Source organism: Paenibacillus sp. G34, from assembly GCF_056856875.1.
Genome location: NZ_CM166469.1, coordinates 2,710,556 through 2,768,226, shown reverse-complemented (window position 1 = coordinate 2,768,226; position 57,671 = coordinate 2,710,556). Strand labels below are relative to the sequence as shown.

The 57,671-nt window shown below is 45.6% G+C and carries 50 protein-coding genes (1 of these 50 cut by a window edge); 6 read left to right on the top strand and 44 right to left on the bottom strand.

Annotated elements, in window-relative coordinates; all coding sequences use genetic code 11:
• The first annotated feature begins 237 nt into the window (after positions 1-237).
• Both AC1VYS_RS12785 and AC1VYS_RS12780 read left to right on the top strand, forming a co-directional pair.
• Entirely contained in the window at positions 238-993 is a 756-nt protein-coding gene (locus AC1VYS_RS12785) for a hypothetical protein (RefSeq protein WP_482914551.1), read from the top strand.
• Between the two features lie 122 nt (positions 994-1,115).
• Entirely contained in the window at positions 1,116-1,328 is a 213-nt protein-coding gene (locus AC1VYS_RS12780; RefSeq protein WP_434751474.1) for a cation:proton antiporter regulatory subunit, read from the top strand.
• A 174-nt stretch (positions 1,329-1,502) separates the two neighbouring features.
• Here AC1VYS_RS12780 and AC1VYS_RS12775 read toward each other — a convergent pair whose 3' ends face one another.
• Positions 1,503-4,250, bottom strand: coding sequence for a PAS domain-containing hybrid sensor histidine kinase/response regulator (locus AC1VYS_RS12775; protein ID WP_482914550.1), 2,748 nt, complete (start codon positions 4,248-4,250; stop codon positions 1,503-1,505).
• 269 nt (positions 4,251-4,519) lie between these two features.
• Between AC1VYS_RS12775 and AC1VYS_RS12770 the strand changes: the two genes are divergently transcribed.
• A complete protein-coding gene (locus AC1VYS_RS12770; RefSeq protein ID WP_482914549.1) occupies positions 4,520-5,344 on the top strand; it encodes a protein-glutamine gamma-glutamyltransferase in 825 nt (274 codons plus the stop codon).
• A gap of 208 nt (positions 5,345-5,552) precedes the next feature.
• Here AC1VYS_RS12770 and infC read toward each other — a convergent pair whose 3' ends face one another.
• The 17 genes from infC to AC1VYS_RS12685 all read right to left on the bottom strand — a co-directional run bounded on the left by infC (position 5,553) and on the right by AC1VYS_RS12685 (position 24,304).
• Positions 5,553-6,044: a translation initiation factor IF-3 gene (gene infC, locus AC1VYS_RS12765; RefSeq protein WP_482914982.1), complete on the bottom strand. Its 492-nt coding sequence runs from the start codon at positions 6,042-6,044 to the stop codon at positions 5,553-5,555.
• A gap of 119 nt (positions 6,045-6,163) precedes the next feature.
• Complete coding sequence (locus AC1VYS_RS12760) at positions 6,164-7,096, bottom strand: manganese-dependent inorganic pyrophosphatase (protein WP_482914548.1); 933 nt, start codon at positions 7,094-7,096, stop codon at positions 6,164-6,166.
• Between the two features lie 202 nt (positions 7,097-7,298).
• Entirely contained in the window at positions 7,299-7,622 is a 324-nt protein-coding gene (locus AC1VYS_RS12755) for a (2Fe-2S) ferredoxin domain-containing protein (protein ID WP_482914547.1), read from the bottom strand.
• A 119-nt stretch (positions 7,623-7,741) separates the two neighbouring features.
• Positions 7,742-8,602 carry a metallophosphoesterase family protein gene (locus tag AC1VYS_RS12750; RefSeq protein ID WP_482914546.1) on the bottom strand — a complete coding sequence of 287 codons (861 nt, stop codon included), beginning with the start codon at positions 8,600-8,602 and terminating at the stop codon, positions 7,742-7,744.
• A gap of 33 nt (positions 8,603-8,635) precedes the next feature.
• Positions 8,636-9,643 (bottom strand): LLM class flavin-dependent oxidoreductase, encoded by a 1,008-nt coding sequence (locus AC1VYS_RS12745; protein ID WP_482914545.1) that lies wholly within the window; start codon positions 9,641-9,643, stop codon positions 8,636-8,638.
• Between the two features lie 298 nt (positions 9,644-9,941).
• Positions 9,942-11,885 carry an LTA synthase family protein gene (locus AC1VYS_RS12740; RefSeq protein ID WP_482914544.1) on the bottom strand — a complete coding sequence of 648 codons (1,944 nt, stop codon included), beginning with the start codon at positions 11,883-11,885 and terminating at the stop codon, positions 9,942-9,944.
• 368 nt (positions 11,886-12,253) lie between these two features.
• Positions 12,254-14,386: a putative PEP-binding protein gene (locus tag AC1VYS_RS12735; protein ID WP_482914543.1), complete on the bottom strand. Its 2,133-nt coding sequence runs from the start codon at positions 14,384-14,386 to the stop codon at positions 12,254-12,256.
• A gap of 216 nt (positions 14,387-14,602) precedes the next feature.
• Positions 14,603-16,249: a helix-turn-helix domain-containing protein gene (locus AC1VYS_RS12730; RefSeq protein ID WP_482934522.1), complete on the bottom strand. Its 1,647-nt coding sequence runs from the start codon at positions 16,247-16,249 to the stop codon at positions 14,603-14,605.
• A 131-nt stretch (positions 16,250-16,380) separates the two neighbouring features.
• Positions 16,381-17,370, bottom strand: a complete 990-nt coding sequence (locus AC1VYS_RS12725) for an ABC transporter substrate-binding protein (protein ID WP_482914541.1) — start codon at positions 17,368-17,370, stop codon at positions 16,381-16,383.
• A gap of 252 nt (positions 17,371-17,622) precedes the next feature.
• Positions 17,623-17,982, bottom strand: a complete 360-nt coding sequence (locus tag AC1VYS_RS12720; RefSeq protein WP_482914540.1) for a hypothetical protein — start codon at positions 17,980-17,982, stop codon at positions 17,623-17,625.
• Positions 17,979-18,668 carry a 3'-5' exonuclease gene (locus AC1VYS_RS12715; protein WP_482914539.1) on the bottom strand — a complete coding sequence of 230 codons (690 nt, stop codon included), beginning with the start codon at positions 18,666-18,668 and terminating at the stop codon, positions 17,979-17,981. The genes AC1VYS_RS12720 and AC1VYS_RS12715 overlap by 4 nt, the downstream gene beginning before the upstream one ends.
• Before the next feature lie 5 nt (positions 18,669-18,673).
• On the bottom strand, positions 18,674-19,228 hold the full coding sequence (locus AC1VYS_RS12710) for a histidine phosphatase family protein (RefSeq protein ID WP_482914538.1): 555 nt from the start codon (positions 19,226-19,228) through the stop codon (positions 18,674-18,676).
• Between the two features lie 20 nt (positions 19,229-19,248).
• Positions 19,249-21,399: a class I SAM-dependent methyltransferase gene (locus tag AC1VYS_RS12705; protein ID WP_482914537.1), complete on the bottom strand. Its 2,151-nt coding sequence runs from the start codon at positions 21,397-21,399 to the stop codon at positions 19,249-19,251.
• A 21-nt stretch (positions 21,400-21,420) separates the two neighbouring features.
• The gene (locus AC1VYS_RS12700; protein WP_482914536.1) at positions 21,421-22,254 is read right to left on the bottom strand and encodes a phosphotransferase family protein; all 834 of its coding nucleotides are present in this window, start codon (positions 22,252-22,254) and stop codon (positions 21,421-21,423) included.
• A gap of 56 nt (positions 22,255-22,310) precedes the next feature.
• Complete coding sequence (locus tag AC1VYS_RS12695; protein ID WP_482914535.1) at positions 22,311-22,901, bottom strand: GNAT family N-acetyltransferase; 591 nt, start codon at positions 22,899-22,901, stop codon at positions 22,311-22,313.
• 5 nt (positions 22,902-22,906) lie between these two features.
• On the bottom strand, positions 22,907-23,353 hold the full coding sequence (locus AC1VYS_RS12690; RefSeq protein WP_482914981.1) for a RidA family protein: 447 nt from the start codon (positions 23,351-23,353) through the stop codon (positions 22,907-22,909).
• 69 nt (positions 23,354-23,422) lie between these two features.
• Positions 23,423-24,304, bottom strand: a complete 882-nt coding sequence (locus AC1VYS_RS12685) for a helix-turn-helix domain-containing protein (RefSeq protein ID WP_482914534.1) — start codon at positions 24,302-24,304, stop codon at positions 23,423-23,425.
• A gap of 125 nt (positions 24,305-24,429) precedes the next feature.
• Between AC1VYS_RS12685 and AC1VYS_RS12680 the strand changes: the two genes are divergently transcribed.
• Entirely contained in the window at positions 24,430-25,719 is a 1,290-nt protein-coding gene (locus AC1VYS_RS12680; RefSeq protein ID WP_482914533.1) for a Gfo/Idh/MocA family oxidoreductase, read from the top strand.
• A gap of 239 nt (positions 25,720-25,958) precedes the next feature.
• Positions 25,959-26,384, top strand: a complete 426-nt coding sequence (locus AC1VYS_RS12675; protein WP_482914532.1) for a hypothetical protein — start codon at positions 25,959-25,961, stop codon at positions 26,382-26,384.
• Between the two features lie 156 nt (positions 26,385-26,540).
• Here the strand turns inward: AC1VYS_RS12675 and AC1VYS_RS12670 are convergent, their stop codons facing one another.
• The 12 genes from AC1VYS_RS12670 to AC1VYS_RS12615 all read right to left on the bottom strand — a co-directional run bounded on the left by AC1VYS_RS12670 (position 26,541) and on the right by AC1VYS_RS12615 (position 41,799).
• Positions 26,541-29,714, bottom strand: a complete 3,174-nt coding sequence (locus AC1VYS_RS12670) for a bifunctional cytochrome P450/NADPH--P450 reductase (protein ID WP_482914531.1) — start codon at positions 29,712-29,714, stop codon at positions 26,541-26,543.
• A gap of 367 nt (positions 29,715-30,081) precedes the next feature.
• Positions 30,082-30,807, bottom strand: coding sequence for a LutC/YkgG family protein (locus AC1VYS_RS12665; RefSeq protein ID WP_482914530.1), 726 nt, complete (start codon positions 30,805-30,807; stop codon positions 30,082-30,084).
• Complete coding sequence (locus tag AC1VYS_RS12660; RefSeq protein WP_482914529.1) at positions 30,797-32,314, bottom strand: LutB/LldF family L-lactate oxidation iron-sulfur protein; 1,518 nt, start codon at positions 32,312-32,314, stop codon at positions 30,797-30,799. Before AC1VYS_RS12660 ends, AC1VYS_RS12665 begins: the two co-directional genes overlap by 11 nt.
• Entirely contained in the window at positions 32,311-33,039 is a 729-nt protein-coding gene (locus AC1VYS_RS12655; RefSeq protein WP_482914980.1) for a (Fe-S)-binding protein, read from the bottom strand. The genes AC1VYS_RS12660 and AC1VYS_RS12655 overlap by 4 nt, the downstream gene beginning before the upstream one ends.
• A gap of 50 nt (positions 33,040-33,089) precedes the next feature.
• Positions 33,090-33,851: a DeoR/GlpR family DNA-binding transcription regulator gene (locus AC1VYS_RS12650; protein ID WP_482914528.1), complete on the bottom strand. Its 762-nt coding sequence runs from the start codon at positions 33,849-33,851 to the stop codon at positions 33,090-33,092.
• Positions 33,852-33,853: 2 nt separating this feature from the next.
• On the bottom strand, positions 33,854-35,353 hold the full coding sequence (locus AC1VYS_RS12645) for a rhamnulokinase (RefSeq protein WP_482914979.1): 1,500 nt from the start codon (positions 35,351-35,353) through the stop codon (positions 33,854-33,856).
• 306 nt (positions 35,354-35,659) lie between these two features.
• The gene (locus AC1VYS_RS12640; protein WP_482934521.1) at positions 35,660-36,220 is read right to left on the bottom strand and encodes a DUF2500 domain-containing protein; all 561 of its coding nucleotides are present in this window, start codon (positions 36,218-36,220) and stop codon (positions 35,660-35,662) included.
• A gap of 75 nt (positions 36,221-36,295) precedes the next feature.
• A complete protein-coding gene (pepF, locus tag AC1VYS_RS12635) occupies positions 36,296-38,098 on the bottom strand; it encodes an oligoendopeptidase F (RefSeq protein ID WP_482914526.1) in 1,803 nt (600 codons plus the stop codon).
• 181 nt (positions 38,099-38,279) lie between these two features.
• Positions 38,280-38,639, bottom strand: coding sequence for a winged helix-turn-helix transcriptional regulator (locus AC1VYS_RS12630; protein ID WP_441923879.1), 360 nt, complete (start codon positions 38,637-38,639; stop codon positions 38,280-38,282).
• Positions 38,640-38,860: 221 nt separating this feature from the next.
• Complete coding sequence (gene hxlB / locus AC1VYS_RS12625; RefSeq protein WP_482914525.1) at positions 38,861-39,424, bottom strand: 6-phospho-3-hexuloisomerase; 564 nt, start codon at positions 39,422-39,424, stop codon at positions 38,861-38,863.
• Between the two features lie 5 nt (positions 39,425-39,429).
• On the bottom strand, positions 39,430-40,062 hold the full coding sequence (gene hxlA, locus AC1VYS_RS12620; RefSeq protein ID WP_482914524.1) for a 3-hexulose-6-phosphate synthase: 633 nt from the start codon (positions 40,060-40,062) through the stop codon (positions 39,430-39,432).
• A 654-nt stretch (positions 40,063-40,716) separates the two neighbouring features.
• Positions 40,717-41,799 (bottom strand): lactonase family protein, encoded by a 1,083-nt coding sequence (locus tag AC1VYS_RS12615; RefSeq protein ID WP_482914523.1) that lies wholly within the window; start codon positions 41,797-41,799, stop codon positions 40,717-40,719.
• Positions 41,800-42,022: 223 nt separating this feature from the next.
• Between AC1VYS_RS12615 and AC1VYS_RS12610 the strand changes: the two genes are divergently transcribed.
• The gene (locus AC1VYS_RS12610) at positions 42,023-42,952 is read left to right on the top strand and encodes an AEC family transporter (RefSeq protein ID WP_482914522.1); all 930 of its coding nucleotides are present in this window, start codon (positions 42,023-42,025) and stop codon (positions 42,950-42,952) included.
• Here AC1VYS_RS12610 and AC1VYS_RS12605 read toward each other — a convergent pair.
• From AC1VYS_RS12605 to pseC, 14 genes are all read right to left on the bottom strand, one after another.
• Complete coding sequence (locus tag AC1VYS_RS12605; protein ID WP_482914521.1) at positions 42,930-43,526, bottom strand: DUF2062 domain-containing protein; 597 nt, start codon at positions 43,524-43,526, stop codon at positions 42,930-42,932. The genes AC1VYS_RS12610 and AC1VYS_RS12605 overlap by 23 nt on opposite strands.
• Before the next feature lie 59 nt (positions 43,527-43,585).
• Positions 43,586-44,044, bottom strand: a complete 459-nt coding sequence (locus AC1VYS_RS12600; RefSeq protein WP_482914520.1) for an OsmC family protein — start codon at positions 44,042-44,044, stop codon at positions 43,586-43,588.
• Between the two features lie 252 nt (positions 44,045-44,296).
• Positions 44,297-45,064: a DeoR/GlpR family DNA-binding transcription regulator gene (locus AC1VYS_RS12595; protein ID WP_482914978.1), complete on the bottom strand. Its 768-nt coding sequence runs from the start codon at positions 45,062-45,064 to the stop codon at positions 44,297-44,299.
• Positions 45,065-45,287: 223 nt separating this feature from the next.
• Positions 45,288-46,169: a UTP--glucose-1-phosphate uridylyltransferase GalU gene (galU, locus tag AC1VYS_RS12590; protein WP_482914519.1), complete on the bottom strand. Its 882-nt coding sequence runs from the start codon at positions 46,167-46,169 to the stop codon at positions 45,288-45,290.
• 52 nt (positions 46,170-46,221) lie between these two features.
• A complete protein-coding gene (locus AC1VYS_RS12585) occupies positions 46,222-47,250 on the bottom strand; it encodes a glycosyltransferase family 2 protein (RefSeq protein WP_482914518.1) in 1,029 nt (342 codons plus the stop codon).
• Positions 47,251-47,277: 27 nt separating this feature from the next.
• The gene (locus AC1VYS_RS12580; RefSeq protein ID WP_482914517.1) at positions 47,278-48,651 is read right to left on the bottom strand and encodes a nucleotide sugar dehydrogenase; all 1,374 of its coding nucleotides are present in this window, start codon (positions 48,649-48,651) and stop codon (positions 47,278-47,280) included.
• A 57-nt stretch (positions 48,652-48,708) separates the two neighbouring features.
• On the bottom strand, positions 48,709-50,034 hold the full coding sequence (locus AC1VYS_RS12575; protein ID WP_482914516.1) for a DUF6271 family protein: 1,326 nt from the start codon (positions 50,032-50,034) through the stop codon (positions 48,709-48,711).
• Positions 50,031-50,882 carry a GNAT family N-acetyltransferase gene (locus AC1VYS_RS12570; RefSeq protein WP_482934520.1) on the bottom strand — a complete coding sequence of 284 codons (852 nt, stop codon included), beginning with the start codon at positions 50,880-50,882 and terminating at the stop codon, positions 50,031-50,033. The genes AC1VYS_RS12575 and AC1VYS_RS12570 overlap by 4 nt, the downstream gene beginning before the upstream one ends.
• Positions 50,857-52,122, bottom strand: a complete 1,266-nt coding sequence (locus AC1VYS_RS12565; protein ID WP_482914514.1) for a DegT/DnrJ/EryC1/StrS family aminotransferase — start codon at positions 52,120-52,122, stop codon at positions 50,857-50,859. Before AC1VYS_RS12565 ends, AC1VYS_RS12570 begins: the two co-directional genes overlap by 26 nt.
• A 17-nt stretch (positions 52,123-52,139) precedes the next feature.
• Positions 52,140-53,354: a M20/M25/M40 family metallo-hydrolase gene (locus AC1VYS_RS12560; protein ID WP_482914513.1), complete on the bottom strand. Its 1,215-nt coding sequence runs from the start codon at positions 53,352-53,354 to the stop codon at positions 52,140-52,142.
• Positions 53,315-54,241, bottom strand: coding sequence for a TIM barrel protein (locus AC1VYS_RS12555; protein WP_482914512.1), 927 nt, complete (start codon positions 54,239-54,241; stop codon positions 53,315-53,317). Before AC1VYS_RS12555 ends, AC1VYS_RS12560 begins: the two co-directional genes overlap by 40 nt.
• On the bottom strand, positions 54,238-55,209 hold the full coding sequence (locus AC1VYS_RS12550; protein ID WP_482914511.1) for an NAD-dependent epimerase/dehydratase family protein: 972 nt from the start codon (positions 55,207-55,209) through the stop codon (positions 54,238-54,240). Before AC1VYS_RS12550 ends, AC1VYS_RS12555 begins: the two co-directional genes overlap by 4 nt.
• Entirely contained in the window at positions 55,206-56,570 is a 1,365-nt protein-coding gene (locus tag AC1VYS_RS12545) for an MATE family efflux transporter (RefSeq protein ID WP_482914510.1), read from the bottom strand. The genes AC1VYS_RS12550 and AC1VYS_RS12545 overlap by 4 nt, the downstream gene beginning before the upstream one ends.
• A 39-nt stretch (positions 56,571-56,609) precedes the next feature.
• Positions 56,610-57,671, bottom strand: the 3' portion of a protein-coding gene (pseC, locus tag AC1VYS_RS12540; RefSeq protein ID WP_482914977.1) for a UDP-4-amino-4,6-dideoxy-N-acetyl-beta-L-altrosamine transaminase. The gene runs 138 nt beyond the window's last position; the window shows 1,062 of its 1,200 coding nt (coding positions 139-1,200); its start codon lies off the right edge, out of view — the gene reads right to left on this strand; it ends in the stop codon at positions 56,610-56,612.

The window sequence follows — 57,671 nt, the reverse complement described above, 5'->3', positions numbered from 1 at the left end:
GGAATGACGGTTTGAATTGACCGAAGATTGACAAAAATACGAAATCTTTAATTTTAATCAACCCAAAACATCACTTTTGGTATTCTTTTCTTCAAGTTACATCCCTTGTTATCTCACCACAAGTCTTGTTTTATACGACTTGTTAGCATCTGCAGACGTTCCGTTGTATACTATACTTCTGGATTGGATGGATATGGACATTACCTCAACATATTTTCACAGAAAGGCAGGAGCTTCATGTCAACTCGCATTTCTTTACACTCATTATCACTTGCTCTTGTGCTTGCCTTCATGCTGATCATGTTATCCGCCTGTGCGGATGGAGAAGCCCATGTGACTGTAAATACAAACGGAACCGCAGATCTGGATCTAAATCTAAGTGTGTCGGACTCCGCTCTTGGCAAAATTGGACAAGACAATATGATGCCTTTGCTAGCTGAAGCATTGGAACGGAATAACTTTAAGGCAGAAGTGACCAAACAGGCTGATCAGAGTGTGTTAAAAGCAACGACCCATTATGAAAAAAGAAATATGACCGGGTTCGATTCTTCCAAGCTGCCACCAGGTATTCAGATCGAACAATCAACGACCCCAGGTTTCTTTACGTCCAAAATGCATATTGTTGCTAAAGCTGACCTTATGGAATCCATGCCAGATGGGGATATTAAAGACAAGATCAACAATGTTCCAGGTTTTCTCAAACGACTTTTGTTAAAAGATGTGAAATTTGATTTCAAACTGTCTCTACCGATCCAAGCCGAAGATTCCAATGCGGATCAGGTGCAGGATGGTGGTAAAACGCTGATCTGGAACATTTCTCCCCTGCAAAAGAATACGCTGGATTTGACCGTACAAATTCCGAATATTCGAAATATTCTGATCGTTTCCATCATTGGCCTTGTGCTGATCCTGGCCCTGCTCATCTGGTTTCTCATCCGGCGCAGACGGGCGAGACTATTGCAAAAACCGACGGTACATCGTGGAAATTCATGACTCTCATCCGGCTATTTGATTTGTGACTTGCCAAACGGTGTTATGGATAGTAGAATACATCCGTACTGTGAGAACGGTTAACAGGATGATTTAAGCAAAAACTAAAGAGGTGAACAAGTTTCATGAATATCCGGGAATGCGCCCTGCCTGGTATCGGGGTTAAGTACCAGTTCCATACAAAAGGCGGTAATCAATTAGTCATCATTAAGCACGAAGACGGACGCCGTGAGTTGTTTTCAGTAAATCCGCAGGATGATGAAGAACTCACGCTGATTGCAGAATTGGAAGATGATGAGTGTGTAACCCTCTCAGGATTAATCGGTGGATGGTCTTGAGTACTGGGTTCCATCACATTACAGCAGATTGAAACACTAAAAACAGTTGCCCCAAACACCATAAAATTGTATCTTTACAAACACGCAAAAAAACCTGTACTCCAAAGGAGATACAGGTTTTTTGTATTGGTTATTTGTTGAGCGCTTCCTGATCTGGCCTCAAAGAGTGCAAAATCAATTCACTTTCTGAGCATGTATATAGGGCACCCACGTGTTCAGAACGCGAATAATCTCTGACGAATGGAAAGGCTTGCTTATAAAGTCCTGCATTCCGCATTCCAAGCAGGCTTCTCGGTCGCGTTCCCCGGCAAAAGCTGTAATTGCTGCAATCACCGGGATCTTCGGATGGGTTTTCCTGATTTCACAAGTCGCTTCGATCCCATCCATCACAGGCATTTGAATATCCATAAAGATCAGATCGTATGGCGTTATCGCGAGTAAATCTACAGCCTGCGCTCCATTCTCCACGACATCACACACCCCACCGAATTTGCGTAGCATCTCCTCTAACAGATGACTGTTCAAAGCCTGATCCTCCGCAATTAAAATACGAATTTCCTGAGCAAGATGTTGACGTTCTGGCAGTTCAAGCGCTATAGCAACCTCATCTTCTGCAGACAGTACTTCTTCTTTCCACTTCTCTAACACAAGGGTAAACTGGAATTCCGCACCCTGACCAACCTCACTTTGGACACCGATGGCTCCACCCATTAGCTCGACTAATTTCTTGCTAATGGCAAGACCTAAGCCCGTTCCTCCAAATTTGCGATTAATGGATGGGTCCAATTGGGAGAAGGATTGGAATAATTGATGCTGCTTATCCAAAGCAATGCCAATGCCTGTATCCTTAACCTTAAACGACAGCAGCAGATGATCCGGGCCATATTCTGGCGAATGATCTATCTCCGCACTAACCGTAACGCTTCCCTTTTCGGTGAATTTAACCGCATTGCCCACCAAATTAATAAGAATCTGACGAATCCTTGTCTCATCTCCGCTCACACGTTCAGGAATCTGTGAAGAGACCTCACTATATAGTTCAATCTTCTTCTCAGCAGCTTTGATGGAAAACAGCTCCATTACACTGTTCAGCATGTCCCGAATATCTACTGGCCCTTGTTCCAGATCCATTTTGCCTGCTTCAATTTTACTGAAGTCCAATATTTCATTCAAAATGTACAGCAGCGACTCCCCGCTATCAATCATAATCTCCGCAAATCCTCGCTGCTCTTCGTCCAGTTCTGTTTCCATCAACAGATGTGCCATTCCCATAATCCCGTTAAGCGGTGTACGAAGCTCGTGGCTCATAATAGCAAGAAACTCGGACTTTGCACGATCGGCGTGCTCTGCCGCTTCCTTTGCACGAATGATTTCTTTCACCGACGTCATATCACGGAACACCAGCACGGCGCCACGCGTTTTCCCTTGATCCATAATCGGCTTAAGCTGGAACTCCGCGAGAAAGCTCGAGCCATCCTGCCGCCAGAATACCGATTCTGTCCGCGGCAATGGCCTTCCTTCACATACAGCCCGCAAAATAGGCGTACCTTTCGCCGGATAAGGAATTCCTTCACTCTGCATCTGTATCATCATTTTCTCCAGAGGTTTGCCATTCATCTCGTTTGGACAGATGCTCATCATCTCCGCCGCAGCAGGATTGGCAAAATTCACATTCCCATCCAGATCCAGCCCAATGACCCCTTCGGACATTCCATTCAAGATCAGTGCTCTTTCGTAACTTAAATTTTCAATCTCTTCGACATAACGTTTAGCTGATGTAACATCACTCGTAATTCCATATACGCCAACGACTTTGTCTTCCAGTAAAATAGGAACATTGATGACACTTGTCTCAATTCGCTGCCCGTTTTTGTGAATCAAGCCAATCTCGTAGCTCTGAGCTATGCCCTTCACCGATTCTTCAAAGTGATAACGTGTCTTCTCCAGATCTACCGGATCAATCAGATGATCGAAAGGCCGGCTTAACAGTTCTTCTCTCGTATGGCCTGTCAATTGCTCCTGCCCCGCATTGGCTTTCAGCAGATTTCCATCCAGATCCAAGGAAGCTACTCCAAGCGGATTACAGTCAAACAACGACGTATACTCTTGTAAATTCAACTGCTGCTGTTTACTTTCTGTAATGTCTCGAGTAACTGCGACCATCTCCTGCAGTTTGCCTGACTCATCGCACACATAATGGGTTAATGTATCCGCCCATATAATGGATCCGTTCTTGTGTTGCAGCCGATAACTAATACGTTCCGGTGTGAGTCCATCCATCTGACCGCGGATGTAGGCCTGTACGGCCGGAATATCCTCCGGGTGAATGCAGAACATGCCGGATCGTCCTATCATTTCTTCAGGCTCGTAACCGAGCATGTTTCTGCTCGCATCAGATACATATTTGAATGTACGCTCCGCGTCCGCCTCATGAATTGCAATCAAATCCAATGATGATTCAGCCAGTATACGTGAAATACGACTGCTCTCTTCCAGCTGTTTACGCTGTTCAAGGAGTCGTTCCTCCGCCTCTTTTTGCTTTGTAATATCTGCAGCTTGTACCAGTAAATACAATGGCTCTTCCGTTTCCTCGTCCCGGACAATGCATGCTCTGATCGTTGCCCACAGCAACGTACCATCTTTTCGTTTCAAACGCACCTCTGTTTCGTACATCGGCTGTTCACCGTTGGTCATTTCCCAGAAATTTTTACGAAACTCTTCGTATCTGAGGTCTTCTTCATAAATCATATGTACAACAGAAGTATGCAACAGCTCCTCTTCCGTTGATGCAAGCATCTCGCAAAAAGCGGGATTCAACTGTACCCACAGTCCATTAACGTGAGAAGCGACAGCAATGCCGATTGGCGCGTGTGTGTATAATTGTTCGAACAAAGACCGGCTCTGTGTGATGGAGTTCGACACTACATATCCTCCCTTACCGAGAATGTAAATGTTGCTTTAATCTAAGTGTGAATGTTGCTTTAATCTGGGTGTGAATGTTGTTTCGATGAGAATGTAATGTTATTCGTATGAACAGATCGAACGGAACATAACTTTACTATAAGAGTAGTACCCCAAATACCCTGATCGTTAAACGATACAGAAGCAAAAATCTCAGACAAAAATCGACATGTTCAGATCTTCGGCGTCTCAGCATATTCAACGTATTGAAGAACGGAGGTTATTGCCCCATGATTATTGTTGCGAATCAACCGGTTCAACTGTTTCCCTCCGAGTGGTCTGCCTTTGAATGGTACTGGGTACAGCAGCTTCAGAACCGTCCAAACCGATATGTGTATCAATCCATGGATCACCTGCACTTCGAATGGAACTTAAGAGAATCTCTCGTAGACGCAGCCGAAGGACTGAACCGAAGTGGAGTCAGCTTTGCCTCATTTGAAGACTCCAGGTGTAACCCCGCCTTCTGGAATCGGAATGCCCAAGGCGGGTTTGAGCTAAGACCGGATGTAACACCTGCTGACGGCATCAGAGATATATGGAGAAACGGGCGTTTATATGCCTTTGAGTGCGCAACCGCTACCGTGATCGTGCTCTACGGAGGAGTGCTTGGGAGCATACGTGAAGATGCCTTTAATTCATTATTTCGTAACCTGCTGCTATTTGACTGGCATTATGACAGCGATCTGCGTTTGACAGAAAAAAACGGCAAGGAAACCGCACTTCCGGGAGACGTGCTCTATTTCAAAAATCCGGATGTCTCCCCCCAAACCCCTGAATGGCAAGGTGAAAACACCATTATGTTGCGAGAAAACTGGTACTATGGACACGGCATTGGCATTGCAAGCGGCCCGGAGATTATCCAGACCTTAAACCAGTTTCGGTTTCCCGGCAGCCGAACTTCAGCCTATTTAATGGATATGGTCATTTATCCAGACTTTCTTTACTTATCCCGTTATGCCAAAAATGCTTCCAGTAGTAACCCAGACGCATCCACACCTGTACTGCCTGGTCAAATGTATGTTCGCGTAGGCGGAAGCCGTTATCTGCGGACTTAAATAGCCGATTATGCAGTCAACAACTGGTTCTTGGAGTATAACACCCCATACTTAACTTAGACAAAAGCCCAATAGAAAGCTGCCATCAGGCTGTCTTTATATTGGGCTTACTTCGATAGTGATGTATTACTTCAGCAATTATCATTCACCCGCACCAAGCTGCTTATAAGCCATAAACATCCAGTAACCGGCTATAATGTTGGAATTATTAGTTCAACGGGTCAAGTTGAACTACGACCTGCTTACCGCTAACCTGAGCACCCGTAGTTTTACTGCCGTGTTCTTTTAACGCCTTGCACAATTCTTCTGCCCACACTTTACCTGCGTCTCCTTCTTTGGCACCATGTACCTGGATGACAAACTTCACGGAATCACCTTTTTTTAGAATTCGTTCTGCTTGTGATTGCTTTACATCCCGGTCATGATCCTCCATTTGCAGATGCAGCCGAATTTCCTTCACTTTGCGTTTATCAGGGGATTTGCTTGCCTTTTTCTTTGCTTGCTGCGCTTCTTCGCGCGCCGCACCCGCACCGATCAATTTACACGGTGGCGGGCTAGTCATCAAGGACAAACATACGAGGTCTACTTTATACTGTTTGGCCAGCGCCAGCGCTTCGCGTGTGGACATAATCCCTAGATCTTCACCATTCAGTCCGGTCAGTTGTACCTCGGATACTTTGATCTTTTCATTTTTGATGATCTGAGCCATGCTTCTACCTCCTTGACATGAAAAGCCTGTCCTGATCACTGAAGATCAGAGCAGGCTTCTTGGTATTGATTTCTGCTAATTCAATATGTGGAAAGGTTCCGTTCCGCTAATTACAGCGTGTTAAACGCTTCAGTCAGAACCGGTACGATTTGAGATTTACGGGATACAACGCCTTTAAGTAGTGCTTTGTTGTCTGTGAGCGTTACGTTATATGCTTTCTCAACCGCTTTGGTAGATGCACCATAAGCCAATCCAACGGAGTCATTGTTCAGAATGTCCGTAACGACAAACAAGAACAGGTCGAGTCCTTTGCTGGAAATAATTGCTTCAATCGCCGCTTCAAGCTCTGGCTGTTTTACCAGCACATCATTCACGTCAACTGCGTTCACTTGTGCGATCTCAACTTTCGCTGTACCCATTGCGAATTCTTTCGCATCGAGGGAGATCAACTCAGCGATTGTTTTCTGACTCAAGTCTGCACCAGCTTTCAGCATGTCCAGACCGTAGCTATCTGCATCTACACCGGCAATTGCAGCCAGCTCACGTGCTGCAGCTACATCTTGCTCTGTGCAAGTTGGAGATTTGAACAACAAGGAATCCGAGATAATCGCGGACAACATCAGACCCGCGATCGGCGCACTGATTTCAATCCCGTTTTCTTTGTACATTTTATTCAAAATCGTTGCAGTACAGCCTACAGGCTCCGCACGGAAATACAAAGGCTGGCTTGTCTCAAAATTAGCAATACGGTGATGGTCAATAACTTCAACAACCGTTACGTCTTCAATGTCGCTTACGCTTTGTTGACGCTCGTTGTGATCGACCAGAATGACTTTGTTTACTTCGTTCGCCGCTGTTTTGATCATACGTGGTGCTTCAACTTTGAATTGATCCAGTGCAAACTGCGTTTCGCCATTCACTTCGCCCAGGCGCACAGCTTCGACTTCCTGTCCCAATTTGCTTTTCAGGTCTGCATACGCGATTGCTGAGCAGATCGTGTCTGTATCCGGGTTTTTGTGGCCGAAAATTAGTACTTTTTCCATATTCGTAGCCCTCCGTCAATTCGAGTTTAAGTTAAACTTATCCTTGTTTGAATCATACCTTACTGATTATAGCGCTTATACGTCTTAATTCCAATCCCTTTACAGCGAATTAATTATAGCTTATACAAAGGGCTGTTTTGCAAGTGACACATGCCGCGAGCAAACAAGATGCGATTATTCTCAACAGATAAACCTGTCTGTTCTAAATTGCAGAGGTATTCGCTACATTTGCAATCAGATGTCCGTCCAGCTTGTCACCCTTACACAAGGCTTGCACGAGCTCCCGGCCTGATTCCGGGGTCATTTTTCCATACCAGTCCCCTTGCGGATATACAATCGTTACACATCCATCATCACAGCGACCATTGCACTTGGTACGTGTTGTATGAATAAATCCTCCAGCCTGCTGTTTCGCAATTTCGTCCCGTACCGCCTGAGTGACTTCTTCTCCGTCATTACGCATACAAGTTCCACCGTTACAGAGTAAAATATGGTGCTGAAGTTGATCCAAATTATAGATAGCCAAACTCGCTTCATTCCTCTCACATCAGTAGAATATGTATCTTTTTGATAATTGCATAGCATAACATTACAACTCTATAAATTAGCACATCTATCCAGGTTTGTGCAACGAAAACTGTAAACCTACAACTCAGGGTTCGGCATCTGGTTTCCTTTTTTCACAAAGAACGTCTGCAAACAACCTTCCTCATCAATTTCCAGCAGATTTAACTGGGCACCATAAGCACATCCACCGTCGATACCGATCTTGTCTCCCAGCGGGTCCATCCAGATTCCAGGCTCATCCTGCAAATATTGCACAGGTGTATGTCCAAACACAACAATATCCTGAAGCGTCGTCGGCCTGCTGTAAAAAGGTTCGCGAATCCAGATAAAATCCCGTTCAGACTGATTTCTCCATTCGGCCACATCCGGGTTAATCCCGGCGTGCACAAAAATATATCCAGGAATTTCATACGACAGTGGAAGCCCGTCCAGAAAATGTAGATGATCCATATAATGAGAGCGCATCCATTGTTTGTCCCGAGCATAGGTCTGCCAGTCCATCCGATCTCCATCATACGAAACGTCCAGATAACTTGCCAGTGTCTGTAATCCCCCATTTCGAATCCAATGTGAGTCGTACTCTTCCACATCATTTGTCAAAGCCTTGACCATCATGGCATCATGATTGCCCTTCAGAACGATGATCTTATTCTCCTGCTCCTGTTTTAGCTTCATAATCTGCTCAATGACCTGTTTGCTTTTGGGACCTCGATCTACATAATCCCCTAGCAAAATCAACTCATCCTGCGAGGCATTGTAATGAACCTGTTCCAGCAATGCATTAAATTCATCATAACAACCGTGGATGTCACTGATGACACATCTGCGCAAGTGAATCTCCTCTCTTTCCGGGTGAGCCACAAATATAGACTGGAACCCTCTCAGCCAGCGGCCACACAACTGCAGCCGAGCCGGGCAAGGTTCCAGTCCCAACCACATTTATATTCCCGCTCCTGTAGACTTAATCCTGCTTTAGTCCTGATGAAGGCCAAAAGCTTCTGCAATCAAATGGAAGGAACGCAGACGTGCCTCAAACGAATGAATGGCAGATGCAATGATCACTTCATCCGCTTCATGACGTTCAGCCATCGCGATAATTTTATCCTTCACCTGATCCGGCGTGCCGATAATCGAGAAGGATCGGCGCTGACGAATCTGTTCCATTTCCATCGCTGTATATGGATAGTTATTCACCGTTTCCAGAGAAGGGAAGGACTTCTGTTCTAGTCCGCGTCCAAGTCGCAGGAAAAACAACTCATTGCTGCGAGCCAGTTCAGCGGCTTCTTCTTCGGTATCTGCACAGAAAGCGGAGACCGCAATCATAGAGTGGGGCTTGTCGTTCAGGATCGAAGGTTTGAAGTGGCGGCGGTAGTGTTTCATCGCTTCCTCACCACCTGGCGTTCCGAAAAACTGGGCAAAGGCATAGGCAGTACCTTGCGCTGCGGCAATTCTCGCTCCTTCCGAGCTGGAACCCAGCAACCACACTTCGGGAATCGTTGGGACGGAAGGGCCGGCTACAAGAGAAGCAAAACGATGATCTTCAGGCAGCTGCTCATGGAAATAACCTCCAAGATCCGCAATCTGCTGCGGGAAAAACTGTACATTTGATGACTTGCCCTCGTTCAAAGCCCTGCTCGCAATAGGCATGCCTCCGGGCGCACGGCCAATGCCGAGATCGATGCGTCCAGGGTGTAAAGCTTCGAGCAAACGGAAGTTTTCTGCCACTTTATACGCGCTGTAATGCGGCAGCATGACTCCGCCCGAACCGACCCGAATACGTTCTGTATGGGCAGCCACATGGCCAATCATGATCTCCGGGCTTGAAAAGGACAGCGCACCGCCGCCGTGATGCTCGGACATCCAAAACCGGGAATACCCCAGTTGTTCGGCATGCTGTGCTAACGTCACTGCCTCATGCAAGGCATCTTGCACATTGCGGCCCTCACTAATGTGTCCATGTTCCAGTACACTTAGTTTCATATATATTCATTCCTCTCGTCTGTAGGGTGATGTAAAGTAACGATCTTTCCTGTTGCTTACTTCTTCATTGTAACATTAAAAATTACAGTTTCAAACTTTACCTGATTTATTCTTATTACCCCGGCCATTTGGAAAAGAATACAAAAATGCAGCCAGCTTCTATGCTGGCTGCGTTACGGGATGTTTATTTCTAACTATCTTATTTGTCTATCTTACTTGTCTAGATTTGCCAACCTTAGTTGTCTAGCTTGATTATTCACGTTACTAAAGTGACATTCCACTACTCAGCTCATTTAAATTAAGGTGCTCGTTTAGGCAACAGCTTCACGTACTCATCAGACAACTTCATCAGACTAAGCACATGCTCATAATCGGAACGATACGGTTCCAGATTCGTCACCGGTTCATAGGTTTTGAGTGAATAAGCAGTTCCATCATCAAACCCTGCTCCCGGAATGAACATAATGTCATTGTTGACAAATGAACCTGTCGGCAAATAATAACGAATACCAAACGCGTTGTGATCCATATTCAGCAAGTCATGACCGAATGCTGTGAACTTCTCCTCCTGCAGCGATACGCCCATGAGGTTCATGACGGTAGGCATGATGTCCAATTGACCTCCTGGCTGCTCGATCACTTGCCCTTTCGTTTGTTTCGGTGTATGAATCATCAGCGGAATGTTGAACCGGCTTACTTTTCCATCGTATGGGATATTCAGGTTTGCCTGAATCTGCTCTGTAATTTCCGGTTCCTCTGGTAATCCAAAGTGATCTCCATAGAGTACAAGCGTTGTGTTATCCCATAGCCCACTCGCTTTCAATTCGTCAATCAGTTGACCTACCGCGTAATCCGTATAATTGATCGCTTGCAGGTAATCATGCAGCAGTTTATTTGTGATCGTCGCCGGAATTTCAATTCGTGCGCGATCCGCTGGCACAGTAAACGGCGAATGGCTTGAGGCCGTGATAAACTGAGCATAAAACGGCTGTTTCGCAGCCTGATGCGCAGTCATTTTTTCGATACCCACCCGATACAATTCTTCGTCCGATGGCCCAAAATCGTTGAATTTGTCATTCGTGAAGCTGGGTTTATCAAAGTATCGGGTGAATCCGAGGGCAGGATACATCTTGTTGCGATTCCAGAAGGTTACGTCGTTAACGTGGTATGTCTCCGACTCATATCCTTCTTTGGCCAGCAGTTTAGGCAGGCTCGGAAGGTCACGGTCACTATACCCGGCTGACATCGGTACGACTCCTGTAGGATATATGGATGTATTCGACATAAACTCCGCATCCGACGTATTTCCTTGACCGATCTGTTGGAAGAAATGAGAGAAATAATAGCTTTCTTTCGCAAGATTATTCAAAACCGGTGTTAATTCTTGCCCGTTCAACGAAGCGTTAATCGGAAAATTTTGAAAGGACTCCAGTTGAAGCACAATCAGGTTGCTACCTTTCGCCTGACCAAAATACTTTGCCTTTACCGCTGCGCCGTTTGTCGCTTTGTTCTGATAAGGATACTGGCTCACCAGTGCATTGATCTTGGCAATCGTTTCGTTAATGTTGCCACTCGCAATGGCCTCATTCTCTTTGCTCGTTAGTATTGCCGAGGACACTTGATAGTTCAGGAAACCGAGGTTTTCGGCCCGCACCAGTTCGTTATCAATGGTTTCCCCTTTAACGATAAAACTGCCAGACAACACGATGCAGAATGCCGCAGTAAGCGCAACACCCAGTTTTCCCCAATAGCGTCTGCGATTTCTGCCAAATGTCAGACTGCTTTCCTGGTAACTGCTGCGATATGATCCTCTGCTCCGTCTAAGTCTGAACAACCAGATCGGCACAGCAAGAACAATATCGAGAAAAAATAAAAAATGTTGTGGACGAACCAATGGTCCGATACTTCCCCTGACCTGGGCAACCTGCCCAAGTTCACTTAGCGCAGTGTATGTCGGAACCGAACTGAAATGCGCATTATACAGCGTGGCTGCGAATAGAAGAAGTGAGAACAGAACATTAAACGCTCCATATACCGTTCGTTTCCAGCTTAGCGGAACAATTAGATCCAGCACACATACAATGGTGAGCGCAGCGAGTGCATCAGTTAACATTCCCACGCCAGACAACCCATTGAAAAAGAAATAACGCAGAAGCGATAACTTCAGCAGCATTAAAATAAACAAGACGGCAAATAACGTCCGTGAAGATGGCTGCCTGCTTTTATTTGTCGATGTAAACATGGTCGTTTTCAACCCTTATCTGAAATTTTTACGTTCATTTTACAAAACGCATATTTCAGTATAACAGTTTTCGTGCCTCTGTTCCATTGAGGTTATGCTATCTAAGTAGAACTAAAATGATTTACACGGGCACTCCAAAGACAGAATAACCTTTCAATCGCTGTTATCCCCAGATTTTTGGAAATCTTGTGATAAATGCGAAGCCTATGCTTCCGACGTAGCTTTCTTTCAGAAAGCTTTTAGCTTCGCTTTTACAGGTTTTTTCTGTCTTCTCCGTTCTTGGGTAAATGAATCGTTCTACTTATAAAGACGTCCACACTGGCTCAGATGTGTTTTAATGAAGGACAGGAGACAGGACAAGGATTGACTCAAGCGATCGTTGAAATATCCTCGTTCTTCATGCTCCGGTTGTCACGTGATGCTCGAAGGGCTGCCTGTGCTGCCGCAACCCGAACCCATGGGATCTGCTCGGGTCTGCAACATATATCCCCTAGCCTGGCCTCATGAATATATGCAATCGACGCTGTATCCTGAATATGCTCACTGATTATGAATGTTTTCAGATGTGGCTTCCGAGCTTTCCCTTGAGCAGCAGCCGTCTCTATTAAGCGACCTACGTTGTCTATATCAAGGGTATGCTGAGCATTATATTTGATGTAAACAGCGTCACCGAGAGTCCGCTCTTGCTCCGCTACTTCCTCACAAACGCTACCAAATACGGAGTATGCCAGCTCATCAGCATCAAAGGAAATAAAGTCCGCATAACGCGCAAACTGTGCCGCAGTCAATGCGGATCTGGATGAGTTAATCGAGGCTCCCACTTTGTACACACAATGGCGGCGCTCTTCACCAAGCAACTGGTCTGCTACATGATCCACCAAATCCCTCATCTGTTGCATCTCATGCGCTTGTTCTACATGCGGGATTATAATTTCTGGACGTACCCACAGCCCGTTTTGAATACATTTGACCGCTGCCCGGAAAATAGCCTCTAGCTGCATCTCATGAATGTCGGATAAAATGACAGCCAGATCATAGCCTTGCTGATCCAGCTCATTTAAATTCGGCAATAACTTCTGTAGTGGAAAATCAAACAATTGAATAGTCACTGGGCGTCCATCCATTCCTTCGAAAAGAGATTCCATATCAGACTGTTGCATCGGCAGTAATCGCTCCAACCCGCGTCTGCGTTCTTCTTCCGTATCCGCCATTATCATCTTCTGCACAAAAGGTTTTCGGGATGGAGACAACAACATCGTCTCCGTTGTACATAACCCAATGCCCTCTGCACCTCCAGCTCGTGCCCGCCAAGCCTCATCCACCTGTTCCACCTTTGCCAGAATAGATACCTCTTTTATTTCATCAGCCCATTCCAGCACAAGTTCAAGTTCTGGCAACTCCTGTGGCATACACTCTGGCATATCTTCGGATCTCATTCGAAGGATGGCTTGCTCTTTTGAAATTAGCCCCTCATTTACGAAATGGACTACGCTCTTGAATGCCGCAATTGAACTTAATTTCGCAGGCATCACATGTTGTATGCGGATGGAAGTCATGTCAACCACATAGGTGAGTTCCTGCACAACACCTGTGAGGCTCTCTAATTCCGTACAGATCTTCTCCAGCTCTGTGTAGCGCTTTGTATTATTTCTTTTTAAATAAGAGAGTGCATGAACCATGCCAGACTTGCTTCTCGAAGGTAGATAATCCCCCATCATGCCTTTCTCCCCTGTTACCGGATTACGAGTGTAGACTTTCCCAGTGCCTCTGTAATCCGCATAGTTTCCTTGTACCATGGCTTGAATCAACACAGGGGTTCCTACTCTTGCTTGTTCTTTTACGCTATCTTCTGGCAAATCATCCCTATCATTCATCTGGTCGGCAGAACAGTGCACCGCACGCACCGCAGTTTGAATCTGAACGTATACATCTTGTGGAAAAGGACTTCCGCCAATCGCCTGAATCAAGGCTTTCTTTTCTGCAATGAACGATTCGAGCTCCGCCTCTCCCGCAAAAAATGACTGAGGGTCTTCTGGCTGTGCAGCAGTGACATAAGGAATTCCATGAACCATATGCCCGTACTGTTGAAGTACGGCCAAATAACATTGGAGCGCATATAAACGATTGCCTGTCTGATGAGCGAGACCTTCGACAGTTTCATCATTCAGCCCCACATAAGATATACCGTTTTTCTCTGTAACTGAAGAATAAACAGCCTGATCTGGCTGCACGTCAAGTAGAAGTGGACGGTTGGGGTCGCCAAAAGCTGCACCTGTTTGTTGTTCCAGATGCAGTATAGCCCTGTCCAGCTCTCCCATGATCTCATCGGAGTGATGACCAGAACGGGTAAACCATGCACGGCAGCCTTCCTCCGTGACGATCATTCCCTTTGGAACAGACCATCCCATTTGCATCAGTTTTGAGAGAGCAGCCCCGATACTGTGCGTCAGCCCTTTCATTTGTAAGGTACCTTCCTCCAATAGCAATACCCGTTTTGTCATTTGCAGCGCTCCCATCTGCCGTCCATGGCTGTGATCGAATGAGCAGCGTTCTTCATCCGTGCTGCCTTCACTCTAATGTTATGTCGCAAGAGCATCATCAAAGACTACAGGTTCAGCAATTTGTAATCGTTATTCTGTTTTTTTGTTAAATTCGAATCTGTTAAAAAGTAAAAACTCCTTCAGCTCATGCTGAAGGAGTTTCTTTAGCCATATCCACTACCCTATAAACCGCAAGATATCGTCAATTTTCTTCCCGTGAGAGAGTACACCGTAGTTCATCCACGTCAAAAAATCGACCTCGTAGACATTTCCGCATTTCACTGCTGCAAGCTGCTTCCATTCCTTTCTGTCCAGCAATTGTCGTTCCTCTCCAAACCTTAAGGAATCACGAGTGTCGAACGTAATTAACAGGTGATCCGCATCAAGCTGAGCCAATTGCTCCAACCCGATCTTGACTCTGCGCTCACGCTGTGCCCACTTACTCACATGTTCATGGGGGTTGAGACCAAGATCCCGATAAATAACCGGACCCACATAACCACATTGATCACCGTATAGTGTGATTTCCGAAGCCGAAACACGCAGAAAAGCAACCGTTTCTTTGCGCAAACGTACTTGAAGATGTCTTTTGGCATCAAACGCTTTTTCTTCATACAACTCAACAACTTCATGTACGCAATGGCTTCTTCCAAGCACATCCGCTGTAGATTTCAAAATAGCACGCCAATCTTCACCATCTTGTTGCAAATAATAAACGGGCGCTACCTGCTCAAAACGATCCAAATTCCATGTTTTATACCCCATATCCAGCATAATAAATTCCGGTATATGCCCAGCATGAAACTCGGCATCCTGCTGACTGATATCAAATTCAGGTACATCATCCAGTTGCAAGTAACGTTGTCTGCCCCAAGCATGATGCGAACCTTGCAATATCGGTTTTACTCCGAGCGCCAACAGGAAATCCTCCAGATAAGGTGCAAATATACGCACCTCCTGGCGGTGGTGACGACGATACACGCCGGGTGAGACACCAGCATATTGCTTGAAACGGCGACTAAAATAATACTCATTACTGAATCCTACATGACTCGCAATATCATGCAGACGATCATCCGTTATCTGTAAAAGTTGTTTCGATCGCTCCAGTCGAACACGGTTCACATAATCAAGGGGAAGCTGACCTGTCATTTTTTTGAAGTGTCTCGTATAACTTGTTCTGGAAAGACCTGCTCGAGAAGCAAGCTCGTCCACTGTGAGCATCTGATTGTAATGCGAATCAATGTAATGAACGGATTGTTGAAGATGGCTGCGATTAGATTGTAGCTGAAGCTCAGGATCATTTTGACGAATGACATTTCGGAACCACTGCTGGAACTGAATTTGCACATCCCACACGTCATGCACATCTGTAACATGCTTCTGACGGTATAATTGCTCCATACACTCCAGACATGCACTCCAAGGGGTGTATGTAAACTCGGTGAACGATACTGTGTCATTCGTACCCAAACTTAGCCGGTGGTTAGTAGCGTTCCGTTCTACGTTGTTCTGATTCGGCATTGAATGGATGGAACAGCTGTCAACCATAATCGGATTCATATCCATTTTATAAAACCTCAACGTCTCTTCATCTCCACCCTGAGCTGTTACAGAGAAAGAAACATCAGCTCGCACCAAACAAATCGTACCCGGTTCCAGCTTGGTTTGGCTATCAGAACAAGCTAAAATGCCCCTACCTTGCACCACAATGATGAAAGTATGAACATTGGTTTGCTTAGATGAATATGTTGAACTTGTTTCCAATGTAAAATCTACATATTGTATGTTTTGTAAGGAGCAGAGCCACGGCTTGGTCATCATGTGCAATATTGAAGCGTACATTGTACATCCATCTTTCTTATATGAGAATAGTTATCAATTAGATCAAGTGTAAACGAAAAAAGAAAGCTCTTCAAGCCAGACTGAAGAACTTTCTTTATTCAACTCACTATTTATGGCGTCATTTTTTCCAGCAAATCATCTATCTTCATTGAATTCGCAGTAACTGCCCCGGACTGCCAGTGAGACCGCTCCATCATGTAGACATGTTTATTTTTGACCGCAGGAAGCGACTGCCACAGTTTTCCGTCCAACATGTGGATGGCCTCCTGATTTTCTGGGGAATCCCAGTTTCCGTTAGAAGGGAACACGATGATATGATCTGCATCCAGACTGGGGATAGCCTCTTCGGACAGAATTTCTTGATATTCTTTCATATCTCGTGCGAGTGGATGTGGAGTAAGTCCAAGATCAGAGTAAACAAATCCGGTATATCGATTTTTGACCCCAAATAAAGCCAATCCTTTTTCTGCTACGTTTAATCTCACAACCGCAACCGTCTCATTTCCGAGGGTTTGTTGTAATTTTGCTTTTGCATCTGCAATTTTTTGTTTGAATTGCTCTTCAAACGCAGCACCTTTTTCGGGCTGCCCTACAATATCGGCAATTGTCGTCAATACCTGATTGGAGTCCTGGAGAACGCTCTCCGGCAGACGGTAGGTTGGGGCTACTTTGCTATATTGTTCGTATTGTGTTGCATCTACCCCACCGTCCACAATGATCAGATCCGGGTTGTATTGCAAAAGTGCCTCGATGCTTGCTGTCGTATCAAACTTCGGCGCATCTAACTTCAAATAATCCTGTACTCCCCAAGTGGGATGATACCACTGTACAACCGGTGTAACACCCAGCGCCTTGAGATAGTCCTCGACATAAATACCCGCAATCCGCTGTGGATGGACAGGGATCGTTACTTCTCCAAACTCATCCTTCACAACACGTGTCTCGTTGTTCGGAGCCTCCGTTTCTACAGTGGTGCTCTTCTTGGCTTCTCCCTGTGATGCTGATGTTTCCGTCTTTGCACTGCAACCGGATATCACCATTGCTGTGAGTAATAACAACATCAACCACCCTTGAATTCCTTTGCTCCGTATTGCCATCATGCATTTCCCCCTATGTATAATCTGTAGATGTCATCATGAGAAAAGAATATTTTAATCTATAATGATAATCATTCTCATATAACTCTTTAGGTGAATTGTACATGATGTTGACCTGAGGTCACAATACACATTTGAAGACTCTTTTTTATACAAACGAAACAATTTAGATAAACATAGCCTACTCATTTCCTAATGAACTCAAAAAAGCCACTAAAACAGCGGCTTTAATGAGCCTTTATTCCTTTTTAGTCCCTATGCTTTAACATAACGCTCAAGCAATTGGTTCACAAACGCATCCTGCTCGCCATCTTGCAGCAAATAACAACCGATCAACCCAAAATCATCGCTAACATAACCGGCTAACTCCGGTTCACCCGTCAAACTTATCGTTCGTTTAAAGGCAATCTCCCTGATCTGTCGCAGCACATCATCTTCTGCGACAGCAGAGTCCCCAGCATATCGCTCATAAGCCTGCATCCACTCATCAGCAAATGGAGCTTCATCACGTTTATCCAGATACGCCTCTACATCCAGCCCTTCGAAATTTCGTTCGCTGAGCAAGCGTTCTTCTTTCAAATCCTGTAACAGGGTGTTTACATCACTTCTACTCATTCTTTCACTCCTTCGTTCTTCTTTTTCGAATACATCTCCGGTATAACAAAACGTCTCATGTGTTTACTAGTGTCTGCTGTAAAATGGTCCAATCCCCGTTCCTTATATTCATCAAGTACACATCCAAAAATCCGGGCAATGATACCACAATCCGCCAGCGCATCATGTCTGTGAATACCTTCTGTATTCAAATCGTAGTACCGGATCAGAAAATCCGTGGAGACAACATCTGTTATCTCAGGATGAATATACGTGAACATCGCCTTGGTATCCAGCACTTTATTGGTGAACATAGTTAACCCGTGTTCTTGACAATGGCGTTCTAACATAGGCAGATCATATTCATATCCAGCGTGCGTCACGAGCACCTCGTCACCGATAAAGCTACGAAATTGCTCATACACTTCATTAAAAAGCGAAGCCTTTAACATTTCTTCATTTGTAATACCCGTAAGTTGCTCCACAGCTTCTGGAATCATTTTCGACGCCCGAACTAGAGAAGAGAAACGGGTTTCGCCAAGGCCCTCTTCCCTTTTATAAGACACTGCGCCAAACTGAGTAATACTCTCCACAGTCGTATCAATTCCTGTTCCTTCCAGATCAAATATGCAATATGTTCTATCCCTCAGCGGTGTCACACTTAATTCCTCCACCGTATATGTACCCGGCAAAAACGTAATTTGCATATCTTTCACTCCCACATTCTTGTAATCTGTAACATGTTGTCAGCTCTATCCAAATCCATTCTGTAGATATCCGGCATCGTGGTGCTCTTCCAAAACTCGAAACCGCAATCCGGGTCATAACGCTGAAAAATAAGGGTCATGATATCACCATGTGTACCAATCACGATCTTGTTCCCCCTGTGCTCGTCCAACACCTGTTCAATTATGTTAATGGCTCTCGCCTGAGCCTGAATTCCAGACTCTCCACCTGGAAAAGCGAACGAAGCATCAAGATACAACTGTCGCTTGGCCTCATGAAAATCATCATGTTTGACATGGGAACCCGACAACGCACGTTCACGCAAATCTTCAAAGGTCAGCACAGGCTTTCCATACAAGTCAGCCAAAATCTGAATGGTTTGCATCGCTCGAAGATACGGACTGGAGTAGAAAAACGCTATGTCCTCTGCGTGCAAAAGATTGGCCACTTTCTCCGCATCCGAATCCCCCTGCTCAGTCAGTCCACGCTCGCGCTCCTTGCCTTCGATGAACCTGGATTCTGCATGTCGTACAAAATACAAGCTTGTATAAACTCCTGTGCTCATCCAGCCATCTTTCCCTTCTTCTCGATTACAATCAGACAGGTGCTATCAGGCAAGGACACAGGTTTCCCCTGTTCATCCATAAAAACAATCCGCTCTGCTAATGCTTCGGTATACCCCTTTTGCAGGAAATGACGTAGCATAACGATCTCCGCTTGCTCGCCCAACGTTTCACGTATGCATTTCTCATAGGCTTGCGGTGTAAATACGCCAAACTGCTCCTGAATTTCGTGCACATAAGCTTCCTCACCCCATGTATAGGTGTACAGAAACTCCATTGCATCATTAATCGGCATCATTACTTCATGATCCGATATACGTTCAAACGTAATCGTGCGCCCCTTAAAATCTGCTGCATAACGCTCCAGCCAGCGCAACCCGTCCGGCTCTAGGAATCGAATTCGTCTTTTCTGCAACTCGGGTTCGCTCATAATACCGTCTCGGATAAGGATTCTTCCGCCTGGGGAGAGCACTTGAAAAGCACTTTGCAGCGCAGCCGCCACCGTATCTGTATTGAATCTGCGTCCGTCACGTTCAATGTAGGAATATAACTCATGCAGAATGGAGGAAAATATCACCGTGTCCACTGTGCCAGGCTCGACATACTGATCAAGCTGCAGCGCATCCCCTTTCATCACATGCCAGCGATGGGATTCCCGTTGCTTTTTACGCTCCAGCGCTTCGATCACGTTGGCCGAAATATCGATGCCAATCGCCTCAACTTCCGGCTTCTCCTGCTCAATCAAATCGAGCAATATGCCTCCCCCTGGACCAATGTCAAGCACACGCTTGCCCACCATGTAGTCTAGTAGCACTTTTTTGTAATCCCCCGAACTGTTCATATCCGAAAGATACGTCTCTTCATTGTGGAACCGGTCATACGCATCCCGGCGCAAGCCAAACAGATCGAATAACAATAATACCGCCTGTTCGTACAACGGAGATTTCTCTGCTTCAATGCAAAATGCAATCAGTTTCTCGGCCGCAGGCGAGAATTCAAAGGTCACAAATAGCGTATCTGGCAGATCAGGATATCGTTCAACCCGATGTCCCAGATGTGGATAAGGCAGTTGCTCGCCAGCGATAATCTGTTCCCACGAATACTGTTCCAAATATTTTTCGATCATACGTTTCTTGTAGATATTCAGCTTTTTGAGGCCTTTGTAGTCATAATACATCGTGTTCATTAGCGGTTCAAAGCTGATATGACGAATGGAAGAGATCTCGGAAGAATCCATTGATTCTCCCTCCGTTTCCCTATCCCATTCTCCGCTGTGAAGTGCGAGCATAAATACCTTGACCATCTCTTCAAGTGAATAATCCCGCATGGCTGACTCGACATACCACAAGGTGCGTGATGCAATTGGAGCTAGCTGCTGGGCGATCGAAAACTGCTGTTCGAGTTTGGCATACGTATTATCGATCGCTTCACCTTGCCGGATCGAGTTGCTTCTCAGACGGGATAATCGTTCTTTCACACTCCAATCGGTGTGCTCGGTACCTGTTACGATCCAGTCCACAATCTGCTCTACTTCGTCCTGAACATGCTCCCAGAGCCCAGGATCAACGGCAGCAATAATACATTCGTTCAAAGCCATCAGCAGGGTGCGCAGTTCACTACCGGTAACCCAGCCCTTGGTCATTAAAGAACGCAATGGTGTATTCTCCGCAAACGGAATTTCTCCCCGTATGTATTGTCCAATTAATCCGTGTGTTGATATTAGAATGCGAATGATCTCCTGTTTCGGAGACATTGCCGATTCCAGTTCTTTCGCTCCATCCGTTGCATATAGACTATATAGCTGAGCTGAGCCAATATTATGTACAAACAGATTGATGCCCTGCTGCTGCCACGTTCTGCGCTGTTCCAGCGAACCTGCTTTAGCCGTCTCGGACCAGGCCAGCACTTCCTCCAGCAGCTCTTTCATCCAGAACGAAAGCCGGATTTCGTCCAGCACCTGAAGTGTACGCTCAGAGTAATCCAATACTGCATTGGTCTTCTGAAGCTCGGCAATAGAGTGAATACGTTCCAGATTGATTCTCGGCTTCTCCGCCGCTGCTAACCATTGCAGCCATTGCGGCTCATCTTGCAAGTATGGTTGTGACTTCCCTGATTTATAACGTTGGATTACTTCCAGCGCGTCCAGCATGGATTCTCCACCCTCTTTATCTCATGATGTTGTAAGAACCGTTTCATCCAGCAAGCGGAGTTTGTCCCTCACAAACTGAAGTAAGTGCTCCGCTTCCGGTAACGGCAAGTTTTCGTCCAGACGAGCTGCAGCTACGGGCAACATCCAGGCATCAATCTGCTCACGAGAGATCCCGGAAAGTGAGATGTAATGAGCTAAGTACTGCTGCAGAATCAAACTTCGAGCCTGCTCAAATCCTTCCCGAATCGCAGGTTCTGCGTCGTCTGGCAACTTGCCGCATTTTAATATTACCCACGTTCTGGCCACATCACCCGCAGGATCACCCGCCATCCCCGTCATCCAGTCGATGACACAATGTTGTCCTCCGTCTCTGCTCAGCATCACATTATCAGGATGATAGTCACCGTGACAGATCACCCGCTGCTCAGGCAATTCGGACAAATAATGAATCAGGCGCTCATGTTCAATAGCAGAAAAGCTGGATACGCTTAGAATCGCATGCTCCAGAATCTTTTTCTGAGAAGGCCATGTGTTGTCCTCAGCCTGTATCTGGTGCAGTTTATAATGAATCGCAGCCATTGTCGATGATAACTGTTCCAGTAATTCCGGCTGCTGAATCATCAGAGATAAGAGGGTTGTTCCCTCAAACCTTCCAAATACGATGCCTGTGCGCGTATTGTGATGTATTTGTTTTACAGTACGAGGTACAGGCAGCCCCATATCATATACGAACTGACTGATGTGATATTCATTCTGTACCGCTTCTTCTGAAAACCCTGTCCGGTATAATTTTAAAATAAGATCATCTGCATAATGGTAGATTTCCGCCGTTCTTCCTTGCCCCATCAGCTTCATGTACTTATCCTCCCGAGTATGGACTCCTCATATTTAAAGCTTTTAGTCTTGTTCGCTTACTTGAACTCAATCCCTCTTACTTTGGAAAAAATCAACGTATCTACCCATGCACCTGTGCGATCCTGCTTTGTTCTGCGCAATACTCCTTCCAGGGTGTACCCTGACCGTTCAGCCACCTTGGCACTGCGGATATTCCGCGCATCACAACGAATCTCAAGCCGATTGGCCTGTAGATGCAAAATCGCAAACTGTTCAATCCCTCGTACAGCCTCTGTCACCAAACCTTCACCCGATCTAGAGGTCCGCACCCAGTAGCCAATCTCGAAGCAGCGTGCGTTCCAGTCCATCCGGTGCAGACCACTACTGCCAACAAACTCGTCCGTAATTTTATCGCGCAAATGCAGCATCAGATCACTGCGTTCCATAAATTTCATTCTGGCTTTTCGCACGGATGCTTCTGACTCTTCTAATGAAGGAATATTCTCTGCAAAAGGTAACCACGGTCGTAGCTCATTGGCACTTTCCCGAATAGCTATGTTTACATCTGCGCCATCCCCCCATTGCGGGGCTCGAATATTCAGACGTTCCGTGTGAAAACTCTCAGGAAAATCGAGCATTATAGGAAGCAACACCCTTGAATCTGTCATGAAACCTACTCCTCCACCTGAAAAATCGAGTCAATAATCAGCGGAAGTTGGTCTCTGACGGAGGCAGCCCCGAAGACGGACCTTGCGTGCACTCCCTGTTCTTCAAAAACCTCTACCATCAGATCCGAGAACCCGTTCAGCACCTTATGGTGCTCCTGATAAGAAGCAGATGCGTTGATAAACCCCTGCACCTTCACGACCCGTTTGACACGACCCAGCGATCCGAGCACATCTCGCACCACAGCAAGTACCTCAAGTCCGGCGTTCCGGGCAAAGTCATACCCCTGTTCTGTCGTAAATTCCACGCCAAGCTTGCCGCGCTCATCCGTAGCTGGGCCTTTTCCTGAAACATACATGATTCCATTCACAATTACGGCATTTGCATATTTCCCCGCAGGAGCACTGGATTGCGGAAGCTTGATTCCCCGTTCCTTCAATCTGGCTTCGATCATACTCATCCTCAGGACCTCTCTCTCATTTTCCAATAAGATCACCTCTGATGTTATCATGTTATCGCATTTTTATACTTTTTTAATTCCATCCCGTTCGTTGTATTCCTGCCTGTATGTTCTCGGTGACATCTGGACCGCTCGCTTGAACATCTTGCCAAAATGAGAAAAATTACCAAACCCCGCCAGCAAGGCAATATCGGTCACTGACTCTTCACTCTCACGCAATAGACGCTGAGCCTCCTTCACCCGCAGTAGATTCAAATAATCACTGAAGGTAAAACCCGTCGTTTGTTTGAACAACCGGCTTAGATAATGGGAACTGATCCGAAACTTGCCTGCTACCTGCGGTAGCGTAAGCGAGCTCTGGTAATTTTCATTCAGATAACGAACGACGATCTGAATCTTCGGGTGAAGAGCAGGTTCTTGATCATCCATTTGTATTCGTCCCAGATGACGGTGGCGGTGCGTAAGCAGCAACAACTCCAGTGTACGGTGACGCAGCAACATCCCACTTCCCTCGTCAGGCTTTCGCATTTCCTTCACCATCTCCGCGACGATCCCCTCGGTCACTTTGGCGATATGAGCGGGGAATCTCACAATGGGTATATCCCAGCGAAAAGGCTCGGTTAACCCCTCGGCCAATTCGCTTGAGACCAACATAGCAGGAAATAGTCCAGGTTGCAGGTATAACACAATTCGTTCATGGCCTTGCATTCCGCTTTCCAGTGTTTTATGTACCGTGCTACGGTTCACAAATACCAAGTCCCCTGCTTTAATTCGATACGACCGATCTTTAATAAAATAAATACGCTCTCCAGAGAGTAAATAATACAATTCGTAATGGTCGTGAAAATGATCACTCGGCATGGAGTAATACCCGATACGGCGATCGTATTCCATATGTAATAAATCCGTTGTATCATGGTAGTCCGCACGAATAGCTTCGGTCATGTTGTTCTCTCCTTTTTCACAATTATAGCAAAATAAGCGGCATTTGAAAGCGTTTACGCATAAAAAGCGGCGAAAGAAGTGCTCCTTTGTTATAGGCTAAACCTACATTCAAGGAGGCGATATGCATGGGTAACAAAAAACGTTATGTATTGGTCGGAACCGGCGGTCGTGCCGAATTTTTCTATGGTGCCTTGACCCGGGATTTCAATGAAACCTCAGAGCTGGTCGGCTTTTGCGATATTAATCAAGTGCGTATGAATTATGCAAATAAGTTGCTGCGAGAAAAATATAACTATGCTGAAGTACCGACGTATTTGGCAGATCAGTTTGACCAGATGATTGAGAACGAGAAGCCAGACTATGTTATCGTGACTAGCGTGGATCGGACTCACCACAAATACATTATTCGGGCCATGGAACTGGGCTGTGACGTAGTTACAGAGAAACCGATGACCATCAATGAAGAGAAGTGTCAGGATATTCTGGATGCCGTAAAACGTACCGGACAGAATGTACGTGTCACATTCAACTATCGTTATGCACCGCATCACACGAAAATACGGGAGCTTATTCTGGACGATGCCATTGGCAAAGTGACGTCCGTGCACTTCGAATGGCTTCTAAATACCCGCCACGGGGCGGATTATTTCCGACGTTGGCACCGGGACAAGCGCAATAGCGGCGGATTACTCGTACACAAATCGACGCATCACTTCGATCTGGTGAACTTCTGGATTGGCTCACAGCCAGATACCGTATTTGCATTTGGCGATCTGATGTTTTACGGCAGAGAAAATGCCGAGGATCGCGGGGTTACTCAATTTTACAACCGTGCTACAGGCAACCCGCTCGCTCAGGATGATCCATTTGCCCTGCATCTCGATTCCGATGAGCATCTGAAATCGATGTATCTGGATGCCGAAACCGAAGATGGATACCAGCGCGATCAGAGTGTATTTGGTGAAGGCATCAATATTGAGGATACGATGGGTGTTCTCGTCCAATATCAGAATAAAGCTATCCTGACATACTCCCTTGTCGCTTATCAGCCATGGGAAGGTTACCGCATCGCCATTAATGGAACAAAAGGACGCATCGAGATGAGCATTATCGAACAATCCTACGTCAATTCACTGGGCGATAAGAGCAAAGAAGGCGCTTTGATCGGCAAAACGCTGCGCGTGCTTCCAATGTTCGGCTCACCTTATGACGTTGATGTCGAGGAAAAGGAAGGCGGCCATGGCGGAGGCGACCCTGTATTGCTCAATGATCTGTTCGGCGCGCCGTCAGAAGATCCGTTCCATCGTGCAGCCAATCATGTGGATGGCGCCCGCTCCATCCTGACGGGTATAGCAGCCAATCGTGCGATTGCAACAGGCCTTCCGGTTAAGGTCGATTCCTTGGTACAATTCTAAAGTCGTTGATAAAGGCGAACGAACACATTTGTTATACTAATATAAAGCGCATATTAAAAAAGGCAAAAGATCAGAGAACTGGTATCTCTGTTCTTTTGCTTTTTTGGTTTTTTTATTCCTCAAACACATCTCATCTCAGTACGTACGTATTAACCGGCATGAACATGGGCTGCCAAGTATTCACGTTCCTCCTTGCCCCGTTCATATACTAGGTATAAATGACGAACGGAGGATGACTTATGAGCTGGCAGCATCTTCGCACAGGCAAAACACTTCAGCAGCGGTTGACCCAATTTCAGGGACATCTGGCTGAGCTTAATGCCCCGCGTACCGGTCTGGAGCCTGGACGTATTCGGAAGGTATTCCCTCGTAACTTTGTCAAAATCAATCATCAATTATTTATTCCGCTCAGCCTGAATTCCATTCGTGTATTCAACATTCCACGCACACAGAGAGGAATTCAGGTCGGCATTCGTACAACATTTCCTTCGCGCAACGCATTCAGGAACATCAGACTGGTTGGCGTTGGACTCAATTATATTGAGCTGCAAGGTAAAGGCAGAGTCCCTTCGCGTATTCTGTTTCCGCTTTCCAGCGTGGAGTCGATTTATCGACCTCGCAAGCGAACCTATAAACGGAAACGTGGCTGTATCCGCCGCAGGTAACCCTGAAGTAGCTGTCCAATCGATCTAGCCTTGAACGAAAAAAGCGGCGAGAAACGTTTATCTCCGTTTCTCACCGCTTGGCTTCATGTCCTTCACAGGTGCATGCACATTAACTCAGCACCATCCAACTACCAGACTACTTCCACGGAATTTAGGCTACACCCCTGTCCAGACATCTTTGGCATAACGACCTTGTTCCTGAAGCTGGTTAAGCCAGACTTCTGCCTCTTCTTCAGTTTTGCCTAGAATGTCTGCATAAGCCTGTTTGAGCGTTGCCTCCACATCGGGAGCCATCTTACTACCATCTCCACAAATGTATAGGTGCGCCCCTTTTTCCAGCAAAGGAATCAACAGAGGTGCATCCTCTTTCATTCGATGCTGAACATAACACTTCTCTTCCCCTTGAAGACGGGAAAACGCTGTATGAAGCTGTACAAGTCCCTCTTGCTCGGCGGCTTGTAGTTCGTTTTTATACAAATAATCATGTTCGGGATTGCGGCATCCAAAGTAAAGATGGGCTTCCCCAACCTGTTCACCTTGTTGTTTCGATACATGCCTTGCTTGCAAGAACCCCCGGAATGGCGCCACACCTGTTCCCGGACCCACCATAATAATCGGCACCTCCGGGTGGTCAGGCAACTGAAATCCGGATTCCGGGGTACGAACAAACATCACTACCTCTTCACCAGGCTTCAGTCCGGCCAGATAGTTGGAAGCAATGCCTTTATATATCCCTTGTCCGCTCCACGCAGGTGCCTCTACCACACTTACTGTAATGCTCGCTTGTGCTTCTTGCACTCGCGGTGAGCTGGAGATGGAATAATATCTGGCCTTCAACGAAGGCAGAAGCTCCAGAAAACGTTCAAATGGCAATTCACATGCTTCATACTTCTCCAGATAGTCCAGCATGGATATCCGTTTACTGCGCACCTCATTCATATACACCGTTTCATCCAGTAGCGCCTCAAGCTCCTTCTTATGCGGAGGACAGACCGTATGTGCAGCAAGTTCTCTCAACTGCGCACGTGTTGCAGCCTCCTGCAACTCTACACTGTGGCTGAGCAAGTCATACAGGTTCACTGGCTGTTGCAGCGGAAGATGCGCTGCGCTTCGGCCCGATGCATCCAATACCAGATGTTCGGCTCCCGTAAATCCGTAGCGGCGAAGGACTCGCTCCACCAGCTCCGGCGGATTTTGAGGAAGAACGCCCAGATGGTCGCCTTCCTTGTACGTGATTCCCTCCGGAAGTTTAATCTCCAGATGTCTTGTACTCCGCTCGCTGCCTGCATCATGAAGCTCCCGATTCTCCAGCACAGCAGCTACATGTGCATCATACGTTTCTACAAGCGGAGTAACCGCCATGCCACTGACAAACTGTACGGACAAGGAGTTGCGGTCACTTGTTGAGCCAGCATTTAGCTTCAAATCCAGCTTTCGCGCCAGGTCAGGCCATAACTGTTCCGTCCAATCCTCCACCTGCTTCTCAAAATCACCACTCGCATCCGACTCACCAAGGGATGACAGGCGCTTTGCTCCCCGCAAGGCAAGCTGTTCATCAATCAAACGCGGAATGCGCTGATACGTACTGGCCCAGTTGTGATCACCGCATCCAAGCACAGTATAGTTCACACCCTTGAACTCATCTGCATCTGCGTGACCAATCCACTCCACGAACATTTTGGCGTTGCTTGGCGGCTGGCCATTATAGGATGCACTGACAATGATGACAGCTCCTTCTTTAGGCAGATTGCCCACGCGGTCATCGAGCGCAGCGACTTCACTGCGGAAACCTTGATATCTGGCGGTATCAGCAATTTCACGCGCGATGCCCTCTGCCGTCCCCAGATTGGAGCCGTACAGGACAAGCATAGGGGTATGATGTGCATCCACAATATCTTGCTCATTCTTTTTCACAGCAGTAGCAGGCTCTTGCACAGCCAAACCAGGTACAGCCAACACGGGTTGACCTCCGCGCGGACGTACTCGTATAACAAAATTGTCAGGTTTAAGTGTCAAGGTCTCTTTGACCTTCAATTGATAATTCGCATGATCGATGAAGTCAAAATGTTTCAAAACCATGCCCAGCACCAGCGTCGCTTCCTGAAGAGCAAACTGCTGACCGATGCATGCGCGTTGACCGTTACCGAACGGTTTGTACGCGTTATGAGGCACTTTGCTCGGATCTTCGAACCGCTCAGGCCGAAACTCTTCTACATCGTCTCCCCACGCCTCACGGTCACGGTGCAACTTGGGAATGAGCACGCTGACACTGTCTCCTTTTTGAAGCGGATATTGTCCGCCGAGCACTGTATCTTCTTTAGCATACAAGGAGAATGCTGGCGCAGTTGGCCACAAACGCAATGCTTCGCTCAGCACCATACGGATATACTTCAATTGACGAACCTGGTTGTATGTTGGCACCGGATCTTTCAGAATATCATCTGCTTCCGCCTGAGCTTTCGCGAGTTTATCCGGATTCTTCATCAGGTAATACACCGCAAAAGATAACAAACCACTCGTTGTCTCATGCCCTGCAATCAGAAAAGTAATAATCTGATACCGGATATTTTCATCATCCAATGTTTCACCTGTCTCCGGGTCTTTGCCGCTTAACATGTGAGAAAGCAGATCATCTGCCCCTTCCTGCGGCTGTGCCTTGCGTTCTGCAATGATGTGATCTACCAGTGAGAACATGGAGCGGATATCCTGCTCAAATTGTTTCTTTTTGCTAATCATCAATTTATCCTGCAGACGCAGACGCTGTAAAGAACTCATGGATTCATCCAATGCCCTTACCATGCTTGTAATGAATGGATGCGGTTCTTCCCGATAGAAGCTGTTGAAACGGTAATTGAATCCGCATAGGCCAATCGTGTCCAAGGTCAGACGGGTCATATCGTCGGGCACATTGACCGTTTCATCGGGATTCAGTCTCGACCATTTCTGCACCAGCTGTACGGCAAGATCCACCATTTTGTTATGATACCCCTGCATTGCGCGCTGGCTGAAACTTGGGAGCAGAACATTATGTGCCTTTTTCCAGTTAGGCTCGTCTGTCCAGCTAGTAAAGAGTCCATCTCCGGCAAAAGCACGTACCTTGGCGAGGGGAGCCCACACTCGTTTATCAAATTTGGATTCGTCCGTAACCTCGGCTACATATTTCTCACTCGAAATATAAAGCTCACTTCTTCCAGGGTAATCCATGCGAAAAATAGGACCGTACTCACCTGCCAGCTTAACCAAAGACTGGGTCGGCTCGTCAAAATTCAACTGCGGCAGATTACCTAACGGGCCGTACGTTTTGGGCTGAGGCACTGAAATGGATGACATAACTCTCACTCCTTCTTTTTCTCAAAATGTAAATGATGAGTTCCGAGGCATAGCATGTTAAATCAAATTTCACTTGAATCCATCTTTTAATCACGTGTTATGTGTGTAATATGTCGTACCCAAAACCAACTGACCATAATCGTAATATAGTCAATTTGAAGTAAAAAAAATGGGCAATTCTCTATGTCTACCTTTACCATATCATTTCCAGTTCCATTCTTCAACTGTCCTAAAGTTTTAGCTTATCCTCCTGGGATCCTCACTCCTCTAATAAAACAAAAACTGCCCTCGGCTGAACATTTCACCATTAGGACAGTTTTATATTCACAATTGCTCACCCGTTTCAGACGGGCAAGAGTTCAACGGGTTAACCGATAATTAAGCCATACACAATGCCTGGGCCATGAACCCCGATCGTCAAATCATTCTCAATATCAGAGGAACGGCTGGGACCCGAAATAAAATGAATACCTGCCGGTAGCTGCGCGCGTCCTGCTTCGTCGAAGCGATTCAGTGTCTCTCCAAGCCTTGTATGAAGCCGTTCAACCGGAATAAGCAAGATCAGCACGGTCGGCAGAAGGCTGACTGATCTTCCCTTCTCCGGGGAGGAAAGCACAGTCACAGAGCCTGTGTATGCCGTCGCATAATCCGCCATCACGACACCGATATCCGCTTCGGCCGCCCGGGCTTTCCAATCTACATCCGGGGCAATGTTCCACACGGAAACTTGTACATCCGGAAGCTGTTCCTCCAGCCCAAGATCGGTAAGCACCTGTTCATTCTGGCGAATCAGGTATTTCGCGCTTAATTCATGAGCTTTATTGGTAATAAATGCTGTGGCTTCTTCCATATTCTGAATTCGGACGATATGAGCACCGACACTGACAAAGTTATCCGTAAACGCCTGAATTCGCTGCTCCTCATCCCATTCCAGCTCATTCCAGAAGTCCGGTGCACCTCGAAAAGCATGGACTGGAGCATGGCGCTGTCTAGGCCTTTTTAACTTGGCGGCGATATCGTTCATGAACTTCTCCTGTCTATCGCGTGACTTTTCCTCCATAGCTGCAAGCCACTGCTGATGTTCACTTCCCATGCTTCAAGCCTCCTTCCCCGCGATCGCGAATAATCTGTTGCATACGCTCATGGACAGATGAATCCATAGCATTATGCTGCTGGTCCAACTCTTGCTCCAGATTGTCCCATTGCTGCCGGAAAGATTTTTTCGCTAGACTGGGAGCCACTCTGTACGAATTCCAACCTTTAAGCGGTCCCAGCTTTAACGAAATTCCATCATTACGAACAACCGCCTTCTGTCCAATCTGCCCAAGCCGAATAGCGACAGCAAAACGTTTGGAATTCGCCACAACAGCTGCAAATCCTCTCATTCCCATGCTCTCCAGCTTATCTCCATGGCCGTTTTCAACTTTACGTCTGCGTAAATAAACGAGCATGTCATGCAATGGAATCTTGACGGGACAAGCTTCATAACAAGCCCCGCACAGACTCGAAGCACTTGCAATATCGTTCCACTCCTCAATGTTACCGTTTAAAGAGGGAGTCAGCACGGCTCCAATCGGGCCACTGTAGGTTCCGCCATAAGCATGACCGCCAATGTGCCTGTACACGGGACAGGCATTAAGACATGCTCCGCAGCGAATACAGTTCAGCAGTTCCTGGAACTCGGGATCACCAAGTTGCAGAGATCGGCCATTGTCCACGATAATAATATGCATTTCATCCGGGCCATCTGCATCTGCCGAGCGGCGTGGGCCTGTAATTCCCGACATGTACATCGTGAGCTTCTGCCCAGTGGCCGAGCGCGGCAGCAAGGTGGCCATAACCTCCAGGTCTTCCCAAGATGGTATGATGCGTTCCATACCCATCAGTGTAATCTGTGTTTTCGGGACGGTAGATACCATACGAGCGTTGCCTTCATTTTCAAATAACACCATCGAGCCTGTCTCGGCAATCGCGAAATTGCAGCCCGTCAAACCAATGTCGGCCTCCAGAAATTTTTCACGCAGCTTCTTGCGGACAAATCCGGCCAGTACTGTCGTATCCGGCTCCAACACTTCTCCAGCTTCCTTGGACAGCAGCTCGGCAATTTGGTATCTGTTTTTGTGAATCGCCGGAATGACGATATGGGAGGGAGCTTCCCCCGCAAGCTGTATGATGTATTCGCCAAGATCGGTTTCAATGGCTTCAATGCCTGCCGTTTCCAGCACATGGTTCAGATGCACTTCTTCCGACACCATGGATTTGGACTTCACCACACTTGTGGCTTGCTTATGAACCGCAATGTCCAGTGCAATTGACGCCGCTTCCGCAGAAGTATCTGCAAAATGGATATGCACACCGTTCGCACGGGCATTGTTCACGAACTCATTTAAGTAATAATCGAGATACGCAATCGTATGCAGACGGATCTGACGTCCACGCTCCCGCCATTCTTCCCAGTTACCATGCTCTTCCGAGGCTGCCTTCTTGCCATTACGCAAACGTTCTGTCGTAAACTTCACGGCCTTGCGAAGAAAATCATCATTCAGTGCCAAACCCGCGCGGGATTTGACCGTTTCATTCATAACACCCGGTTGGCTCATCCGGTCTGCACCCCCTCATATAACAGTTCAGCCAGATGCATCACGCGTACAGGCTCGTTTCTGTACCGAAGGTTGCCCGCAATATTCATCAGACAAGCCATGTCTAGTCCAACAAGAACTTCGGCTTGTGTTTCTTTGACATGATCCACCTTCTCCGTCACAATCGCTCCTGAAATATCCGACATTTTGATCGCAAATGTACCTCCAAACCCGCAGCAATCTTCTGCATGAGGCAGTGGGACCAGTTCAAGTCCCTTTACATTGGAAAGTAAAGCCAGCGGTTCATCCTTCACCCCAAGCAGACGGCTGCCGTGACAGGAAGGATGGTACGTTACCTTATGCGGGAAATGTGCGCCGACATCCGTTACACCCAGCACCTGTACGAGAAATTGCGTGAACTCGTAAGCCTTGGCTTCCAGCCGCTTTGCTTTTTCCAGCCATTCCGGCTCATCTGCAAATAGCTCGGGGTAATGATGAATCATATAGGTACATGAACCTGATGGACACACGACAAAGTCGCTGTCATCAAACGCTTCTAATATGGTTTTGGCAGCAACACGGGTTTCATCCCAGTAGCCACTGTTATACGAGGGCTGACCACAACACGTCTGCACCTGTGGAAACTCCAGCCGAACGCCGTGAGCAGCGAGCAATCGAACCATCGCTTCTCCCACTCGGGGATAGATGGCATCACTTAGGCAGGTTATAAACAAGGAGACTTTCATCATTACACGCTCCAATTAATAATTTATTTCGAGTGAACACTCCGTTATCGTTATACGGTGCGAACCTGTACATCATACGCTCTGCACAGAGAAGTCTGCTCTTCATTCAAAGGTTCATCGGTAATAATGGTGTGCACAGCGTTCAACCCCGTCACACGAGCGAAAGCCCGAATCCCAAACTTGCTCGCATCAGCTAGCAGAATCACCTGATCTGCGATCCCTACCATCGTTTGCTTCAATCTGGATTGAAGCTCATTGGATTCACTGATACTACCACTTTCGAGGTGTACACCCTTGCAAGATAGAAACAGTTTGTCAACATGATAGGTTTCGAGCGAACGCTCTGCGAGTGGTCCAACGAAGGATAAGGAACGAGATGCCAACTGTCCTCCGGTGGAGATCACTTCAATGTTGTCCCGACTGCTTAATTCCGTGGCGACTTGAATCGAGTTGGTTAACACGGTTAGTGGCATATCCGGCATATTGGCTGCCATATAACCTGCTGTTGTACTGGCATCTAGCAAAATGCGATCCCCGGCTTTAATCAATGCCAAAGCCGCATCGGCAATTCGTTTTTTCTCGGACATGTGAGTTGTTTCCCGAATCCGGTAAGGAATCTCCGGCTGATCCTCCTTCACGCTGACCGCTCCGCCGTGTGATCTGCGCAACCTGCCGGCCTGTTCCAACCGATCCAGATCACGGCGAATGGTCTCTTCGGTTACACGGCAGCGCTCACTCAGCTCGGATACTCGCATGCTGCCCTTGATATTCACTAACTCCACAATCCGGTCATATCTTTCCGCCGCGAGCATGTCTACACCTCACTCCCGGTTTCTGTCTCTGGTGATATAGCATTTATTCGTAAAAACCGCTCATATGCTTCTTCCCATGCCGACCGGTTATCCTCCGGCTCATATACCTTTACAGGAAATGAGTCTCGAATAACGCGGCGTGCTTCCCAAATATCCTTAAACGCTCCGCTTGCGATCCATTGCACAGCCATATTCCCGATGGCACTTCCTTCCGCCGGGCCTGCCCATACGGGCTTGCCGAGGGAGTTCGCTGTCCACTGGCATAACAGTTCATTCTGAATGCCACCACCCACCATATGCAATCCGCTGAATGACTGGTCTGACAGCTGCTCCGTCCACTGCAGAACCCTGCGGTATTTCAAAGCAAGACTTTCCAGGATGGCTCTGGCTATACTGCCCTGATCCTCTGGAGCACGCTGTCCTGTCTTCTGGCAATATTGACGAATGCGTTCTGTCATATTGCCAGCGGGCAGAAACAACTCATCATCCGGATCAAAAAGGCTGGCAAACGCCGGAGCCGCCTCTGCCTTCGCCAGTAATGATGCATAACTGATTGCTTGCCCTTCGCGCTCCCACTGTCGCATGCAGTCTTGCAAAATCCAGAGCCCCATAATGTTTTTGAGGAGTCGATATGTGCCGCCTGCTCCACCCTCATTCGTAAAGTTCAACGCCAGACTCTCGGCACTGATCACTGGTTCATCAAGCTCGGTTCCCATCAGAGACCATGTTCCGCAGCTTAGATAAACAAAGCTTCGTTCCGTCGCTGGAACGGCCACCACCGCCGATCCGGTATCATGCTCCGCTACAGCCAGAACGGGAATAGACCCAAGGCCGATATCATCGCGTATGCTGCTACGTAGCTGTCCAACAGGGGTCCCGGGCAAAACTACATCTCCGAAATATTGGTCAGAAACACCAATATGGGTGAGAAGTTCACGGTCCCATTGTCCAAGCAGAGGATTATATAACTGTGTTGTTGTGGCATTGGTGAACTCATTCACCGCTTCCCCAGTGAGAAAATACCTTAATAAATCAGGGATCATTAGAAAACGCTCCCCTTCACGCAATAATGGAGAATCACCTCGCTTAAGTGCTGCAAGCTGATACAATGTATTAAACGGCAGAAACTGAATCCCTGTACGTTCAAAAATTCGCTTTGCCGTTAACTCCTGACAGACCCTATCCATTACACCGTTAAATTGTGTGTCACGATAATGATAGGGATTACCAAGTAGTTCACCGTTGCTGCCGAGCAAACCAAAATCCACGCCCCAGGAGTCAATCCCCAGACTCTCCGGAACTTCACCTTGTTGTTTTACAAGCGTCAACCCTTGAAGCACTTCATGATGCAGCCGCAATATATCCCAGTGCATCCGTTCTCCTACTTTTACAGGTTCATTTTTGAAGCGATGAATTTCCCGGGTTTCGATCCCTCGATCATTCAGCTGCCCCAGTATAGCTCTGCCGCTTCCCGCACCCAAATCATAAGCCAGCACACTCACTGCTTTCCCACCTTTCGGCAAATCATCGTCTTCCAACCTTCACATCTATCTTGAAGCCTGAAGTCAAATCACACTGAACAACCACCATGACTTATACCTTAATCTTCACTTAACCCTTTTCCTTCTGTAGCGATTTCATCTTTACTTCTCGCCCGAATATCTCTTTGTTTGTTTTTGTTTAATATTGTTTTGTTTTATTTAACGAGTATACCATCATTGTAAGCGTTTGAATACCCATGAATTCGCTATTTCCATCCCATAACAAAAACGACTCACTCCCTTTCGGGAGGAGTCGCTGCTTCATTTTCACATATAAAAAGGTTCATTCTTGGTGCCAGATTGTCCTGATTGAGGTTGGATATCACGTTCAAAATGTTTGAAGCGTGTACCCTGATAGGTTAACATGCCTCGATCCTGCTCCACCAGCATACCGTACATTTGACCGCCAACATTTAACTCCAGACGTTCCCCATTGTCAAACTCAAAGGTTACGTAATAACTCGTTCTCGCACTGCTGTCCCCACTTCCACCACGAACCTCGGTTCTTTTCGTCACAACTCTGGAATGTAAGGTCAGTACAGCTGAAGCATTGTTCGAAGACCAGGTCCGCACACCTGAGAAGATCGCATATACGATGACGCCCGCCACAACGAGAAACCCGATACCGATCACAATAGGCACAATCGTACCCATCACTCCAAGCTCATGGAGCCCAGAAAAAAAACCGCTCTGATTGCCTTCAAATCCCGGCACGCCGCTCATATCATCGAATCCCCCGAAGCCATCTACACTCAACTGGCCCACTGACGAGAATATGCCCGTAACCGCCATAACACATCGTTCCTTTCCCCACGCAAAATAACCCATGTTCCTTTTCCCGTTCGCAGCGTGTTACATTGGCAAACAACCCTTCTGCCTTGTCCATATACTATATGAGCCGGATCAGGAATACAGACGTTCAAGTTCGTCAACAAGACTGCCGACATAAGCAACTGCCGTACGGATCGGTTCAGGTCCGGACATGTCTACACCTGCAAGCTTCATCAGTTCCTGCGGCGTGAGACTTCCCCCGGATTTTAGTGCTTCAAGCCAGCGGTCCACTGCAGGCTGTCCTTCCTCTCTGATCTTCTGCGCGGCTGCTGTTGACGCTGTTAAACCTGCTGCATACGTGTACGGATATAAGCCCATATAATAATGAGGCTGTCTCATCCACGTCAGCTTGGCACCTTCGTCCACCACCAGCTCAGGCCCCCAGAACTCCGAAAGAATCGCACCTTTCAGTTCACTTAACGTCTTTGCCGTGATTGGCTTGTCATTCGTTGCGAGCGTATATACCCTGCGCTGTAATTCTCCCTCCAGCAGATGAGTAACGAAGTTGTGATAATACGTGTTAAGCAATTGCAAAATGACCCAACGCCGCATTCTCGGATTTTCAGAACGGTTCAGCAGATGATCTGCTAATAACATTTCGTTCATTGTAGAAGGTGCTTCTATAAAATAAAGAGACGGCCGTGTATTCGTAAGCCGTTGATACTTGCCAGCCAGCATAAAGTGGCCTGCATGCCCCACTTCATGCGCCAGTGTAAACGCTCCGCGCATGTTATTCGCCCATGAGATTAAGATGTAAGAGTGCGCCCCATAGATGGAGGAACAGAACGCCCCCGTGGATTTACCTGCATTGTCCGCATAATCAACCCAGCGGTCATTAAAGGCGCGTTCAACAATCTCCCCATACTCCGGCCCAAGTACATCCAGTGCCTCACGAATCAGCGTGCAGGCTTCCTCATATGTAATCGCTGGACTGAATTCTGGATCAAGCGGAGCCTTAAGATCACAAAACATCAGTTTATCGAGTCCAAGCTCACGTTTTTTGAGCGCTGCCAGTCTGCGCATATGCGGAGCAAGTTCCTTTTGAATAATATCCAGAACGTTATTGTACATCTCCTTGCTCACTTGCTGCGGAGCCAGTAGCATGTCCGTCACATCTTCATATCCGCGCAGACGGGATAACACCACCTGTTTCTTCACCTCGGTAGCGTATCCTTCAGCAAACGTGTTTTTGTATTGATTCAACGTTGCGTTAAAGGAGGCGTACGCGGAGCGGCGCAGCTCGGTATCAGGTGACATCTCGTAATTATTTTCGTAAAAAGACCATGATAAAGGACGGGATTGATCCTCCCCATCCAGCGCTTCATCAAAAGACATATCTGCCAGCTTGCCGCGCTGATAAATTCGATAGGGCGAATCCAGCACCTCGCCGAGTGAAGCAAGCACTTTCTCGGTTTCAGGCGAAAGCCGGTGAGCTTTTTCCTCCATCAGCCTTGCCACACTACGCTTGTACGGTGCCAGACCCGGAAGCTCACTCAAATACTGCTCAATCATGCCTTCCGGCAAGGAAACAATCTCGGAGTTGACAAATGACAGGCTGGACGACAGGTTGGACAGAATATCACCAGCTTTAGCAGCATTCTCAATATTCACCGGGTTTGTGCTGTCCTCAGACTGTTTTAGACGCGCATAAGCAGCGGCCTTGCCGATTCGTTCCTGTAAAGTTTCACGGGCATCCAGGCAAGCGAGTAATTGCTGAGCACTTTGCCCCAGTGTACCTTTGAAATTTTCGATATCAGCAGCGGCACCCGGCAGGGATAGAAGCTCCTGTTCCCATTCCGTATCGGTTGTAAACAGATCGCTCAGATCCCAGGTCGCTTCCACCACAACATCAGCGCGTGTACGTATTTTTTCCATCTTGATTGTCATCCTCCTTGCATTTCCAATATCTCTCATCGTAACATAATCCGCCAATCCATACATGACATCTACTGATTATGAGACTTTTGGTTTAAATCTGGAGAAATCAATCCGGCTGGAAAATTAAAAAACGTCAAGCTCCGGAAGTGTCCCGTTTACTTGACGGCTTAGACAGCATTTAGTCAGCTTTCCAGATGACATTTTCACCATAGTTTTTACCCCAGTTGTACATGGCATGCAGTACTGGCATTAAACTCTGACCATGGTCTGTAAGCGAGTATTCCACTCGGGGCGGAACCTCGGCGTACACCTTACGCTCGACGAGTTTGTCTTCCTCCAGCTCTCGTAGCTGATTTGTCAGCATCTTTTGCGTAATATGGGGGATCAGGCGTTTCAACTCACTGAAACGTTTCGTTCCCTCCAGACCCAGATGCCACAGTATAATCAGTTTCCATTTGCCCCCGATTACCGCCAGCGTTAATTCCTTTTCACAGTTGATTTCTTTTAGATTAATACGTTCCTTGACTTCGGACGCCATGGCTCCAAGCCCCCTTTATAGTTCATCTGTATATAAAGCCTGCTTCCACATTGGGCAACTTGTGTGTGATCCAACCCTAATGCCTCATTCTACTACAGCATGGGCAGAATGCAAAGCTCGTTAATCTTGCCTGCAGAAAAGACCGAAATCCATGCAACAGCACAGGACTCCGGTCTATTTCATTTTTTAGCTATATTAAACGCACGTGCTTTTCAATCGAACTACTCCAGATTTGCGTGACGACTGAACATATCTGCACCCGTCATGCCTTTCATCTCCATCATGGTGAGGATCAAGGCATCCATGCTTAACAATAAGCTTTGTTCAAACAAGGAGCCCATGGGCTGGATGGTAACATCTGCTCCAGCTCCTGCTGTATCCTCTTTCGCTGAGGCTGTCAGCCGCACAACTGCTTGGGCCATCTGTGCAATCGTGGACTCCGGCTTAATTGTGATTAAGCCTACAGGAGCGCCCGCTTGATTCGCTTTCCGTGCCATCGCGGCCAGACCGCCCGTCTCTCCAGAGCCCGAACATAACAGCAGGAAATCCGCTGAGCTAATCCCTGGTGTCACGGTCTCACCCACCACGTAAACGGCAAGTCCCATCTGCATCAATCGCATCGCAAAAGCTTTTCCCATCAGACCCGAACGACCTGCCCCGGCTACAAAAATGTGCTCCGCAGCCAGTAGTTGTTCCGCCATCTCCTGCATCTCGGCATCGTCAATCTGACTTAACGTACGTTCCAATTCCTTCAGGATTTCTGCGGCGTATTGTCTGCTGCTCATAAGCCTTACCCTTGTTTTACAAGGCGCTGCATTTCAGATGCCACAGCCGCTTTATCTGCTTGTCCTGTGATTCCGCCACCAACAATGACCAGGTCAGGTTGTGCTTTGATTACTTCTGGCAATGTGTCCAGCTTGATACCGCCAGCAACGGCAGTTTTCGCATTTTTCACAGCACCTTTGATCGTTTGCAGGTCTTCGAACGGGCTTTGACCAACCGCTTGCAGGTCATAACCCGTGTGAACACAGATGTAGTCTACACCCAGAGCGTCCACTTCACGTGCACGTTGTTCCAGGTTAGGCACGTTGATCATGTCCACGAGTACTTCTTTGTTTTGTTTTTTCGCTTCTTCTACAGCGCCTTTGATCGTCATGTCGTTACTTGCACCCAGAACGGTAATCAAGTCTGCGCCCGCTTCAGCTGCTTTCATGATTTCATATCCGCCAGCGTCCATAATTTTCAGGTCCGCAAGGACTTGCAGGTTAGGGTAGGCTTCCTTCATTGCTTTTACGGCATGCAAGCCTTCATTAATAATAATCGGTGTACCGATCTCAACGATATCAATGTATGACTCCACCTCTTTAACCAGTGCGATACCTTCCGGAATGTTAACCAAATCAAGTGCGAGTTGTAATTTCATGTTTTATGTCTCCTTTGTAATTGAAGTTGATTAATGATGCTGTATAAGTTGAAATAAAGATTTACACAATCCACTCCGATGACAGAAGAACATTCCAATCGCTGTTATCCCCAGATTTTTTTGATTCTCTTTTCCAAAGGGAAAAATCCGGTGATAAGCGTATGCTTCCGATGCAGCTTTCTTGCAGAAAGCTTTTAGGCGAACGCTTCGCTTTTCCAGGTTTTTTCTGTCCTCTCCGTTAACGTGTAAAAAATAGTTCAACTTATATAGATCCAAATGTTTATTTTTACCGCCAATGATCCGTTGCTGAGGCCAGCATCTCGTAATGGTGGTTGCTAGTTCATTGTAGAGCCTGACTATCTATTCAGGAAGTACGCACTTTCAAGTGAGGTAGTTACTTCGAGGAAACTATTGAATTTATTTCGTTGTTATACGAACTTTATTCCGAAGAAACATCCATCTTACGTCGCTCCCCCATCTAGGTTCTACTCATCGTTATCAACCTATACCTCTTGTACGATCAATCCGTAAGTTCAATTCAGCAGCCCTTTCTTTGTTTTAGAAAACAGAAAAACCCCACCTTCCCAGGCAGGGCCATCTAGATCTTCGTACCAGCGTAAGCTGTATGTTGATCTCTTCTTTTATATCAACCTATTACAGATATACAGGTTTCACACATACCGGCTTGGATACACCTGTGCTGTGACCTGTGTATTTCAGGCGACCGCTCTCCTGATCTACCGTAAAAGTAACCATGTTGTTGGTATCACGGTTAGCTGCAATCAACATTTTACCGTTCGGTGTCAAAGCGAAATGACGCGGGTGCTGTCCTTCTGCGGAGACATGTTCTACCAGGCTCAGATGACCTTTGTCAGCATCTACCGCAAATACGACGATGCTGTCATGTCCACGGTTGGAACCATACACAAAACGGCCATCGTTCGAAACCGTAATCTCAGCAGTTGTATTCTCAGCGCCGTCATAGCCGTCAGGAAGCGTTGAAATATTGGAGATTTCAGTCAGTGTACCTGCAGTTGCATCATACTTGTAAGATGTAATCGACGAATCGACTTCATTGATCACATATGCAAACTGACCATTCGGATGGAACGCCAAGTGGCGTGGTCCTGCGCCCGGATGAGTTTTGGTTTCACTGTGAAGTACCAGTTCGTTTGTACCAGCGTTAATGGAGTAGATCGCAATTTTATCCGCTCCAAGATCCTGTACCATCATATATTTTCCGTCAGGGCTGAAGAATGCGGAGTGCACATGTGGCTTGTCTTGACGTTCATGGTGCGCGCCATGCCCCTCATGTTTCTTCTCGTCCAGAAGGGCTCCAACCTCACCATTGTCTGTGAGTGCCTGAAGACCCACCAATCCACCGTGATAGCTGGACAAGATCAAATATTTACTGGAAGGATCACGTTGGATATGACATGGCGGAGCAGAGATGGAGTCCTTACGATTCAACAACGTCAATTTACCTGTGGAAGGATCTAGACTCAGTGCCACTGCTTCCGACATTTTATTGCCTTCGGCAGATGCCGTTTCACCAATGGCATAAAGCTTGTTTGCTTCCGCATCCACGTTTACAAACGTCGGGTTTTTCACACCCGCAATGCCGTCCAGCTTCGCCAGACTACCTGTATCCTCATTTAATTCGTATGCGTAAATGCCCTCATTTTCCGCTTCGGCATAAGAGCCGACTAGCACGAGCAAGCGTTTTGATTCACTCATTACAGTTTCCTCCTCTATGTGTATGTAATCTTGTTGCACCTCTTCTATAATAAATCTGCCATATCAAAATAGCAATCCGATCCCTGCTCGCTCCACAGGAGCCCCCGCATAATGAACGCAATGCGATGCTTATTCGTAGAAATATGATGCCCTTGTACATTCAACTGTCGAGCATTTCCTGCTATGATAAGATAGGTTTTTCATCCAGAAAGGACTGAACAGATTGTTTACCTCGTTTTTCATTACACTCTACCATGTATTTCTGCCTATATCCCTGCCAGTGATTGGCGGAGTGTTGTTAAAACACTTCAGAGATTGGGATACTCGGCCACTATCAACATTTTCACTCTATATTTTAAGCCCTGCGCTCATCTTCCATACCCTGCTTCATGCAGAGATTACCTGGACCGATGTTACAAGCACCTTTTGGTTCTCCATCCTCAACCTGGTTGCCCTCTGGGCCCTTGCCGAGTTGCTGAGCCGAATGTTTGGTCTGGGTGCACCGGAAAAAGCAGGTCTAACCCTCGTCTCCACATTTACCAACTGTGTGAATTACGGGCTCCCGCTTGTCCTGCTTGCCTTCGGTCAATTTGGACTGGACAAGGCTTCGGTTTATGTTATTGGACAGATGATTATTGTTAATACGGTAGGTATTTTCTTTGCCGCAAGATCCGAATTCACGGTAAAAAACGCGATATTATCCGTGTTCCGCATGCCCACCATCTATGCAGCTGTGATCGCTATCATTCTCCGCGGCTCCAGCATACATCTGCCTGAGGCACTGGATGGAGGCATATCGATGATGGCTGCTGGTTACTCTCCCATTGTTCTGGCGATCCTGGGCGCACAGATGCTCAGACCCAAGGGAGATACGGCGCCTTGGCAGTCTAATGTCCGTAAGGCATTCTGGGCAGGGCTTGTCGTGCGGCTTGCTGCAGCGCCTCTCTTGGCTTGGCTTATTCTGAAAGCACTGCAAGTCGAAGGGACATTATTTCCTGTGCTGCTCATCCTAGCATCCATGCCAACCGCAGTGAACGCCGTTATTTTGGCTGAACAGTTCGGCGCATCTCCACAATTTGTATCCCGTTGTATTCTGTGGACCACCGCTGCATCCATGGTCATCCTGCCGATTATGATTGTGATGTTTTCCTGATCAGCACAGGCGTTGTGCCGCCACCAGAGGCGTTTGCCGCTTGGCGGCGCTTCTCCAGCCGGCGTTCATGCCGCCGATGAAGGGCTCTGACATAGAAATATTTCACAACAAAATACGAAATGAATCCCAGGATTAAACCGAGTACACTCATGCCTGCCAAAATATCGAGACCGCCAAGCAGCAATTCACTTACCGCCGACCAGTTTCCGTGAAACAGTTCCCTCCACGCACTCTCATGCATAGGTCCCTGCCCCATACTATGTGCTGGCAAAATCCATGAACCAATCTGTTTTGCCAGTGGCATGAGAATAATCGGCAGGAACGTCAGCTTGCCTACGACATTACCTACAATGGCTGCTGGCATGGAACCTCCAGCCAGGCGCACAATCGGATAAAACACAAGATAAATCAGGGACGCGGTCGAAATTACGATCAGTTCAAGACCAAAACCTATGGCAAATCCGGTAGATACCTTGTGGGCACCGCCCGGAGCACGTAAAAGTTTGAGAAAATTCAGTTTCATCGCACGAGTCAAACGTGCCATTCGATTAGGTTTGCGCTTCTGGTTCTTCATCCTGAATTTCTCCTTATTTTGCACAAATGACGAATAATGTCGTCTACCCATCCATTATATCACACTGCGTCAGCTCCAGTGGTTACAATCACGGGACAGGTTTCCATCGCCACATTACCCGCTACAGCGCGGGATATCATACAGGCTGCCTCCGCCTTATGTGCCAATTTCTCAGCTTTGCTCAAGTCCGATTCGGATGCATCTTGTGGAAGTACAATTCGCGGCCTGTGCACAATGCGTTCATACGTAAAGACGTTGTTTGTCACATCCACCGTTGCCTCCGACTCAAGCGTCAACTCATCTGGTGTAATGTCTGAACGCTCCAGCATCGCGGCCAAGGTGATCAGATAGCAGGTTGCCGCTGCCCCTAGCAGCATCTCGTCCGGATTGGTTCCTGTACCAGGCCCGCCCATCTCCTGCGGGATGGAAATGACTGTTTTTAAACCGCCTGCATCAATCTTGCCCTCACTGTTACGTCCGCCATTCCAAACCGCTTTTAAGTGAAACGGATGTTTCATTGCCATCGATCCTTTCTGTACCGTTTATATAAGTTGTAACTGAGATTTTACACAGTCCACTCCGATGACAGAATAACCTTCCGATCGCTGTTATCCCCAGATTTTATTGGATTCCCTTTTTCAAAAGGGAAAAATCCGGTGATAAAGGCGAACGCTCCGCTTCTTTAGGTTTTTTCTGTCCTCTCCGTTAAAGTGTAAAAGAATCATTTAGCTTATATAATTAATAATCGTTAATACAATCGTTGATTGCTGTTACACACGTATACACGTAATTTGAAGCTCATTTAAAACGTCAACATGTTCGTCCTGCACACCCTGATCGGTAATCACCTTCCCGACACTCTCCATGCCGGCCACTCTTGTAAAAGCCTGAATATTAAACTTGCTCGAATCGGCAAGCAAAATTACTTCGTCCGCAATCTGAATCATCTTCTGCTTCACCAAAGCTTGTAATTCATTCGACTCGCTGATGCCCTTGGTCAGATGCACGCCTTTGCAGGACAAAAACACCTTGTCCACATGATAAGCATCCAGCGAACGCTCTGCTAGCGGCCCGACAAAAGACAGGGATTTCGAAGCCAGCTGCCCACCTGTCGCAATAACACGAATCTGTTCCTTCGTGCTGAGCTCCGCTGCAACCTTAATTGAGTTGGTTAATATCGTAAGAGGGATATTCGGTAGTCCGGCTGCCATATACCATGCTGTCGTACTCGCATCCAGAGCAATCCGGTCGCCCGCTTCCACCATCTTCACCGCTTCACCAGCAATACGGCGTTTCTCATCTGCATGTGCAACAGCACGCTCAGGATAAGGAATCTCGGATTGAAGTTCATCCTTGTATTTCACACTTACCGCTCCGCCATGTGAGCGTCTTAGCCTGCCCGCCTGCTCCAGCTTGTCCAGGTCACGGCGAATCGTCTCCTCCGTCACCCCGCAGCGCTCACTAAGTTCGGTAACACGCATGCTTCCCTGCGCATCCACCCATTCCACTATTTTTTCATATCGTTCCGCAACGAGCATCATCATCCACTCCAAACCGTTAATATACCCTTTAAACTTATCTTCCCATCATACCATAGAGCGGTTGGAAGGAGAATTTCTCCTGTTTCTATTTGGAAAATCCCCAATTCGAACCTATTAAGTTATGTACAAATATTGCTTATTTTAGCTTCGAGATGTGAAATGGGGTCAATCCCTATGTACGTTACATGAACGACATACGAATTGACCCCATAGGTGTGTATCAAGTTTTATTTGAAGATGTAGTTGTAAATTTTCGACTAAGCTCAATGAGATACTCTCTGAATTTTCCTTGCAAATCTTTATTTTTCAAGGCAAAATCCACTGTCGCTTGCAGAAAACCGAACTTGTCACCTACATCATATCGGTCGCCTTGGAACTGCAAAGCGATTAATCCTTGATTATGCGCGATTCCGCGCAAAGCATCAGTCAATTGAATTTCACCATTGGCTCCTGGTAATGTGTTCTCTAAGTAAGTAAATATCTGCGGATCTAAAACATAACGTCCCATGATAGCTATGTTCGATGGAGCACTATGCTTAGGCTTTTCAATCAAATCAAGTACTTCACTTTGATTCATGTTATGCGCACGTGCTTCGATGATCCCATATTTATGGGTATCACTCCAGTCCACTTGTTGTACGCCTACCACCGACTTTTTTTCAATTTCATACACTTGGATTAACTGCTTCAAACATGGAATTTCACTATCAATAATGTCATCTCCCAGCAGTACCGCAAAAGGTTCTTTCCCAACAAATTTTTTCGCGCACAAAATGGCATGTCCTAATCCAAGAGGTTCCTTCTGACGTATATAATGAATATCTGCCATGTTGGAAATTTCAAGTACAACTTCAAGCAGATCCGCTTTATTCTGAAGAGCCATCTCTAATTCGACTGAGCGATCAAAGTGATCCTCAATTGCCCGTTTATTTCTACCTGTTACAATCATGATGTCTTCAATGCCTGAGGCGATGGCTTCCTCTACTATATATTGAATTGTTGGTTTATCTACAATAGGAAGCATCTCTTTTGGCTGGGCTTTAGTCGCCGGAAGAAAGCGTGTACCCAGACCCGCTGCAGGAATTATGGCTTTCCTTATCATATTTAGAACCACCCTTCTCTAACGTATTTTCATTCACGAGAGAATTAGCTATTCATATCAATACAACTTCCCCGCTGGATGAAAACAATTTTGCATAAAGATGGGTTAACTCTTCTGCGACAGCATCATCCCTGTTTGCCAGTTTGAGTAAGCTGTCAGCCGTCTTTAATTCAATCTCCTGATGAGTCCAGCGGTAAAACAGGTACGCTTCCAAACTCTTGTGCTTTAGACAAAAATATAAAGAATTCTTTTTGAAATCCTTCTCTACTTGGAATGAATTCCCCCTGGGATGAAACTGATGAAAATTGACTAGCTCTGAACAGAACCGAAAGGTGCCTCCTGCTTTATAGAGACGATAGGACAAGTCTGTGTCTTCCATTCCCCAACCTTCATATTGCTCATCAAACATACCAATCTCTCGAAGAAAAGAATGGCGTAGCGACATGTTGGCCGTTGTACCGAGAATCCACTTGAGTTGAAAGTCTTTGAGTTCTTCGCCATATTCGGCAAAAAACTCAGGAAAGCTATCATAACCATCCATTGTCGTATATCGCTCCACCATCTCGCGGTTATATGGGTTCAAATGTTCTTCTGTTATTAACGGAACAGACATTCCAGGCTTTATATCCTTTGTCATAGCTGCAAATTCAGGATTTTGGCGAACAAGTATTAGCATGTCCTGTGCACTAAAGGGTAATTGCGCCTTAAGAATAGATAGCATATTTTTCTTCCAACCTATTACAATTGTTCTATCATCCGCTTCGAGAAGCTGGTTAATATGGCTTTCGATAAAATCTGGCGGAACAATGCGATCATCGTCATTAAAAACGATAATGTCTCCTTTAGCTAGCTGTAATCCGATGTTCCTTGCTCTGGCTCTGCCCTTATTTTCTTGATACAAATATTGAATATTTAACAGATTTTTATAATAATCAACAACACGTTTTGTACTGTCCGAGCTACCGTCATCAATAAGAATAATTTCAAAGTCTTTACAGCTTTGACTTGCAAACGAAGCAAGCGTTAACTTTAAATATTCGGCTTTGTTATAAGTTGGCATGATGACACTTGCTTGAGCCACAATGTTCACCCTTTTCATCTAGTTATATTAGCCTTGAACTACACTTAATGTTTGAAGTATTTTCTCTTGATCACGATCCTTTGTAACATTAAACATACCTGCACCAAGTTTATAAATATGAGCGTCGTCAAATGAAGCAAACGCATCCCGTGTATCAAAAATGGGAACATGTAAATCTTTCAACTCTTCATAATCAAAAGACTTGTGCGCCGTCATTAAAATGCAGCATTCATATTGTTGAAAGGCATGGACATCGTAGTCGACTGAAAACAAGGTCTGACCTTTTTTAAGCCGGATATATTCAACGTAAGGATCGTAAAAATCAACATTGGCCCCCTCGTCCATGAGCAGCTGAATCAACTCTAACGCAGGAGATTCCCGATCATCATTGACTTCTGGTTTGTATGCAACACCTAACACCAAAATTTTGCTTTTATTGATGGGAAGGGACTTTTGATTAAGCAATTGCTGAAGCTTGCCTACAACGTAATCCGGCATGCTGCTGTTAATGCTGTTCGCTAATTCAATAAATCTGCTAAAAAATTTATAGTACTTGGCTTTCCATGACAAATACATTGGATCTAACGGTATGCAATGTCCCCCGATTCCGGGTCCAGGGAAAAAGGGCATAAAACCAAACGGTTTGGTAGAAGCCGCCTGAATGACTTCCCACACATCAATGCCCATCTTTTCACTCATCATTGCAATCTCATTGATAAAAGCAATATTTACACTTCGAAAAGTATTCTCTAGCAATTTTGTGAATTCAGCTACTTTAGGTGAAGAGACCGTAATGACTTCTTTACATATTTTCTGATATAGTTCAGAAGCAATGTGTGAGCACTCCGGCGTGACTCCCCCAACAATTTTAGGTGTATTATTCAGTGTGAAGTCTTTATTGCTTGGATCGATCCGTTCAGGAGAAAAACAAAGATGGAAGTCTTTTCCCACCTGTAGTCCTACTGCTTCAAGACGTGCCTGAATAATCTCCTCCGTACATCCGGGATAGGTTGTACTTTCCAAAATGATTAAGCTTCCTTTTTTCATATAGGTTTCTAAATAGTCAACCACAGAATAAATCGAAGATAAGTCAGGGTCGTTATATTCATTTAATGGAGTAGGAACACAAGCTATGATGACATCAGCATATTGGATGAATGAAAATTCATTACTTGCCATAAACTTGCCGGTTTGACTGACTTTCTTTAAAGTTTCACTGGAAATATCATTAATGTAAGATTCGCCTCTGTTTAATTGCTTCACTTTGGACACTGACAAATCAATGCCTGTTACTTGATAACCCACCTCAGCCAGATTCAGTGCCAAAGGCAATCCGACATAGCCCAATCCAATGACCGTGATCTTCGCTTTCAAGTTCAATACTTTACCCTCAAGATTCATGTCTTACCACCTTTCACAAAATCATGAATTTAGTTTGATAAGTGAAAAAATCACAGGTTATTTATTAACAACAGAATTGGGGTTAATGACTTTTCGTAAATCGATTTCCTTGGCCCGCTGAATTAACTTGTCCCAATTTTCAATAAGCTTGACATGAAATTCATATTCTTGATTCGCTTCCCTTACAAGATGCTCGGAGTGTTCTATAATGTAAGCCCCCACCTGAGAGTAGTTTTCATCGAAAGGAATTAACACTTCATTAGCTATACGGTCTATACGTTCAACGCGATCATCCATGCCAAGATTGGAGAATTGGGATACATAAGATTGGATTCTTTGTACAACTTCATTGGAGATCACTTCTTTGCGATCAGATCCAAATGTTTTATTGAGATCGCTATCATAGATACTCATGTAAGCATTAAAATAATCCGCAAACTTAGAGACGCCTTCCCAGTATTTCATTTTGTTTGCTAACTGAAAATCATCTTTTTTGTATTCATGGAACACTTCTCTTGTGTGATGAACGGACGGAATACCAAGCGCTGTCGCTGTGTCAAAAGCAAAGTAATCTGCAGCTGCGGTATTACGTCCAGGCAAGTTAGGCAGCTTCTCATGAAGCTTGTACACAGCCACGTTCCCGCAATCCGGGTTTAAACCATCATTCACAGAAGTAACAAGCGTCCTCTTCTCTTCTTGAGTGAATGGCTGATCGAGCTGAAAAGCAGTATTACAAATCTCGACGACACTCTCCTTGGGAAAACCGAGCAACTCATATAATTTATAGATCGGATCAAATGAAACACGAGCAAAATCTCTTACATCTAAATTCCATTCACCGTAATAGTTCCCCCCTACCACCCAGATTTCCCTGTTCACAATGGACTCCTCATCCGTATTTATCGTTATATCGCTGCATTGAGAGACTGATTTGCCTAGATAATCTAACTCCACCTCAATCGGATATAATTCTTCTGCTTCTAACTCATCAAAAATCAGTCGGGTATCTGAATCTCTTCGATGCAGAGCATCTGCACCAAGCGAGCAGGTCATTAAAAACAGTTTATTCATACAATTACCGTAGTCTGTATGCTGTGCTAAAAATACGTTTTTGAACTGGGGATCTTGACCATCCAACAATAAATCGAAATAAGTTTCCTGCATTCCAGTGGTTAAATGTATGATTTCAATCTCCGGATATTTGAGTTGCAATTGATTGATAACCTGGACATTATGTGCCACAAATTCCTTGTCATTCGTCTCAGGAATAACAATTGGAATTTGGATTCCATATTTCTTTTGCGCAAAATCAATCTCTTTAATATAACTGGTCAAGCATCTTTCGATATCACGATTTGAGGGAATAAAATAGACTGATTTCATTGGGCATGCTCCTTTGTTAAACGAATATATTTTTGAATATGACAACCCCAGCCGAGCTTCGACTTGGCAATATTAGAGTTGTGAGAATAACCAAAGTTTAGATAAGACTTCGTTTCGTAGGCATCATCAATTGCCTTTTTTAGAATAAGATAGTTGGCTCGCAAGCTTCTGAATTTTTTGTCTGAAGCATTGATCCAATAAAACAAATTATCCTCGTTTTGTAGAAATAAACTTCCGGCAATCACACGATTCTGATCCGTCAGAGCAATATAAAGCCGAGCTTCCTGCGAGTGAAGAAGTAATTCCTTTAAAAGTTCATAAGGCGTTAAATAGCTTGCCTGAACACGTTCCATCGTTAACTTGTAGATCTCATAGAATTGCAGGAGTTCTTCTTCGGACTCATATGATTTCACATAAACGCCGGCCTTTTCAGCAAACCGAATATCAGTCCGTACACTGCCTTTGAAAAGCATATCCTGATGTTTCCTATATTCAGCAAAATCCAAAATATACGTTTCCATCACTTGCCGATCGAAGCCGGATTCACTCATGTCCCAACGGAGCACATGCTCCCCCATCGGCGGGAGTGTAATTGAAGAGATGATGCCATACGATTCCGAAAGGAGTTGAACAATCTCTAAAAAAGTATGGACATCTTCAGGAAAAGGGATAATCCCGCCATATCCTACCGCTCCAATCTGATATGACAAGGTTCTGGTATTTTTGTATAGCGAAATGGTATAGTCTTGCCCCTTGCAACCTATTTCCACTGGGACAAACTCAAAATCAAGGTATTTTTCGACAAGTGCCGCAAAAACAGGTTCAATGAAAGGTGTCCGTGGACTCATGATCTGTTGAGTATTCATCATATTGGCGAATGAACCTTTCCAGTTTTTTGATATGACGCGGGGGTGTATCCGTATGAATGGGCAACAACAAGATTTCACTAGAAATACGTTCAGAGTTGAAGCAATCGTGAAGTTGAAAGATCTGCCTGTACCTCGCTATTTTGTGCAGCGGATAATAATAGAAAGTCGTTTGTGCCCCTCTTCGCCCAAAATACATTCCAATTTCTTTTCTTTTGTGGTTGGGCACACGTATAGGAAGCAGGCATTGCTGATCACGGGTAAGAATAAATTGCAGTACTTCATGTCCAAATGTCTTCTCCAGAGCATCTATTAAACTTGGTAAATGATGCTTTTGGCGTTTTAAATCTTTGAAAAAACGATGTAAACGAAGTAGAGCCATTCTTGCTTGAAGCAGGGTGATGCTTTTCGGTACTCGCTTATGAAACTGCTGTGCATGATGCAAAGCCGCCAAATCGGTATAACGGTATTTAATTCCCAGGACCTTGCGCCCCCAGCTATACTTGCTGAATCGACGACGAGTAACTGCACCGAGATACGAAAAACAGGAATCATGACGCAATTCATCCGTAGCATATTGCGTAAATAGAATCTTTAGCTCATCTGAATGAACGATCAGTGCCCCGCCGCCAATAGAAGATAGTGGTTTGGATTTCCCAAATGAGATGACAGAAAAAAAACTCTTTTCTGTAGTACCGGAATATTGCGGAGGCATCGGAAACGACTGTGCCTCGTCAAAGATGACAGGCATCTTCAATTGAAGAAGCAGATCCATAAGCTCTCGTTCGATCGAGCGCGAACCAAACAACGCAGGAATTAACAGAGCTGTTCTTTTCACACCAATTAAAGAACGTATGAACTCAAGCTCCGGCCGGAAATCGTCTGTAATGTCATAGACGGCAAACGTGAGACCAGCCGAGATTACCGAATCGGCTAATTCTGTACACGAGTAAGAAGGCACGTAAACATTTTGAATTTGGTAAACATTTTTTAGCGTAGTTAATAAGGCAGTTATAGCGGAAGAAGCACTGTCGAACAGGTAAATCTGCGAAGTGTCTTGGATATCAAAAACGTTGGCGATATGATCACGCAACTCAGAGAAAACTTGCTTGTCATTCCGCTTCAGATTAGATAAAGCGCTATAACATAATGATGCGTACCGATGCTCTGAAGGATATAACAAATATTTGATGTTCTTCGGAGGTGTGAAGTCACTATTCATTCCAATACCTCCCGATGTTATCTGAAAAATGTTATTAAGCAGTCTCTCAACTTTTCTATATAGTTTTTAACTTCGCTTATTTCAATAAATTCGTCTTCCGTATGAGCCTGAGCCAATTGGCCGGGTCCAAAAATAACTGTCGGATATCCGAAATGGTGGAATACGGAGGCATCACATGCGCTTGGAAACTCCTCATGTCTAGCCCCTCTACCGAACTTCAAACCCTTGTTTTTCATAGGATCAATCATGAAATTTGGAAATTGCACTGTGTAGGGCGATAATGCCTGCCTAAACAGTTCCTGCAACTTTTGTGTTGTATATCTGCTGTCACTTGCAATGACTCCTTCAAGTGTTAAGTCCTGAATGGGTAGACTGGGATCGGATCCGCCTGAAATGATACCCACATTTAGATGTAATCCTTCATGCTTTTCTTTGAACGAGTGAATCGCATTGAAAAGTGTCGTTATATCGGCGACTTGGCTGTGATGCTGTGCATTCATGTGTATGCTTTTGGAGCGAATGTGAATCTGAAAAGGAAGAAAACCAAGGGATGAAGTACATATGGTCGTGTTTGTGGGTTCAGCAATAAGTACTTCTATACATTCATGCCGATCGGGAGCATAACCATGTTCCTCCAGCCATTCGCAAGCACGAATCGAACCGTTACCTCCAATTTCCTCATCAATGACAGAAGTGAAGATCAACTTTCCTTTTGTAAAGTGTTCTTTGATTAAACTCAACGTATAAACGAGAGAACTAAGCCCGATGAGCATATCGGTAGCTCCTCTGCCAAGTAATTTCCCATCTGCGATGTCTCCACTAACATTCCAAGGTAATGCCGTATCTTCTTTATTACTGTTCAGGATGTCTACATCAATATGCCCGTTTAAAATGAGTGTCGGTCCGGGGTGCCCTGAATCAGCAACCGCATATAGATTATGCTTTGTCATCTCCCGCCCCTGTTGATAAAAAGGGTTATACTCCCAAGGATGTCGTATGAAATCTGTACTAAGTAACTCTGAAATTGTGAACACGTCTAAATACGTTACCCATCCCTCTTGCTCCAGCTCCTTTTGAATCAGAAGCTGAGCTTTTTTCTGGGATTCAGGCCTGGTGAAGGTCGGATATAAACGAATGAGCCTGGAACCAAGATCAAGGATACGCTCATGTACTTGATTAGAAACGGTAGCCCTCATGTCAAAGAATGCTCCCTTACTACCTTTTTCGCCCAATCCAGCATGTTCAGAACATGCGAGCGGCGTGTATAGTCTTTCTCTGCAATTTCAAAAATGATTGCTTTATTCGCTGCTACAGCGTCCGCGTATATCATGTTCAAGGCTGACTCGTACTTACTCTCTTCCACACAACTCTCCACAGGAAGGACACCTTCCCGGCAAATCGTTTGAGTGAAGGGATTGGCCATTTGATCAAATGCAGAAAAGTGCCAGTGTTTAATTCGGTTCATGATCTTGGTGAAATCCATGTAGTCGCAGAGCTGGTAACTTGGCAGAATCTCTTGGAATGTAGGATGATTACTGGCAAAATTCATCGTGTATACTGTGTTAAAATAATGGCAAATATCCCAAGTAATAAACACATTTTCTATCTCTGCATTTTGAAAGTCTTCAGTAAATAAAAACAGAGGATCTGCATCATCGTATAAATTACCGATAGGAGGTAAATTTTCTAAACATACCGAAACATGACTTCTGGCCTGATAAATAACATCCTGCAAACAATCTAGAAATTTGGATCTGAGATCGATCAGATTTTGATGTTTATATTCATCTAACAGATACAACTGATTGGAATGAACAACAACATGAGGAATACCAAGCTCTTCTGAGCGCTTTAAGGTTTCAATTAAACGTAATTTTACGAATGGATCGGAAACCATATTGCTGTTGTTCACGGGAAAATGAAAGCTGGTGTTCGAGCCGCCGAATAATTCAACAGCACGACAAGTATTTTTCCAGACGGTGTCCCAGGCAGAACCGATTAAATCTTCGCGATTGAAAATAGCAGCTTCTACTTTTCCAAATAGGTCAGCATAGTGCGGCTGAAGTTGATCGTCGTGAATCGCATAGAAGGAGAAACCAAAGACATTCGGTTTTGTCATTGTGATATCCCTGCTTTTTGGGCGCTCTCCATCTTTTTTGCCCAGGTAATATACTTTTTCAAACCTTCACGCAAAGATACAGAAGGCTCATATCCCAGATAGCTTTGAGCTTTCGAAATATCGACTGTTCGCTGTTGCACGTCAGGTTCATCGGAGCCAGAGATAATAATCTTTGAACTTGATTTAGTCAGCTCCACTATGTGGTGTGCCAAATCCTTAATGCTACACTGTTCACCGGGATTACCTAAGTTAAATGATTCTCCCTGAAAATCGGAATGTAAGGCACGGATAACCCCTGAGACAAAGTCGTTAATATAACACCATACTCTGGTCTGTTCTCCTGTTCCGCTAATCACTAAATCCTCATTTTTCATCGCCTTGCGAACAAAACTGGAAATCGCATTGTTTCCGAAACGATACTCTCCATAAACATTAAATGGTCGAATAACAATAGTTGGTATGGATTTCTCTCTGTTATATGCATAGGTTACATGTTCGCTTAGTACTTTACTTGCAGCATAACACCACCTTGCTGTCTCTGGAATTCCGATGGAAAATTCATCAATTTCCTTCGCTGCCACAGTGTATTGTCCATATACTTCACTTGTACTAAAAGTGAGATATTTTTTCAGCTGCTTTTGCCTGTCTGCCAGATCCAGTGAATACAAGCAGCTAAGATAATTGGTGTTAATCGTAAGAATAGAATCCTCAGCCACCTTGTTTATGCCTAAAATCGCTACAGCATGGACAATGTAATCGTAATCCGTTCCTAACTCCAACACACTGGAACGATCCGCGGCATTTACTTGTATATAAACAACATTATTCAGACCTCTCAGATAGGCAACCGTTTGCGTAAAAGGTACTGCATCTGCGATGGTGACATCATGATCTTGCGCAAGTTCCTCTGCAATCGCTGAACCTATGAATCCGCCTCCACCTAAGAGTAAGTACTTATTTCTTTTCATATACTCATCTCCTTTTCATTGGACAACCGCATCTCAGTATTCACTAGCCCCTTTTTAATCCAACCCATTCGCTTCCAGCGGTAATAGAATATTAGGCCTCTCAGCCACTCATCAATGATAAAAGCAATCCACACTCCCTTTAAGCCGTACCCAAGCACATTTCCCAAAATAAATGCAACGGGTACACATAATCCCCACATACTTATTAGTCCAAGAAGGGTTGGAAATTTGATATCACCTGATGCTTTCAAAGAGCTGCTCAAAACAAGGTTAAATGCCCTGCCAGGTTCTAGTAATATAGACAGCGCAAGCAGTACTTTGCCGGTTTCAATAATATTTCGATCTGATGTAAACAGCCCAAGCACAGTTTCAGATAAGAAGTAACATAACAATGCTATGCAAAGGGAGACTAATGAGGAAATTTTCAAGCTGAAAATAGCTTGTTCATACGCTTTTTTATGCTCTCTTGCTCCTACGAGATGACCAATAACAATTTGTGTTGCTTGCCCGATGGAATAGGAAAAGATCATAATCAAAAGCATAATATTGTAAGTAATGACCTTGGTGGTAATTGCAACGACACCGAAAAAAGTGACGAAATATGTGATAAGGATTTGAGAAGACTGGTAAGAAAAACTCTCTCCCGCTGTGGGAACGCCTACCTTAACAATGGATTTCGAATCTTGTATAAAATGATTGCGATCCAATTTGAGTTTCAACTGGAGCTTGCGTTTATATAGGTAAATGATACAAATCACGGCCAGCAATCGACTCACACATGAGGTAACTGCAACACCTGTAAGCCCTGTTTCGGGAATACCCATAAATCCGAACAATGCAATACAGTTCCCCAGCACATTGACCACGTTCATTCCCACAACAACAAACATCGGTTCTTTAACAAAACCATAGTTTCTCATCGTGGTACTAATACAAATTAGAATGGCCTCGAATAGAAGAGAAACGCTCACAATTTGTGTGTAATGCACACCAAATTCGTACGCCTCACCAGAGAGATTAAATAGTCCAAACACATAAGGCGCAGAGAAAAAAAGTACAAAAATGAGAACTAAACCGATGAGTCCATTCAGATATACTGCAGATTGTGCAATGTTAGCAGCTTTAATACGCTGGTTTGCTCCAAGCATTTGCGCGATCAGTATACCTGAGCCCATAGCCATAAATTCCAGGATAATAATGAACATGCCAAAAATTTGTGATGAAATGCCTACAGCAGCAACAGCTTGACTGGAATAATGCGAGAGCATCACTGTGTCAACATTACCTAATACGATATGAAAGAAAGCATCCATGAAAATAGGCCATGTTAGCCGAAATAAGTTGAACTGCCTTGGCTGCAATACAACATCCTCCTTTAAGTCCGCCCAAGCTTCAAATCCTTACTTTAAAAAATAGTTATATACCTTAACAACTGCGTCTACAACGTCTTGTAGATCGCGATCCGTCATCATAGGATACAAAGGGATTGTGATCAGTTCATCATATATGGCTTCAGCATTTGGACACATTCCTTTGTGATAGCCAAGGGACTGATAATATGGATGTAAATAAACTGGAATATAGTGAAGATTGACACCGATATTTTCGGCAAGCAAAGCTTGAAAAATGGTATCTCGGTCTACCGAGAAAAAATCTTTTTCCCATCGCAAAGGGTACAAATGCCAACTGGAAGATACGTCCTCAGACTGTTGCTGGAATGCTAGTCCCGGCATCTTGTCAAAAGCCTGATTATACAGATCCGCCAATTCATGCCGCCGCTCGACGAATTGCTCCAGTCTTCTTAACTGACTTGTGCCCAATGCAGCCTGCATGTCTGTGATTCGGTAGTTATAACCGAGGAATTGCATTTCGTAATACCATTTTGGCGAACTCTGCTGTTTTAGCATCTTATCATCACGTGTAATCCCGTGATTTCTGAACATCAACAACTTATGGTAGAAATCCTCTCGATCTGTTACAACCGCCCCACCTTCCCCTGTAGTAATATGCTTAACGGGGTGAAAGCTGAAAATCGTCATATCTGTTGACATCCCTACTCGGCGGTCTTTATAGATTGAACCGATTGAATGGGCAGCATCACGTATGGTGATTAGCCCTCGACTTGAAGCCATATCCTGTAGCTCGTTATATTGTGCAGGTTGTCCAGCAAAATCAACAATGATCATTGCCTTGGTACGTGAGGTGATTTTGTTATGAACCTCCCGATGGTCTATGTTGAAGGTAACGGGGTCAATATCGGCAAAGACCGGTTTTCCGCCCATATATAATACGCAGTTACTACTTGCAGCAAAAGTGAGTGGTGAAGTAATCACTTCGCTTCCCGATTCGACGCCGGCAGCATAACATGCAGCATGCAGCGCAGCAGTACCACTGGAAAAAGCAACAGCATATCGAGTTCCTGCTTCCTGAGCCAGTGCTTTTTCAAATTTAGGAATTTCAGG

Excerpts from the sequence above, each read along its gene's own strand:
- AC1VYS_RS12785 (WP_482914551.1), top strand. The coding sequence starts at position 238 with ATGTCAACTCGCATTTCTTTACACTCATTATCACTTGCTCTTGTGCTT.
- AC1VYS_RS12780 (WP_434751474.1), top strand. The coding sequence starts at position 1,116 with ATGAATATCCGGGAATGCGCCCTGCCTGGTATCGGGGTTAAGTACCAG.
- AC1VYS_RS12770 (WP_482914549.1), top strand. The coding sequence starts at position 4,520 with ATGATTATTGTTGCGAATCAACCGGTTCAACTGTTTCCCTCCGAGTGG.
- AC1VYS_RS12760 (WP_482914548.1), bottom strand. The coding sequence starts at position 7,096 with ATGGAAAAAGTACTAATTTTCGGCCACAAAAACCCGGATACAGACACG.
- AC1VYS_RS12750 (WP_482914546.1), bottom strand. The coding sequence starts at position 8,602 with ATGTGGTTGGGACTGGAACCTTGCCCGGCTCGGCTGCAGTTGTGTGGC.
- AC1VYS_RS12745 (WP_482914545.1), bottom strand. The coding sequence starts at position 9,643 with ATGAAACTAAGTGTACTGGAACATGGACACATTAGTGAGGGCCGCAAT.
- AC1VYS_RS12740 (WP_482914544.1), bottom strand. The coding sequence starts at position 11,885 with ATGTTTACATCGACAAATAAAAGCAGGCAGCCATCTTCACGGACGTTA.
- AC1VYS_RS12735 (WP_482914543.1), bottom strand. The coding sequence starts at position 14,386 with ATGACAAAACGGGTATTGCTATTGGAGGAAGGTACCTTACAAATGAAA.
- AC1VYS_RS12730 (WP_482934522.1), bottom strand. The coding sequence starts at position 16,249 with ATGATGACCAAGCCGTGGCTCTGCTCCTTACAAAACATACAATATGTA.
- AC1VYS_RS12725 (WP_482914541.1), bottom strand. The coding sequence starts at position 17,370 with ATGATGGCAATACGGAGCAAAGGAATTCAAGGGTGGTTGATGTTGTTA.
- AC1VYS_RS12720 (WP_482914540.1), bottom strand. The coding sequence starts at position 17,982 with ATGAGTAGAAGTGATGTAAACACCCTGTTACAGGATTTGAAAGAAGAA.
- AC1VYS_RS12715 (WP_482914539.1), bottom strand. The coding sequence starts at position 18,668 with ATGCAAATTACGTTTTTGCCGGGTACATATACGGTGGAGGAATTAAGT.
- AC1VYS_RS12705 (WP_482914537.1), bottom strand. The coding sequence starts at position 21,399 with ATGCTGGACGCGCTGGAAGTAATCCAACGTTATAAATCAGGGAAGTCA.
- AC1VYS_RS12700 (WP_482914536.1), bottom strand. The coding sequence starts at position 22,254 with ATGAAGCTGATGGGGCAAGGAAGAACGGCGGAAATCTACCATTATGCA.
- AC1VYS_RS12695 (WP_482914535.1), bottom strand. The coding sequence starts at position 22,901 with ATGACAGATTCAAGGGTGTTGCTTCCTATAATGCTCGATTTTCCTGAG.
- AC1VYS_RS12690 (WP_482914981.1), bottom strand. The coding sequence starts at position 23,353 with ATGATCGAAGCCAGATTGAAGGAACGGGGAATCAAGCTTCCGCAATCC.
- AC1VYS_RS12685 (WP_482914534.1), bottom strand. The coding sequence starts at position 24,304 with ATGACCGAAGCTATTCGTGCGGACTACCATGATACAACGGATTTATTA.
- AC1VYS_RS12680 (WP_482914533.1), top strand. The coding sequence starts at position 24,430 with ATGGGTAACAAAAAACGTTATGTATTGGTCGGAACCGGCGGTCGTGCC.
- AC1VYS_RS12675 (WP_482914532.1), top strand. The coding sequence starts at position 25,959 with ATGAGCTGGCAGCATCTTCGCACAGGCAAAACACTTCAGCAGCGGTTG.
- AC1VYS_RS12670 (WP_482914531.1), bottom strand. The coding sequence starts at position 29,714 with ATGTCATCCATTTCAGTGCCTCAGCCCAAAACGTACGGCCCGTTAGGT.
- AC1VYS_RS12665 (WP_482914530.1), bottom strand. The coding sequence starts at position 30,807 with ATGGGAAGTGAACATCAGCAGTGGCTTGCAGCTATGGAGGAAAAGTCA.
- AC1VYS_RS12660 (WP_482914529.1), bottom strand. The coding sequence starts at position 32,314 with ATGAGCCAACCGGGTGTTATGAATGAAACGGTCAAATCCCGCGCGGGT.
- AC1VYS_RS12655 (WP_482914980.1), bottom strand. The coding sequence starts at position 33,039 with ATGAAAGTCTCCTTGTTTATAACCTGCCTAAGTGATGCCATCTATCCC.
- AC1VYS_RS12650 (WP_482914528.1), bottom strand. The coding sequence starts at position 33,851 with ATGCTCGCGGCGGAAAGATATGACCGGATTGTGGAGTTAGTGAATATC.
- AC1VYS_RS12640 (WP_482934521.1), bottom strand. The coding sequence starts at position 36,220 with ATGGGTTATTTTGCGTGGGGAAAGGAACGATGTGTTATGGCGGTTACG.
- pepF (WP_482914526.1), bottom strand. The coding sequence starts at position 38,098 with ATGGAAAAAATACGTACACGCGCTGATGTTGTGGTGGAAGCGACCTGG.
- AC1VYS_RS12630 (WP_441923879.1), bottom strand. The coding sequence starts at position 38,639 with ATGGCGTCCGAAGTCAAGGAACGTATTAATCTAAAAGAAATCAACTGT.
- hxlB (WP_482914525.1), bottom strand. The coding sequence starts at position 39,424 with ATGAGCAGCAGACAATACGCCGCAGAAATCCTGAAGGAATTGGAACGT.
- hxlA (WP_482914524.1), bottom strand. The coding sequence starts at position 40,062 with ATGAAATTACAACTCGCACTTGATTTGGTTAACATTCCGGAAGGTATC.
- AC1VYS_RS12615 (WP_482914523.1), bottom strand. The coding sequence starts at position 41,799 with ATGAGTGAATCAAAACGCTTGCTCGTGCTAGTCGGCTCTTATGCCGAA.
- AC1VYS_RS12605 (WP_482914521.1), bottom strand. The coding sequence starts at position 43,526 with ATGAAGAACCAGAAGCGCAAACCTAATCGAATGGCACGTTTGACTCGT.
- AC1VYS_RS12600 (WP_482914520.1), bottom strand. The coding sequence starts at position 44,044 with ATGAAACATCCGTTTCACTTAAAAGCGGTTTGGAATGGCGGACGTAAC.
- AC1VYS_RS12595 (WP_482914978.1), bottom strand. The coding sequence starts at position 45,064 with ATGCTCGTTGCGGAACGATATGAAAAAATAGTGGAATGGGTGGATGCG.
- galU (WP_482914519.1), bottom strand. The coding sequence starts at position 46,169 with ATGATAAGGAAAGCCATAATTCCTGCAGCGGGTCTGGGTACACGCTTT.
- AC1VYS_RS12580 (WP_482914517.1), bottom strand. The coding sequence starts at position 48,651 with ATGAATCTTGAGGGTAAAGTATTGAACTTGAAAGCGAAGATCACGGTC.
- AC1VYS_RS12575 (WP_482914516.1), bottom strand. The coding sequence starts at position 50,034 with ATGAAATCAGTCTATTTTATTCCCTCAAATCGTGATATCGAAAGATGC.
- AC1VYS_RS12570 (WP_482934520.1), bottom strand. The coding sequence starts at position 50,882 with ATGAGTCCACGGACACCTTTCATTGAACCTGTTTTTGCGGCACTTGTC.
- AC1VYS_RS12565 (WP_482914514.1), bottom strand. The coding sequence starts at position 52,122 with ATGAATAGTGACTTCACACCTCCGAAGAACATCAAATATTTGTTATAT.
- AC1VYS_RS12555 (WP_482914512.1), bottom strand. The coding sequence starts at position 54,241 with ATGACAAAACCGAATGTCTTTGGTTTCTCCTTCTATGCGATTCACGAC.
- AC1VYS_RS12550 (WP_482914511.1), bottom strand. The coding sequence starts at position 55,209 with ATGAAAAGAAATAAGTACTTACTCTTAGGTGGAGGCGGATTCATAGGT.